Source organism: Paenibacillus hebaui (assembly GCF_051934385.1).
Lineage (GTDB): Bacteria > Bacillota > Bacilli > Paenibacillales > Paenibacillaceae > Paenibacillus.
Genome location: NZ_CP196836.1, coordinates 57,672 through 115,342, shown reverse-complemented (window position 1 = coordinate 115,342; position 57,671 = coordinate 57,672). Strand labels below are relative to the sequence as shown.

The 57,671-nt window shown below is 47.4% G+C and carries 50 protein-coding genes, 1 tRNA gene, 3 rRNA genes and 1 riboswitch (1 of these 55 only partly in view); of the genes, 10 read left to right on the top strand and 44 right to left on the bottom strand.

Annotation, left to right across the window (positions count from 1 at the left end; all coding sequences use genetic code 11):
- Positions 1–309, bottom strand: partial view of a YwhD family protein gene (locus tag ACR32F_RS00545; protein ID WP_440115195.1) — the 5' portion only. The gene continues 195 nt to the left of window position 1, outside the view; the window shows 309 of its 504 coding nt (coding positions 1–309); its start codon is at positions 307–309; its stop codon lies beyond the left edge, outside the window.
- Between the two features lie 101 nt (positions 310–410).
- On the opposite strand from ACR32F_RS00545, the gene ACR32F_RS00540 reads away from it, so the two are divergent.
- The 5 genes from ACR32F_RS00540 (at position 411) to ACR32F_RS00520 (ending at position 5,513) form a co-directional block, all read left to right on the top strand.
- Positions 411–2,402, top strand: coding sequence for a M1 family metallopeptidase (locus tag ACR32F_RS00540; RefSeq protein ID WP_440115193.1), 1,992 nt, complete (start codon positions 411–413; stop codon positions 2,400–2,402).
- A 10-nt stretch (positions 2,403–2,412) separates the two neighbouring features.
- Positions 2,413–3,255: a hypothetical protein gene (locus ACR32F_RS00535; RefSeq protein ID WP_440115191.1), complete on the top strand. Its 843-nt coding sequence runs from the start codon at positions 2,413–2,415 to the stop codon at positions 3,253–3,255.
- A gap of 252 nt (positions 3,256–3,507) precedes the next feature.
- A riboswitch (cyclic di-AMP (ydaO/yuaA leader) is annotated at positions 3,508–3,645 on the top strand.
- A 3-nt stretch (positions 3,646–3,648) separates the two neighbouring features.
- Positions 3,649–4,119 carry a C40 family peptidase gene (locus tag ACR32F_RS00530; protein ID WP_440115189.1) on the top strand — a complete coding sequence of 157 codons (471 nt, stop codon included), beginning with the start codon at positions 3,649–3,651 and terminating at the stop codon, positions 4,117–4,119.
- A 393-nt stretch (positions 4,120–4,512) separates the two neighbouring features.
- Positions 4,513–5,007 carry a GNAT family N-acetyltransferase gene (locus ACR32F_RS00525; RefSeq protein ID WP_440115187.1) on the top strand — a complete coding sequence of 165 codons (495 nt, stop codon included), beginning with the start codon at positions 4,513–4,515 and terminating at the stop codon, positions 5,005–5,007.
- Positions 5,008–5,156: 149 nt separating this feature from the next.
- Entirely contained in the window at positions 5,157–5,513 is a 357-nt protein-coding gene (locus ACR32F_RS00520) for a c-type cytochrome (protein WP_440115185.1), read from the top strand.
- Positions 5,514–5,774: 261 nt separating this feature from the next.
- On the opposite strand, the gene rbsK is transcribed toward ACR32F_RS00520, so the two are convergent.
- From rbsK to ACR32F_RS00505, 3 genes are all read right to left on the bottom strand, one after another.
- Complete coding sequence (gene rbsK, locus ACR32F_RS00515) at positions 5,775–6,761, bottom strand: ribokinase (RefSeq protein ID WP_440115183.1); 987 nt, start codon at positions 6,759–6,761, stop codon at positions 5,775–5,777.
- Between the two features lie 45 nt (positions 6,762–6,806).
- Positions 6,807–7,103: a 4a-hydroxytetrahydrobiopterin dehydratase gene (locus ACR32F_RS00510; RefSeq protein ID WP_440115181.1), complete on the bottom strand. Its 297-nt coding sequence runs from the start codon at positions 7,101–7,103 to the stop codon at positions 6,807–6,809.
- A gap of 254 nt (positions 7,104–7,357) precedes the next feature.
- Entirely contained in the window at positions 7,358–7,651 is a 294-nt protein-coding gene (locus ACR32F_RS00505; RefSeq protein ID WP_440115179.1) for a hypothetical protein, read from the bottom strand.
- Between the two features lie 234 nt (positions 7,652–7,885).
- Between ACR32F_RS00505 and motA the strand changes: the two genes are divergently transcribed.
- Positions 7,886–8,686: a flagellar motor stator protein MotA gene (gene motA / locus ACR32F_RS00500; RefSeq protein WP_211085594.1), complete on the top strand. Its 801-nt coding sequence runs from the start codon at positions 7,886–7,888 to the stop codon at positions 8,684–8,686.
- Positions 8,673–9,491 (top strand): flagellar motor protein MotB, encoded by an 819-nt coding sequence (motB, locus tag ACR32F_RS00495; protein ID WP_440115177.1) that lies wholly within the window; start codon positions 8,673–8,675, stop codon positions 9,489–9,491. Before motA ends, motB begins: the two co-directional genes overlap by 14 nt.
- A gap of 128 nt (positions 9,492–9,619) precedes the next feature.
- On the opposite strand, the gene ACR32F_RS00490 is transcribed toward motB, so the two are convergent.
- Both ACR32F_RS00490 and ACR32F_RS00485 read right to left on the bottom strand, forming a co-directional pair.
- Positions 9,620–10,321, bottom strand: coding sequence for a pseudouridine synthase (locus tag ACR32F_RS00490; RefSeq protein ID WP_440115175.1), 702 nt, complete (start codon positions 10,319–10,321; stop codon positions 9,620–9,622).
- 18 nt (positions 10,322–10,339) lie between these two features.
- Entirely contained in the window at positions 10,340–12,679 is a 2,340-nt protein-coding gene (locus ACR32F_RS00485) for a PAS domain S-box protein (RefSeq protein ID WP_440115173.1), read from the bottom strand.
- A gap of 332 nt (positions 12,680–13,011) precedes the next feature.
- Here ACR32F_RS00485 and tadA point away from each other — a divergent pair, with 332 nt between their 5' ends.
- Together tadA and ACR32F_RS00475 are read left to right on the top strand one after the other, a co-directional pair.
- The gene (gene tadA, locus ACR32F_RS00480) at positions 13,012–13,512 is read left to right on the top strand and encodes a tRNA adenosine(34) deaminase TadA (protein WP_440115171.1); all 501 of its coding nucleotides are present in this window, start codon (positions 13,012–13,014) and stop codon (positions 13,510–13,512) included.
- A gap of 33 nt (positions 13,513–13,545) precedes the next feature.
- Positions 13,546–14,115, top strand: a complete 570-nt coding sequence (locus tag ACR32F_RS00475) for a GNAT family N-acetyltransferase (RefSeq protein WP_440115169.1) — start codon at positions 13,546–13,548, stop codon at positions 14,113–14,115.
- 146 nt (positions 14,116–14,261) lie between these two features.
- Here ACR32F_RS00475 and ACR32F_RS00470 read toward each other — a convergent pair whose 3' ends face one another.
- The 14 genes from ACR32F_RS00470 to ACR32F_RS00405 all read right to left on the bottom strand — a co-directional run bounded on the left by ACR32F_RS00470 (position 14,262) and on the right by ACR32F_RS00405 (position 29,752).
- Positions 14,262–15,356: a hypothetical protein gene (locus ACR32F_RS00470; protein ID WP_440115167.1), complete on the bottom strand. Its 1,095-nt coding sequence runs from the start codon at positions 15,354–15,356 to the stop codon at positions 14,262–14,264.
- A 259-nt stretch (positions 15,357–15,615) separates the two neighbouring features.
- Positions 15,616–15,768 (bottom strand): small acid-soluble spore protein P, encoded by a 153-nt coding sequence (locus ACR32F_RS00465; RefSeq protein WP_440115165.1) that lies wholly within the window; start codon positions 15,766–15,768, stop codon positions 15,616–15,618.
- 25 nt (positions 15,769–15,793) lie between these two features.
- Positions 15,794–15,970 carry a hypothetical protein gene (locus ACR32F_RS00460; protein ID WP_440115163.1) on the bottom strand — a complete coding sequence of 59 codons (177 nt, stop codon included), beginning with the start codon at positions 15,968–15,970 and terminating at the stop codon, positions 15,794–15,796.
- 24 nt (positions 15,971–15,994) lie between these two features.
- The gene (locus tag ACR32F_RS00455; RefSeq protein WP_440115161.1) at positions 15,995–16,336 is read right to left on the bottom strand and encodes a hypothetical protein; all 342 of its coding nucleotides are present in this window, start codon (positions 16,334–16,336) and stop codon (positions 15,995–15,997) included.
- A 151-nt stretch (positions 16,337–16,487) separates the two neighbouring features.
- Positions 16,488–16,576, bottom strand: a tRNA-Ser gene (locus ACR32F_RS00450).
- Between the two features lie 191 nt (positions 16,577–16,767).
- Positions 16,768–18,051, bottom strand: coding sequence for a serine--tRNA ligase (serS, locus tag ACR32F_RS00445; RefSeq protein ID WP_440115159.1), 1,284 nt, complete (start codon positions 18,049–18,051; stop codon positions 16,768–16,770).
- A gap of 287 nt (positions 18,052–18,338) precedes the next feature.
- Positions 18,339–18,911 carry a pyridoxal 5'-phosphate synthase glutaminase subunit PdxT gene (gene pdxT, locus ACR32F_RS00440; protein WP_440115157.1) on the bottom strand — a complete coding sequence of 191 codons (573 nt, stop codon included), beginning with the start codon at positions 18,909–18,911 and terminating at the stop codon, positions 18,339–18,341.
- 17 nt (positions 18,912–18,928) lie between these two features.
- A complete protein-coding gene (gene pdxS / locus ACR32F_RS00435) occupies positions 18,929–19,810 on the bottom strand; it encodes a pyridoxal 5'-phosphate synthase lyase subunit PdxS (protein ID WP_440115155.1) in 882 nt (293 codons plus the stop codon).
- Between the two features lie 245 nt (positions 19,811–20,055).
- The gene (locus ACR32F_RS00430) at positions 20,056–21,441 is read right to left on the bottom strand and encodes a D-alanyl-D-alanine carboxypeptidase family protein (protein WP_440115153.1); all 1,386 of its coding nucleotides are present in this window, start codon (positions 21,439–21,441) and stop codon (positions 20,056–20,058) included.
- Between the two features lie 423 nt (positions 21,442–21,864).
- Positions 21,865–23,322 (bottom strand): IMP dehydrogenase, encoded by a 1,458-nt coding sequence (gene guaB, locus ACR32F_RS00425; RefSeq protein ID WP_440115151.1) that lies wholly within the window; start codon positions 23,320–23,322, stop codon positions 21,865–21,867.
- A gap of 356 nt (positions 23,323–23,678) precedes the next feature.
- Positions 23,679–23,795, bottom strand: a 5S ribosomal RNA gene (gene rrf / locus ACR32F_RS00420).
- Positions 23,796–23,878: 83 nt separating this feature from the next.
- A 23S ribosomal RNA gene (locus tag ACR32F_RS00415) occupies positions 23,879–26,805 on the bottom strand.
- A gap of 339 nt (positions 26,806–27,144) precedes the next feature.
- Positions 27,145–28,697 (bottom strand): 16S ribosomal RNA (locus tag ACR32F_RS00410).
- The 16S, 23S and 5S rRNA genes sit together here, the layout of an rRNA operon.
- Positions 28,698–29,194: 497 nt before the next feature.
- Positions 29,195–29,752: a hypothetical protein gene (locus tag ACR32F_RS00405; RefSeq protein WP_440115149.1), complete on the bottom strand. Its 558-nt coding sequence runs from the start codon at positions 29,750–29,752 to the stop codon at positions 29,195–29,197.
- 78 nt (positions 29,753–29,830) lie between these two features.
- Here ACR32F_RS00405 and ACR32F_RS00400 point away from each other — a divergent pair, with 78 nt between their 5' ends.
- Positions 29,831–30,430, top strand: coding sequence for a TetR/AcrR family transcriptional regulator (locus ACR32F_RS00400; protein ID WP_440115147.1), 600 nt, complete (start codon positions 29,831–29,833; stop codon positions 30,428–30,430).
- Between the two features lie 151 nt (positions 30,431–30,581).
- Here the strand turns inward: ACR32F_RS00400 and ACR32F_RS00395 are convergent, their stop codons facing one another.
- The 24 genes from ACR32F_RS00395 to spoIIE form a co-directional block, all read right to left on the bottom strand.
- A complete protein-coding gene (locus tag ACR32F_RS00395) occupies positions 30,582–31,919 on the bottom strand; it encodes a TrkH family potassium uptake protein (protein ID WP_440115145.1) in 1,338 nt (445 codons plus the stop codon).
- Positions 31,920–32,121: 202 nt separating this feature from the next.
- Positions 32,122–33,633, bottom strand: a complete 1,512-nt coding sequence (gene lysS / locus ACR32F_RS00390) for a lysine--tRNA ligase (protein WP_440115143.1) — start codon at positions 33,631–33,633, stop codon at positions 32,122–32,124.
- Positions 33,634–33,753: 120 nt separating this feature from the next.
- Positions 33,754–34,233: a transcription elongation factor GreA gene (greA, locus tag ACR32F_RS00385; RefSeq protein WP_440115141.1), complete on the bottom strand. Its 480-nt coding sequence runs from the start codon at positions 34,231–34,233 to the stop codon at positions 33,754–33,756.
- A gap of 244 nt (positions 34,234–34,477) precedes the next feature.
- Positions 34,478–35,497: a tRNA dihydrouridine synthase DusB gene (dusB, locus tag ACR32F_RS00380; protein ID WP_440115139.1), complete on the bottom strand. Its 1,020-nt coding sequence runs from the start codon at positions 35,495–35,497 to the stop codon at positions 34,478–34,480.
- Positions 35,498–35,663: 166 nt separating this feature from the next.
- Entirely contained in the window at positions 35,664–35,867 is a 204-nt protein-coding gene (locus ACR32F_RS00375) for a helix-turn-helix domain-containing protein (RefSeq protein WP_440115137.1), read from the bottom strand.
- The gene (folK, locus tag ACR32F_RS00370; RefSeq protein WP_440115135.1) at positions 35,819–36,367 is read right to left on the bottom strand and encodes a 2-amino-4-hydroxy-6-hydroxymethyldihydropteridine diphosphokinase; all 549 of its coding nucleotides are present in this window, start codon (positions 36,365–36,367) and stop codon (positions 35,819–35,821) included. The genes ACR32F_RS00375 and folK overlap by 49 nt, the downstream gene beginning before the upstream one ends.
- A gap of 9 nt (positions 36,368–36,376) precedes the next feature.
- A complete protein-coding gene (gene folB / locus ACR32F_RS00365) occupies positions 36,377–36,739 on the bottom strand; it encodes a dihydroneopterin aldolase (protein WP_105406350.1) in 363 nt (120 codons plus the stop codon).
- A gap of 109 nt (positions 36,740–36,848) precedes the next feature.
- A complete protein-coding gene (gene folP / locus ACR32F_RS00360; RefSeq protein WP_440115133.1) occupies positions 36,849–37,712 on the bottom strand; it encodes a dihydropteroate synthase in 864 nt (287 codons plus the stop codon).
- A complete protein-coding gene (locus ACR32F_RS00355) occupies positions 37,709–38,593 on the bottom strand; it encodes an aminotransferase class IV (protein WP_440115131.1) in 885 nt (294 codons plus the stop codon). The genes folP and ACR32F_RS00355 overlap by 4 nt, the downstream gene beginning before the upstream one ends.
- Positions 38,594–38,595: 2 nt before the next feature.
- Positions 38,596–39,171, bottom strand: coding sequence for an aminodeoxychorismate/anthranilate synthase component II (gene pabA, locus ACR32F_RS00350; RefSeq protein WP_440115129.1), 576 nt, complete (start codon positions 39,169–39,171; stop codon positions 38,596–38,598).
- Positions 39,172–39,221: 50 nt separating this feature from the next.
- Positions 39,222–40,832 carry an anthranilate synthase component I family protein gene (locus ACR32F_RS00345; protein ID WP_440115127.1) on the bottom strand — a complete coding sequence of 537 codons (1,611 nt, stop codon included), beginning with the start codon at positions 40,830–40,832 and terminating at the stop codon, positions 39,222–39,224.
- A 139-nt stretch (positions 40,833–40,971) separates the two neighbouring features.
- On the bottom strand, positions 40,972–41,910 hold the full coding sequence (cysK, locus tag ACR32F_RS00340) for a cysteine synthase A (protein ID WP_440115125.1): 939 nt from the start codon (positions 41,908–41,910) through the stop codon (positions 40,972–40,974).
- 347 nt (positions 41,911–42,257) lie between these two features.
- Positions 42,258–43,208 carry a peptidyl-prolyl cis-trans isomerase gene (locus ACR32F_RS00335; protein WP_440115123.1) on the bottom strand — a complete coding sequence of 317 codons (951 nt, stop codon included), beginning with the start codon at positions 43,206–43,208 and terminating at the stop codon, positions 42,258–42,260.
- 23 nt (positions 43,209–43,231) lie between these two features.
- Positions 43,232–44,122 (bottom strand): Hsp33 family molecular chaperone HslO, encoded by an 891-nt coding sequence (gene hslO / locus ACR32F_RS00330; RefSeq protein ID WP_440115121.1) that lies wholly within the window; start codon positions 44,120–44,122, stop codon positions 43,232–43,234.
- A gap of 138 nt (positions 44,123–44,260) precedes the next feature.
- Positions 44,261–45,031, bottom strand: a complete 771-nt coding sequence (locus ACR32F_RS00325) for a type III pantothenate kinase (protein ID WP_440115119.1) — start codon at positions 45,029–45,031, stop codon at positions 44,261–44,263.
- A gap of 6 nt (positions 45,032–45,037) precedes the next feature.
- On the bottom strand, positions 45,038–45,904 hold the full coding sequence (gene nadC / locus ACR32F_RS00320; protein WP_440115117.1) for a carboxylating nicotinate-nucleotide diphosphorylase: 867 nt from the start codon (positions 45,902–45,904) through the stop codon (positions 45,038–45,040).
- Positions 45,901–47,520 (bottom strand): L-aspartate oxidase, encoded by a 1,620-nt coding sequence (nadB, locus tag ACR32F_RS00315; protein ID WP_440115115.1) that lies wholly within the window; start codon positions 47,518–47,520, stop codon positions 45,901–45,903. Before nadB ends, nadC begins: the two co-directional genes overlap by 4 nt.
- 36 nt (positions 47,521–47,556) lie before the next feature.
- Positions 47,557–48,495 carry a quinolinate synthase NadA gene (gene nadA / locus ACR32F_RS00310; protein WP_024633731.1) on the bottom strand — a complete coding sequence of 313 codons (939 nt, stop codon included), beginning with the start codon at positions 48,493–48,495 and terminating at the stop codon, positions 47,557–47,559.
- Positions 48,496–48,790: 295 nt separating this feature from the next.
- Positions 48,791–50,836: an ATP-dependent zinc metalloprotease FtsH gene (gene ftsH / locus ACR32F_RS00305; RefSeq protein ID WP_440115112.1), complete on the bottom strand. Its 2,046-nt coding sequence runs from the start codon at positions 50,834–50,836 to the stop codon at positions 48,791–48,793.
- A 100-nt stretch (positions 50,837–50,936) separates the two neighbouring features.
- Entirely contained in the window at positions 50,937–51,476 is a 540-nt protein-coding gene (gene hpt / locus ACR32F_RS00300) for a hypoxanthine phosphoribosyltransferase (RefSeq protein ID WP_145326534.1), read from the bottom strand.
- Positions 51,477–51,528: 52 nt separating this feature from the next.
- Positions 51,529–52,968 carry a tRNA lysidine(34) synthetase TilS gene (gene tilS, locus ACR32F_RS00295; RefSeq protein WP_440115110.1) on the bottom strand — a complete coding sequence of 480 codons (1,440 nt, stop codon included), beginning with the start codon at positions 52,966–52,968 and terminating at the stop codon, positions 51,529–51,531.
- Between the two features lie 44 nt (positions 52,969–53,012).
- A complete protein-coding gene (locus ACR32F_RS00290) occupies positions 53,013–53,960 on the bottom strand; it encodes a serine/threonine protein kinase (RefSeq protein WP_440119627.1) in 948 nt (315 codons plus the stop codon).
- Positions 53,944–54,696 (bottom strand): hypothetical protein, encoded by a 753-nt coding sequence (locus ACR32F_RS00285; RefSeq protein ID WP_440115108.1) that lies wholly within the window; start codon positions 54,694–54,696, stop codon positions 53,944–53,946. The genes ACR32F_RS00290 and ACR32F_RS00285 overlap by 17 nt, the downstream gene beginning before the upstream one ends.
- An 85-nt stretch (positions 54,697–54,781) precedes the next feature.
- On the bottom strand, positions 54,782–57,289 hold the full coding sequence (gene spoIIE, locus ACR32F_RS00280) for a stage II sporulation protein E (protein WP_440115106.1): 2,508 nt from the start codon (positions 57,287–57,289) through the stop codon (positions 54,782–54,784).
- Positions 57,290–57,671: the final 382 nt, after the last annotated feature.

The following is a 57,671-nucleotide window of genomic DNA, read 5'->3' as shown; positions in this document are numbered from 1 at the left end:
CCACATCTCACATGCCGTTGCTCCACCATACAGTTGCCCTTGCTCCGTGCGATCCACAGCTACCCATACCAACCATACCTGACGTCCGTTGGGTACATCCTCACGATTGGTCGAGAACTTGATATTGCGCTCCACCTTGCTCTTCGCATGCATCGCACCGACATCAATCTTCGCTTCGCCGTTATCAATAATAACCGGTGAAAGGTTGTTCAGATCAATGGAGCCTGCACCGAAACCTTTGTGTTTGCTTTTTGCACTAACGATATTCAAGGCAATCTGTTTTTTGCCGTTTTGCTCGTTTTGGTCCATATTTATAGCCTCCAAGGGTTGATACAAATATTTTAACTAATAATCGTCCCAATGCAAACATATACATGCTGTAGATGCTTGTCAACGGGAGGTATTAAACGATGATTCCACGACGCGCCAAAAGCTGGCTCACCGCAATTATAGCCCTGTGTATACTTACCGGAGGGATCTGGCTAGCTCTGGGTTCCACACGCTCTACTCCATCCGATCTACCTGCGCTCGCACCGGAATCGGGCAAGCCTCCAGCAAAGGTAAAAATCCCAGCACCTCCAGAAAGTGTACAAATACCTACTGCTGAAGTGTACAGCAACCGTGTAGTGGAGTACCACATGGATGTGAAGCTGGTGGACGAGAATGTACTCCAAGGTACCCAGACAATAACCTGGACACATCCAGGCAAGAAAACCGTCAGTGAGCTGTATTTTCACCTGTATCCCAATGCCTTCTCCTCTGCAGACACCACTTTTATGAAAGAATCTGGTGGGAAACTCCGCGGTGATGTCATGCCCACGAACGGTTACGGTTCCATGAACATTACAGAAATGAAAACAGAGGACGGGCTTTCTCTCTTGCACCGGATGCAGTATGTGCAACCGGATGACGGAAATATAAAAGATACCACCCTAATCAAGGTGCGGCTGCCCAAACCCGTCAAAGGCGGCGAAAGCATCACACTACGCACCCGATTTGAGGTCAACCTCCCCAAAATCTTTGCCCGCATGGGAACGGCGGATGATTTTGTAATGGCAGGTCAATGGTTTCCCAAACTTAGCGCATACGAACCCAAAGGCACGCGAGGACGGACAGCCGAGGGATGGAATTTGCATCAGTATCACGGAAATTCGGAGTTTTACGCCGATTTTGGTATCTATAGTGTGCGTATTCGGGTACCCGAAACATACAAAGTAGCCGCTACCGGATTCCCGACCCAGCCCGCCGCGGTGAAGAACGGCGAGAAAATCTATCAATTCTATGCCGATGATGTCCATGACTTTGCCTGGGCAGCCTCTCCTGATTTTGTATATGCCGAGGAACCCTTCTCCGCTCCCAATGTGCCAGGTGTAAGAATCAAACTGTATCTAGATCCCGCCCATCAGGATCTGAAGGAACGTTATTTCTATGCCGCCAAGGCAGCACTGACGAATTATAGCAAGTGGTTCGGTCCTTATCCTTACTCTACATTGTCCATCGTTGTGCCACCCAAAGCCGGCAATGGCGCCGGAGGTATGGAATATCCCACCCTGGTCACAGCCTTTGGGGCTGATGATGCCACTCCAGGCTATGACTTGGAACGTACAGTGGTCCATGAGATTGGACATCAATACTTCTATGGCATGTTAGCGAGCAATGAATTCGAAGAGGCTTGGCTGGATGAAGGATTCACCTCGTATGCAGAAGACAAATTAATGGAAAAGGAATACGGGCTCATCCCGAACCTGCCTGTGCAATCAGGTCTCATTACATCTCCTGCTTCACTCACACAAGAGTCCTGGAAGTATGATTCACAGAATCATTATGCGGCCAACGTCTACACTCGAGGCAAACTCGTATTGCTTGGGATCGAACAGCAAGTGGGTGCAAAAACGATGGAGCGCATCCTCTCTACCTATGTGAAGAAATATCGTTTCAAACATCCCACTTCCGCCGATTTCCAAAAGGTCGTGGAGCAAGTGACCCGCACATCCTGGTCCGATTATTTTGATCAATATGTGTATGGCAGCGGCATGACTGACTTTGCAGTGGAGAAGATTACGGTTACTCCTACCCATAAGGACAGCCAAACATTGTACGAGTCATCGGTCACGTTGGTGAAAAAAGGCAGTGATTACACGAAGGTGCCTGTTCGCATTGTTTTTGAAGATGGGCATATCCTTACCAAAGAATGGGACGGTAGCGAGAAGCGCATTACCTACAAATTGACACATACTTCTCCCGTTTCCTGGGCTATGACAGATCCATTATATACCATCGTGTTAGAGAATCGTCATATAAACAATTTTCTAAAAGCCGGACTGGATGAACCAACCCAATCTCGTTGGAGCATGAGCGCAACCAAAATTATAGAAGCCATATTCGGAAGTCTGTCATGGTGAGGTGGAGACAGTGAAAGCGAAAATACGTGAAGGCTGGTTTCTCGTTCGTCAGCATATGTTCATTGCAGCACTTATATTTCTCTATCAATTAATATGGGGGTATTTCCTCTATAGAATGGTAAAGTCGGCTGTTGTTCCGCTTCTCCTGCGTTATCCTGACCCTGATGCCGGGGAGCTGAGTACCCTTTTATTCAAAATGGAAAGCCAACTCAGCCTGTCAACGAATCCCGAGGTACATCGCTATCTGTGGATTCTAGGGGCCATGCTGCTGCTTCGCATGCTGATCAGCCCCCTGATTCAGGCGGGATTGTTGTACTCACTCCAACACTTTAATCATACAGAAGAACGAATTCCTTTTGTTCGTGGTATCCAAAATCTATGGAAACCGATGCTCCTGCTGCACGCTATCCGAACATTATTGTTGCTACTGCCGGCCTACTGGCTTGTACCAAAACTCTATTCCATCTTTATGGATGGTTTTCATTCCCTCCAGCTACTCTTGCCTGGTATCCCTTACGTTGCTGGGTGGATCGTATACGGGTGGGTGATCCATCATGCCCTGCTCTACATGCAGTTTGGTGTCTCGGCCCCTGACGGAGAAGGTGGAGTGCGTGGTACGTTTCAGGCACTATGGATCGCATTACGTCATGTCTTCACTCTAATCGGTATTGCTATGCTTCTAGGTGGACTTCACCTGCTGGTCTTTGGTGCGTTTACTTCAGCTTCATGGTTAGTAACTGGCTTAACTGGTCTTATACTACAACAAACGTATCCACTTGCCAGATGCCTACTGAGCCTATGGAAAATATGTGCTCATTTCCGGTTATGGCAGTCTAAGTCGGTCAAAGGTTAACATGAACGGTTAAAAAATGGTTACCATTCTATGTAAAGTTACGTTCATTAAACGCTGCTATACAAGCAAACCTCGACCTTTCCCCGTCAAAGGTCGAGGTTTTTTTTGCTAATTTTGTTGCTAAACGTTGCCAAAGCAGCACACCTCTGTTACAATAATCGCAGTGAGTTTTTAGTAACAACTTTGTAATCTTTACATTCATATTTGTAACTACTTAAAATTTAATCGTCATTTCTTGATTTCGCAGGTGCATAACTAGCATAGCCAAATTCCTGGCACCTGGGAAGCGGGGGAACCAGTTATGGGTGAATTGATCTTGCAACAGAGGGATCATAGGGGACCTTCAACCGAATCCTTAAGCTAACCTCGCAGGCATTGGAAGGGGTATATCTCTTGTTAAAAAAGAAATTAACCGCAGCTGTACTTAGTATAACATTCGCACTATCGCTTGGTGCAGGTAGCGCATTCGCAGATTCAAAGATGGACCAAGTAATCGATTCAGCTAAGGGTACTACATATAAAAGCGGAGGAACAACGCTTGACGGTTTTGACTGCTCTGGGTTCACACGGTATGTATTTGACAAGCTGGGCATTGATTTGGCACGCCAATCCAGTTCCCAATTTGACATGGGCGACTCCGTGTCTCGTATGGAAATGAGACCGGGTGATTTGGTATTCTTCAACACAACAGGCAAAGGAGTCTCGCATGTAGGGATCTTCGTAGGAGATGGGAAGTTCGCACACTCTTCTTCTTCCAAAGGGGTTACGATCAGTGCTTTGAGTGAGAACTACTGGGCTAACCGCTATGTTGGCGCTAAACGGATTATGAGCACGGACGCATATGAATCAGTAGCCCTCGACTAGGGGTAAGCTGAGTAACATCATGCTGTAACCAATAACTATACTGTAACGAAGCATAACAGCACCGCCCGGTACATTCTTCGCAGGAATGTATCCGGCGGTTTTTTTGTGCTTCCATTCCTGATCAACTACATCAATTATGCTATAAACACCACTGCACTTGATCAGTCATTTGGTGCTTTATCGTCCGTGCCCTTATGATATTTTTACCCATCCTACTATAATATAAACGGAATTAACGGAACTTTTGTTTCACTTTTTTTCACTGAAATGAAAACTTGCCAAATGAATGCCTCTTTTGTAGAGTAAAAACAGGTCTAGCTATGGAATGACATATCGGATGAACGAATATAGATCATGAACAGCCTGTTCACAATGAGAGGAGCGTACAGTTGTATGGATGAAGCCCCTGTGACGTTTCACGTTGTGCCCATGCAAGAAGAACATGCGGAGCAAATCTGCAATTGGCAGTATGATCCGCCTTATAATATGTATAACTGGCTACCCTGGGAGCAAATGAAGGCACTCGAAGTTGAATTTGGGGATGCCCGGCTGCGGGATGAACAATATGCCGTGGTACTGGGAGAAGATCATCAGATCTGCGGATTCGCTCAGTATTTTCCACTGGGAGGTGTGACCCGCATTGGACTTGGCATGCATCCCGAACGCTGTGGTCATGGTCAGGGGGCGGCTTTTGTATCGGCTATTGTGAAGGAAGCCATTCGCCGGAATCCTGCGGACGAAATTGATCTGGAAGTGTTAACCTGGAATGATCGGGCCATTCGTGTTTATCACAATGCTGGATTTGTCACACAGGATACATACGAACGACAAACACCGAGTGGGCTACAATGTTTTTACTGCATGGTCTATGAAGGTCCACGCGCATAAAATGGGCCATGAAATCGCCGAAAAGTCCCCGGTTATGTGATTCGTTCAAAAAATTACCACAAAATGCTATGATGTGGCTACAGGTTCCGTTATAATGATAGGGATAGTTTCAGGTTAGATGATCTTTCATTCTGGAGGGGACTTAAGGGATGCACAAGTGGATCATGAGCGGGGTATTTTTTGCAGCGTGCGCTTTAGCTATTGTACTAATGTTTACGCTTCCAGGGAAAGAGGAGGTTGCAGAGGAAGCGAAACCGACGATGCCGCAAGTTGCATTGGATGCAGGACAGGCTGAAGCACTGGTCAAGGCCAATTGTATTTCCTGTCACGGGGATCAGCTTCAGGGGGGCGTAGGCCCTAGTCTGCAGAAAATTGGAAGTCAGGACGACGTGGAGAAGATATACTCCACGATCATCAAAGGTAAAGGCAGCATGCCATCCTTTAAGGGCAAGCTGAAAGAAGAAGAAATTGCTAATGTCGCCATGTGGTTAGCTGAGAAGAAATAATTCGAGGCTATCATGTGTACTCCGAAGTAACTCAACGTTGAACGTATAAAGTAGCTGAAGTATTCGGAGTTAAATAATGACCGTTCACAGAAAGAGGCTCTTATTCCCCTGCCGGGAGAGTAAGAGCCTCTTTCTATATAATATATTCACATAATCAACGCGCAGGATACTCAGGAGTTTCCCTGAATGATCCATGGCCAATCCGTGATGTGCTGTTATACACTGCTAGTCCTGTGGTTCCATTCCTGAACAGCTAGAGAATTACTGTCCTTTTGCCTTCTGTTCGGCAAGAAAGGCCTGCACTTCATGTGCGGACGGCATCCCGGACTGGGCGCCGAGCTTTGTCACGGATAACGCAGCCGCGCCCATGGCGAAGCCTACGGCCGCGTCCAGCGTCTCGCCGCGCGCGAGGGCTACCGCCAGCGCGCCGTTGAAGCAATCGCCAGCGCCGGTCGTGTCGACGGCGCTTACGGCGTAACCGGGCGCACGGCACGCGCCAGTACGCCCTGCTTGTACGCGGCCACCAGGCGCCGCCGCGTAAACAGCCCCCTCGGGGCCGAGCGTCGTGACGACAGCGGCCCCGAGGGATGCGGCGAGCTCTGCGACCGCCGCATCCACGTCTTCCGGCCGGAGATCATCGCGGCCGGTGAGCACGGCGAGCTCGCTGCGATTCGGCGTGACAACGTCGACGCACCGCAGGAGCTCTTGGGGCAGACCTGGCACCGCGGGAGCCGGGTTGAGCACTACCAGTGCGCTGCCTTCAGCCGCCAGTTGGGCGGCGCGGGTGACCGCAGGCAGCGGAATCTCCAGCTGCAGCAGCACCGCTGCGGCTGCAGTCAGGCTTTTTACCGTATTCGCGTCCTCCAGCATTGCAGGCACAACTCGCCCGTTCGCTCCGGGAATGACAATAATCCGATTATCTCCTTTTGAGAGCCAGATGGAAGCCGTACCTGTAACGGTGTCATCCAGAATCCGAACCTGCGAAGCATCTGCCCCACTTTCGGTTAGACTTTGCAGCAGACGCTCACCAAAACCATCTGAACCTACCGCTCCAATCATCGTTGTCTGTCCGCCGAGTCGTGCAGCCGCAACAGCCTGATTGGCACCTTTGCCACCCGCCAGATAGTGCAGCTCCTCCCCACTTACCGTCTCTCCCTCTTCCGGAATCGTATCGGTCTTCACCACTAGATCCATATTGAGGCTGCCAACGACAGCAATAAGAGGTTTGTTCTGATCATAGTCTGACATGTGTGCTTCACTCATTTCCGGCAGTGCGATAATAACCGATTCTGGTTATTCCGACCTCATTTTCTCAAAAGCCTCGTTGTATTGCTGCGCTTCCTTAATATCTACAGATGTTATGCCGCCGTCATCCCATGACGTCAAACGCAGCGTAACCGTTGTATAATCAATCGTAATAAAAGGATGATGATTAAATGCTTCCGAGATCGCTGCGACCTCGTCCACAAACGCAATCCCTTTCATATAGTTGGAAAATACGAACTTGCGGACAATCCACCGTCCCTCTTCCAGTTCCCAGCCCTCCAGTCTTCCCAGATGAGCTTCGACTTCCTCTTGCGAAAAAACCATGCGTTATCTTCCTCCCCATATGATGACACCTCATGGGCACCCGCCCATGCTGCCACCGAAACCTTTGGTGTTACCCACATAAACCCAAACCCTCAAGTTCACCGCCTTGCGGTTCCCCCCATTTTCATGACTATCATCTTACCACGGACAAGTCCCAAAATCCAATATAACGAATGGCGTTAGGCCAATAGCCGTAAGGCTTTAAGGGGATTTCACAACTCTGTTTGCAGTGCGAAACATCCGATGTGCACACACTAAATTAGCGGTACAAATGTCAGTTCTTCTTCCCCAATCAAAATATGAATTCGGTGCTGGTCCTTATCATGAATAACGACTCCACTTCCTACCGGAATTACAGAATCCTCACCCAGTGCATAGAACAGATCTTCAGCCAATGCCTCGTCCACTTCGTGTTGCTCTGTTGCCCCCAGTCTCTCCCACTCTTCCGAGTCCATTTCAAAGAAAACATACCGATCCGGTATGCGTCCGATTGCCGTTGTCAAATCTGTCAAAATTCCTTCATAATCCCGTCCATGCTTTACGCCCATTGATTTTTCACTCCTATTCGGCCCCTAAGGAGCGGATTTGATCTTATTATACCTGAAAATAACCCTTAAAAAAAAAGGCCTTCTGGTCGATAAATAGTATATATGACCGTTTTAACTGTTTTAGCAACCGTAAGGAATGCCTAACGTTGAACGGATTGCGGCCAAACATTCGTCCGGAAGCCCGAATACAGCCGCTTGAAAGGATTCAATTTTATCTCATGGATGAGGTGTATGATGAACATTTCAACGATTATTGGACTAATTTTGGGGCTGGTCTCCCTTGTATTTGGTATGTTCTTGAAGGGTGCCCCCTTAATCAACCTGGTTAACAATCCCGCAGCCTACATTATTATCTTTGTTGGTACGGCAGGAACCATCTTTATCGCATTTCCGATGTCTGAAGTTAAAAAAATCCCTAAGCTTTTCGGGATTGTTTTCAAAAATCAAGTACTTATTGATCGCGTATCTCTGATCGGCACATTTATGGATTGGGCTTCCACTACCCGTCGTGAAGGTTTGCTTGCACTGGAATCAAAAGTAGAAGAGATTGACGATCAGTTCCTTCGTGGCGGTATGCGGATGATTATTGACGGCAACGATCAGGAATTTGTAAGTGATGTGCTCATGGAAGATATTCATGCTACAGAGGAGCGCCACCGTGGCAGTGCCTTGATCTTCGCTCAGGCGGGGATGTACGCACCAACGCTCGGGGTTCTCGGGGCCGTTGTAGGTCTCATCGCAGCACTTGCCGATCTCAGTGACATGGAGAAACTCTCCCATGCGATTGCGGCAGCATTTATCGCAACACTCCTTGGTATATTTAGTGGTTACGTGTTATGGCACCCGATGTCTAACAAGCTGAAGCGGATGTCCAAGCAAGAAATGGAGATCAAGCTGATGATGGTTGAAGGACTGTTATCCATACAATCCGGTGTCTCCACCATCGCCATCAACCAAAAGTTATCCGTATTCCTGACACCTTCCGAACGTAAACAACTGGAAGAGAAGGAGGGATCATCAGGTGAAAAAGGCTAAGAAGCACGAACCACATGAAGAGCATATAGACGAGAGCTGGTTGCTTCCCTATTCCGACTTGATGACCTTGTTGCTCGCTCTGTTCATTGTATTGTTCGGCATGAGTTCAATCGATGCAGCTAAGTTCGAGCAGATGGCTTCCGCACTAAACAGTGCATTGAATGGAGGTTCCGGTGTTTTGGATCATACGTCCATGAATCCTACGGAATCCAGCACAGACCTGGGTAAGAACAAAAAGGAACCTGAGGAAATCACCAAGAATGCGCCAGCTCAAATTACGGATTCGCAGATGGCTCAGAAAGAACAGGAAGACCTGGAGAAACTCAAAAAACGACTCGATAAATATATTCAAAAAAACGGGCTTTCCGATCAGCTCAATACCAAGCTGAATCAGTCTGAGCTCAAGATTACGATCAGTGATAAAGCCCTGTTCTCATCTGGACGGGCTGATGTTAAATCTGAGTCACGATCACTGGCTAAAGGCATCTCCAGCATGTTGCAGGAGTTCCCGGAATATGAAGTCGTCGTATCTGGTCATACCGACAATATTCCCATTTCGAATAGCCAATATAAGGATAACTGGGATTTGAGTGCCGATCGCGCACTGAATTTCCTCAAAATCCTGTTGTTGAATGAGACGCTGGACCCTGCCAAATTTACACCTAGTGGTTATGGAGAGTATCATCCGATTGCCAGTAACAAAACCAATGTCGGACGAGCTCAGAATCGGCGTGTAGAGGTTTCTATTATTCGTAAGTATCAAAGTAACAACACCGCTGTAAAAGCTGTTGGACAGGGAAAATAGAAGCTCTTGTAGCCAATAACGAAAGACCGCTCTCTTCATACCGAGATGAGCGGTCTTTTTTTTGTCTTTTTTCCTTACAAAAAGCTCTGCATCCCTTGAAGGGAAGCAGAGCTTGGGTGGGTTGAGATCTATTCCAGCGAATAGTCCAGCAGGCTGCCCAATTCTGACTTTTCCGCGGCTGTCAGCTCTCTCCAGGAACCCGAGGCCATTTCACCGAGATGAATGTTCATAATACGAATCCGCTTTAACGCCCGTACCTCGTAGCCAAATGCACTGCACATCCGGCGAATTTGACGATTTTTCCCCTCAGTTAATATAATGCGGAACACTCGATCGGATATTCGAGTCACGGTACAAGGCAGCGTCATTTCACCAAGAATCTTCACTCCTGTACTCATGCCTCTAAGGAAGATTGGCGTTACGGAGCGATCTACAGTGACAATATACTCTTTCTCGTGGCGTCCTTCTGATCTTAGAATTCGGTTAACGATATCTCCGTCGTTGGTCATCAGAATCAGACCTCCCGAATCCTTATCGAGCCTACCAATCGGGAAGATGCGCTCATTGTGGCCTACAAAATCAACGATATTACCTTGGATGTGCCGCTCAGTTGTACTGGTTATTCCAACAGGTTTATTCAACGCAATATATACGTGCTTTCTTTTTTCCTTAATGGGTTGTCCATTAATGCGTACATCGTCGCCTTCTTCTGCCTGACTTCCCAGCTCGGCTGTAACTCCATTAATGGTTACTTTACCGCTATCCACCAACTTGTCGGCTTCACGCCGGGAACAATAACCTGTTTCACTAATAAATTTATTAATACGCAAAAGGTAATCTCACCTCATCTATTTCTCATCGTTTGTAAGTTCGTTATCCGTCCTATTCTCTTCCTCTTCACTCTCCGGTTGTTTCTCGGAAGCAGGAAGATCGATAATGACGGTTGTTCCCTTGTTCATGACGCTTTTGATATCCATCATGCCCTTATGTGATTGAATAATTCGTTGGCTGACCATCAGACCAAGTCCCGTTCCTGATTCCTTATTCGTAAAGAACGGTTCTCCGAGTTTAGGCATCATTTCTTCTGGAATTCCGGTGCCCTCATCCCTGATTTCAATTCGGACCCGACCCAGCTTCTCATCATGTTTGAGCTTAATGTAGATATTACCTCCGTCCGGCATGGCCTCCATACCGTTCTTCAGTAAATTAATGAATACCTGCTTCAATTGATTCTCTTCACAGTGTACCATAGCTGAATCGGATGAAGCACGCAGTACAAATTCCACACCATGCAGATGAGCCTGACTATCCAACAGTGAAATGACATCTCCAAGAATGAAGCGAATATCCCGTTCCTGGAAGTGAACCGCCTGTGGCTTGGCTAATATTAAAAATTCACCCACAATGAGATTAATTCGATCCAGCTCGGACAGCATCAAATCCAAGTGACGATGATTAAGCTTATTCGTCTCTTGTTGAAGTTGAAGGAATCCACGTAAGGTCGTGAGCGGATTACGTATCTCATGTGCAACACCGGCCGCCAACTGGCCTACCGTTGTCAGTTTCTCTGAGCGTCTTAGCATTTCCTCCATGCGGTTACGGCTGGTAATGTCTCTTGATACACTAATCAGCGCAGTAATCTCGCCTGCTTCGTCTCTGACTGGCGCTGTACTAACACTAACTTCGACACGGCTGCCGTCTTTCTTCATCCATATCGTCTCATTGGATGTAATCGACTGCCCCTCAATCAGCTGCGCATGCTGCAATTTCATTTTCTCTTCAGTACCCGGAGGTATAATCTTTAACTTGCGGCCTTCAACTTCTCGGCCACGCCAACCGTACAATTGCTCAAAGGCCCGGTTTATCCGCAGTACGTTCCCGTCCAGATCCGTAATATGAATCGCATCAGCCGTTTGGTTAATGATCGATTCCAAATGTTCTTTGACCGCCCGGTTTTCCTCATACATCTGTTTCAAGCGATTCGTATAATGCCCCAGATTACGAATCATGGCATTAATGCGATTGGCTAACTGACCCAGTTCATCCTTCCTTTTGACTTTCAGGCGGAAATCGAAATGACCATCAGCCACATCGTTCACTTTGCCCAGAATGGATTGAATGGGGCGTGTAATGTATCCCGCAAGCAAATAACTGCCAAAGATCACGATCTCAAGCAACACAAGTGAAATCGAGGCATGGCTGACCAATTGTTCCGATACCATAGAGGATATTTGCTTATAATCCATAACAATACTGATCACATAAGAAGATTCATTCGGAGTGAATATCGGGATAAAACTTTTAAGTACCTTCTGATCATGAGTTTCACTGACAAAAGATACATTCTGCCCGGTACGGATTGCCCGTACAACCGCTTTGTGATCCTCTTCCGCCGCACCATATTGGTATGTGCCGAAACGAATGGGTCTGTTGTTCAACTTGCTATGGTTAATATCCCTTCCATCATCGTTCATGCTGGGACTGCCGAAAGTCAATGGATTGATCCCTGTAATCTCCAAAATAGAAGGATTAACTTCACGAATTTTGTTCAAAATTTCATCTGGACCAGAGATCTTCACATAGTCATCAACAGCAGCGTTATTATAAAAGGGATTAATTATGTAGTTTCTTTTCCCATCATGATAGTAACCCCAGATATCAATATCCGATGGACTTGATGTAGAGTATTCGAATCCATCTGACCAGAAATGATCCAATGTCTGCCCCTGCGAAATAGTAACCTGATGTTTCTCGAACAGCTGTTTAAACGCCTGATACCAATACGTCATGGATTTAGTGGACAATCCAATCTCTCTTGGATCAGAAGAGCGGGTAACGACAATATCGTCATCGGTCTGCTCCATTAACGAAATATGCGAGACACCCACCTTTTTACTCATGCGAACAAGCTCTTCATTTGTGATATTATTAATATTCGGGTCCAGTTCTTCTGCTGCCATTACAGCTGCCAGCCATAGATTGTTCCCAATCTGTCGTTTAACATATTCCGAACTGGACTGATTCTGTTCGACAGCAATTGCAATCTGTTTAGCCGTAAGCACCATCTTGTTTTCGCTGTCCTGCCTTAAATTCTCTTCTGTAGTATAATAACTCAGTGCAATATTCAAAACCAGAATGACGAGCACCGAGCACGACATAATCATGGATAATTTCGTTTTAATAGACAACTTTCTCGTTCACCTCTCGGCTTGTACCCTCTGGCGATATATGGCAAAACCTATATCCATCATAACTGTTGTATGCCTATTTGAAAAGGATAATTGACCCTAGTCCAAAAGTTACCGATTAGCTAAAAACCGCGAAATCCATTGTATTTTGTCTTTTGCATGCCTACAATGGGAATAATATCTAAAAACTATACACAAATCCACAGGCATGTGGATAATTTGTGTATAACTATGTGAGCAATCACTCGGTTATACACATAGTTATACACATCATGTTAACAACCCGAATATTTGTTCGCTGAATAAATGCTTTTGGAAGGAGTTTTATTGTAATGAAGGATCAAACTCTCCAACCTGATCTCTCGCATCTCTCGGAGGATGCTCAACACGAGTACTGGATGCGAGAAGCGATTGCTGAAGCACACAAAGCCGAAGCGCTTGGGGAAGTCCCCATCGGGGCTATCGTTGTTCAAGATAACCAAATTATTGGCCGAGGATACAATCTGCGCGAGACGACACTTGATTCCACAGCCCACGCAGAGATGGTTGCAATCCGGCAGGCCAGCGAAACCATCGGTGCATGGCGGCTGCTGGATTGCAGTCTTTACGTCACACTAGAGCCTTGTCCGATGTGTGCTGGTGCCATTGTGCAGTCGAGAGTCCCACGCGTTATCTATGGCACTGCAGATCCCAAGGCTGGCTGCGCAGGAACACTGATGAACCTGTTACAGGAGCCCCGTTTTAATCATCGAACCGAAGTTGTTCCTGACATCCTGCAGCTAGAGTGCTCCAACATGCTGACTCAGTTTTTTCGTCGCTTACGCAAAAAGTAGTGCTTAAAACATAGATAGAAAGGAAGTAACCTCATGCCAATTACACTTTACGACACCCCCAACGGTATAAGTCTTAGATTGCTCACTTTACAGGATACCGAAGCTTATCTTGATCTGATTCAGATTACACGTCTTCCCTATCAAGCTGTAGAACCTCTTCGGGATGACGAATTCTATACATTGCATGCGCAAACTAAACGCATTCAGGATAGAATGCAGGCCGCCGAGCAAGGGACAGGTTACCAATTCGGAATTTTCACAATTGATGAGGGCCTGCTGATTGGTCAGATTAGCTTGAACAATGTTGCTCATGGCGTTGCCAACTATGCAGACATGGGATACTTCATACACCCTGAGTACCAAGGCGGTGGACGAATGACCGCAGCCGTCAAACTAGCTGTGTCCTACGCCTTCCGTGCTCTGAAGTTAAATCGTGTTCAGGCTTCTATTCTTCTTTCGAACACAGGCTCCAAGCGTGTTCTGGAGAAAAACGGATTTCAGGCTGAGGGAATTGCTCGTAAATACCTCAAGATTAACGGGAAGTATCAGGATCATCAGATCTACGCTGTACTTGCTGAGGACTTGGCTGAATCGTTACAATAATCGAACCCACCGTTTCAGAGCCTCTACATATAATTAGAATCGGCTCGTAGATCAGGGTAGACCGTTTATCAAATTACAACAAAAAGCCGCCCGACCATAAAGGTCAAGGGCGGCTCTTTGTCTATTACTCATTACGTTATGGGAACTTAATACCCATAAGAAGCGTTCATCAGTTCTTGGAACTTATCCATTGTAATTACGTCTTCGCCAGTAGGGATGTTGATTTTGAATGCTGGCTTCTCGTTAATTTTGGTGTACGTGTTCGAACCGGTAAAGGCCAATTTCATTTCATCCTTGGTATCTGGTTGTTTGATCAACAGATCAGCAACCATTTTTTGATATACCGGGAAGTCTTGTTTGTCCAGAGCGAAATCAATGTGGAACTGGTTGATGGTCAACGTCTCTTTCAGTTTATCCAGATCTTTAGCCATTTCAGCTTGATCGGCTTCAGAGATTTTCAGATCCTCTTTGGCTTTATCGATATCCGCTTGATCCATTTGCAACATATCGCGGTATTCTTCTTTGGACAGAATATCCAGTACTTTTGGCAATGCTTTCGTTACCAGCACAGTAACTGCTTCTTTTACATTGTCATTATTGACCGAGAATTGTACAACTTGCTTGGCGTCTACACCCTCAGGAAGTTTTGCATCCTTCACATCTAGATTTTTGAAGTATTTATCCTGGTCATACTCGCTCAGCACTGCATCCATCACTTCGTTGCTCAACTTTTGCGTTTTGGCTGCATCCATAGCGTCTGGATTCCATTCCGTTCCCTCTTGCTCAGCTAGCTCTTTCAAATCAAGCTCAAGGAATTTACCAACAACCGTTTCTGGAATCGGGAAGAACGGAATGCTAGGCACTTTAACATAAAGCTTCTCAGTGGTCATAACCATAGGGATGTTAAAGGTCATGCCCATATCACCCTTGAGCTCGATACCAACCGTCATTTCGGTTTGCATTGGCTCACTTTGGTATACACCAGTTACATTCAACTGTGCATCCTTCAGCATGCTCATAAACTGAGTCATCGTTGGATCACCTTGTGATCCCTCTGCAGGTTTATAGCTCAATTCATTAATGGTAAAGTTGGAACTCATCTCATACGAAGTCAGTTTCGAAGCATTGGCTGCTGCCGTCTTCAATGCCTCTTTCGGTTCTTGCTTGCTACTACATGCTGTCAGTGCCATAGACACGGTTAACAGCAACGTAAGAAGAAGCGCCCCCATACGTTTAGTCATTTGTTTCTCTCCTCTCGTGATAACCCCAAAAAAATGATTCAATATCAATGATATACCATTTATTCTGAAACGGAAACACGATTTGGGAAAATTGTGATCTATCCTCAGTAAAATGGCTACAAAGACCTAGATCAACTTTGAATATTAACGGATTTCACTCTTGATATATGTACTAACACGCAAAAACCCCGGTAAGTTAACCGGAGTTCTAGGATATTATCTATGCACTATATGTTTTGAAGAGATCATTCATTTCAAGCTATCCTTGAGGGTTGTTATGGTCCACATGGTTTTGGTTTTTCACTTTTTTGGAACCCGATAACGGTTCCTGCATGGAAGAATGCTTATCCTTTTGCCTGTGCTGTTCAGAAGCCTGGGCTTCCGGTACAGGTGTTGCTTTCGGTTTGCTCATGCCAAGTTACCCCCTCTTCATTAATTTAGGAATGGGATGGGTCCATATCTTCCGTTTTATCATGATTCAACGAATCCTGGTGACGGCGGTCATTCGAGTCTTGCTGAATTTGCTGGGCATGATGGCTATTTACAGCTGTTTGCTCCAGATCAGCGACTACATTTTGCAGATTTTTATCTGTTCCAGCTTTGGCTTTACTCAATCAAATTCACTCCTCCAACATGGACTAATATTTTGTTCTGGATTGCAAAGACTGAGCGCATTCGTGAATATGCCTTGTATAATCTTGGGCCAATTCCTGAATGGGTTCTGTACGCTCATCTGTCGTCTGTCCATCCCGTTCCACATCAATTAGCTGCACATTGACCTCACGAGAGTCCACATATGCACATTTGAAATCGAATGAATACATCTGGTGCCCGGCTGTTGCAATGTGAATACGTATAGCCTGTTCATCTGCCTCGTCTGCCATAACTTGAGCCTGATCTCCAACGTTTAGAATTTCGGGCAATGTTTCCTGCCAAGCTCCTACAAGCTCTGCCTGATCGATGTTTAATTCGCGGTTCATCTTACCACCTCCACTTCTATAAAATGCGGCGATAAGGACGTTTTTATGCATTTCAGATGTATTGACATCAAATCATTCGCTATTATTAGATCCCTATAAACGCAAAAAAGGACCCGAGCTTATCGCTCGAATCCTTGTTATAAGTATGGTATGGCGGAGAGGGTGGGATTCGAACCCACGTGAGCTTGCACTCTAACGGTTTTCAAGACCGCCCCGTTATGACCGCTTCGGTACCTCTCCAAAGTTAAATCTTTTATAAAGTTTCAACAAAAAGTATCATACCATAGTTGGGTACCCGAAAGCAACCTTTTTTTGTATCCGTATTTTTCTTTATTACAAATTGGAATAAAATATGCCTATAACGAAAGCAAACCCGCCATGAATGACGGGCATACTTCTTACAGTCAGATCATATGGTAATTAGCCTCTGCCTAGGGACGACGTGCAATCACACTGGTTCCACCCATGTAAGGACGCAGTGCCTCAGGGATAACCACTGTTCCATCTTCTTGTTGGTAATTCTCCAAGATCGCCGCTACAGTACGCCCAACAGCCAATCCTGACCCGTTCAGTGTATGCACGAATTCCGGTTTGGCTTTCGGCTCTCTGCGGAAACGGATATTAGCACGGCGTGCCTGGAAGTCCTCACAGTTGGAACAAGAGGAAATCTCCCGATAGGTATTGCTCTCTGGCAACCACACTTCGATGTCATACGTTTTAGCTGAAGTGAAGCCCATATCTGCTGTGCATAACGTCAGGACACGGTAAGGAAGCCCCAGTAGTTGAAGCACACGCTCCGCATTCTGCGTCATTTTCTCCAATTCCTCATAAGAGGTTTCCGGAGAAGAAAGCTTTAACAATTCAACCTTATTGAATTGGTGCTGGCGAATCAACCCGCGTGTATCCCGTCCCGCAGAACCTGCTTCAGAACGGAAACAAGAGCTGTATGCTACATAGTGTTTAGGGAGTTGATCTGCACTTAGAATCTCTTCGCGATGATAGTTGGTTACCGGAACTTCTGCTGTAGGGATCAGATAATACTCGGTATCTTTCAACTTAAACAGGTCTTCTTCGAATTTGGGCAATTGGCCCGTTCCAAACAAGCTGTCACGATTGACGATATAAGGAGGTAGAATCTCTTCATATCCATGCTGGTCGCTATGTAGGTCCATCATGAAGTTGATCAAAGCACGTTCCAGACGTGCGCCAAGTCCTTTATAGAAGGTAAAACGGGAACCTGTTACTTTGGCAGCCGCTTCAAAATCAAGAATATCGAGATCCTGTGCGATTTCCCAGTGCGTTTTTGGTGCAAATGAAAATGACTTGGGCTCTTCCCAACGACGAATCTCCACATTATCCTCTTCGGACTTACCAACAGGTACGCTCTCATTCGGAATATTCGGGATGGCCATGGTCAGATCATTGATCTTCGCTTCCAGTTCACGCACTTCTTCATCCATCGCTTTGATCCGATCCGAGACTTCACGCATCTCAATAATCAGCTCATCTGCATTCTCACGATTTTTTTTAAGTTTGGCTACTTCGCCCGATACCGTATTCCGACGATTCTTCAGGTTTTCACTCTCTTGAAGCAACTCTCGACGCTTGGCATCCATCTCCGAGAATCCAGCGATTAGATCCAGCGATTTGCCACGGTTAGTCAACGCTTCTTCTACACGCGCATACTCATTCCGCAATATTTTTACATCAAGCACTACATACCCCTCCTAAATACCCCACAAAGTGAAACATTACAACAAGCTCATTCCACAACATTTGCGAAGCCCGTATAACTTCATTATTCCTCAATGATAAGAAAACAACCTATGGAACTCCGGTGACACCCTACGCTGCGTTTCCCGCTTTTGGAAGCAGACATGGGCAACATCAGGCATCCGACCGGACAGCGCCGTACCAGCAAGCTTTGCGAGCTTCTGGAGGACTGATCCGGTTCACCGACAGATCATAGGTTGTATATCCATCACTATTGATTCTGTACAGACTACTTATACGATCTAGCCATGTCTACAAAATAAGCATGCAGTCGATAATCATCCGTCAGTTCAGGATGATAGGAGCAAGCCAGCAGATGCCCCTGGCGTGCAGTTACAATCTCATCCTTGTAAGTGGAAAGAACCTCTACTTGGTCCCCCACACTCTCGATCAGGGGTGCCCGAATGAACACAGCCCTTACCGTTTCCTCAATACCTTTGACCGGCAGATCCGTTTCAAAGCTTTCTCTCTGTCGTCCAAAAGCATTTCTCGATACAGTCATATCCATGAGCTCCAAATGAGCTTCCTCTTGTCCTACGATGTGTTTAGCCATAACGATCAAACCAGCACAGGTACCGAATACCGGTTTACCCTCAGAAGCGAACGCCCGAATAGCATCCATAAAATCATATTTGCGCATCAGCTTGCCGATTGTAGTACTTTCTCCGCCGGGAAGGATGAGACCATCCAGATCCTCTAGTTGCTGAACCTGTTTAATAGAAACACCTTCCGCTCCAGCCCGTTCAATACTACGAATATGTTCGGTGACTGCCCCTTGAAGTGCTAAAACGCCGATCTTCATCTGCAAATCCCCTTCTCTTACCAGCCGCGGTCCTGCATGCGCTCGGAAGGTGCAAGTTTGGAAATCTCGATGCCTTTCATTGGAGCTCCAAGGTTTTTGGATACTTCAGCAATGAGTTTGTAATCTGTGTAATGTGTCGTTGCTTCTACAATGGCACGTGCGAACTTCTCCGGGCTTTCGGACTTGAAGATTCCTGAACCTACAAATACACCGTCAGCACCCAGATGCATCATCAGTGCAGCATCTGCAGGAGTAGCCACGCCGCCAGCTGCGAAGTTAACTACAGGCAATTTTCCATTTACATGTATATCAAGCAAAAGCTCATATGCAACACCAAGATTTTTGGCTTCTGCGTACAGCTCGTCCTTGGACATGTTAGTTACTTTACGAATTTGGCTATTGATAAAGCGCATGTGGCGCACAGCTTCAACAATATTACCTGTTCCCGGCTCACCTTTGGTACGAATCATGGAAGCTCCTTCACCGATCCGGCGCAGTGCTTCGCCCAAGTCTTTGGCTCCACATACAAATGGTACAGTGAACTCATGTTTATCGATATGGAATACTTCATCCGCAGGAGTCAGTACTTCACTCTCATCCAGGTAATCCACACCCAGTGATTCCAGTACCTTGGCTTCAACATAGTGTCCGATCCGTGCTTTGGCCATAACAGGAATCGTTACAACCTTCATCACTTCTTCCACAATGGTTGGATCAGCCATACGGGCTACTCCCCCTGCTGCACGAATATCAGAAGGAACACGCTCTAAAGCCATAACTGCTGTCGCACCTGCTGCTTCAGCAATTTTAGCTTGTTCGGCATTCATAACGTCCATGATGACGCCGCCTTTTTGCATTTCAGCCATACCTCTTTTAACGCGTGATGTTCCCGTTTCCATATTCCTAGCCCCCCATAATGTATGTGTCGTTCTTGGCTCTGAAAAAGCTAGATAACCCGCCTTTCCAAGCAGAAGAACAATAGACTTTTTCACTGAATCATACGTAGAATTCTAACTTGATATTTTACCGGAAAAATTGTAAATATACAATCTATTCCGTCGGAATAACCTGCAATTTGTCAGTGCTCCAACAACAATTCTATTAAAAATGTCGTTATTGTGGACCGAATTATCGAATTACCTATTTAGAAGAGGTTTTTGATGCCGTCAAACAGATCAACGAAGAAATCCTTTACAGCACGGAAGAATAGACGGAACCATCCACCCTTCTCCGCTTCTTCAGAAGTGATCAGATTCACTGTTTTCTCCTGAGGTTCAATCCCGTTAGCCTTATACGTATACGTTACCGTCCCTACCTTAGTGCCCGCCTTGATTGGAGCTACCAGCTTATCGGCCTCAGTTACACTCGCTTTGAACGTAACATCAAGGTTTTGAGTGCCTTTGGGAACTACAAAACTTACATCATTATCGGTTACGACAGGAACTGTTGTCTCCTTGCCTTTTTTCAAAGGTACAGCTTCCCATCCCGTTACTTTCGTTTTACCTGCAACAGTCTGTTTGACTTCAAAGTTGTTAAATCCGAAGTCCAGCACTTTTTTCGTTTCCCTGAAACGCGCAGACTCCGAATCAGTGCCCATAACCACACTAATCAGGCGCATACCATTACGTTCCGCTGTACCTGTGAAGTTATTGCCTGCATTCGTGGTGTGGCCTGTTTTCATTCCGTCCAGACCTTCATAAGCATAGCTTTTGAAATTGGTTATATTTTTATTCGCTTCCAACATCCAGTTATAGTTGATAATTGGAGCTTTATCATTGGGACGGAACTTATAGGATTGAATCGTGGTAAAATCTTTGTAGTCCGGGTGATCCATAATGATATATCTGCAAAGGATAGCTGCATCCCGAGCCGACATGACTATTTCTTTATCTTCAGCTGGACGGAAATCTGCAGGCATATCTGCACGATCCAGACCTGTGGAGTTAATGAAATAGCTGTCTTTCATTCCCATACGCTTCGCTTCATCATTCATCATCTTCACAAAAGCTTCTTCGGAGCCAGCGATGTGTTCAGCCAAAGCTACTGTAGCATCATTTGCAGAACCGACAGCCATAGCAATGTACAGGTCCTTAACCGTATGCTGGTCACCTTCCGCCAGGAAAATACGCGAGCCGACGCTTTGTGCAGCATTCTTTTTTACTGTAACCACTTCGTCCCAGCTGATTTTCCCCTGTTTGACTTGCTCAGCAACAATATACTCGGTCATCATTTTTGTCATACTCGCAGGCGGCATTGCTTTATCAGCATTGACAGACATCAAAATCTGGCCTGTTGAAGCTTCCATCAGCACTGCTGATCTAACCTCAAGTCCGAGCGATTTAACCCCAGGGATCTCCACGGCTTTCTCTGTCTTCTTCGTTGTTGCTGCAGCGGTCATAACCTGTCCCGAGTTATTCGCAGCCATAACTGGCATTACTGCAGACATGCAGAGCATATTAATGAGCATAACCGAGGCTACGCTTTTTTTGAGCATTTGACGTTTCTTTTTATTCATTTGTTTGGCTTTCAATGATGAATACTCCCTTCGATCCAAAGCATTATGTTATATGCTTCAGTGCAGCTTGTGCTGCAATTTTCTTGGTCCCTGACTTGTGTAAAGATGATGTGTGGAGATGTGTACTATATGCGCTGTATCGAAAGAGCAATATCCTTGCTCCTGAAGTCCATTATCGATTGTCACTTAATCAGCATTTGGCAAAATGCTTATGTAAAAAGGACGTCCGCGCTTCTTTCTAGCTGGGCACCCTTTTCTGGCAATCCAATTGCTTTCAAAACAATATTCATAGATTTACGCCAAAAATCCGCCGCAACACTCTAATCCATCAAAGGATCGTCACCGCTTGTTCTATTCTATCACAGGGGTATCCGCAAAAAAAGACAGGCCCAGCGAAAATCGCTAAGCCTGTCCTGGAAATGATTAACACCCTTCGGATTACAACGAGTAGTTAGGTGCTTCTTTGGTAATCTGTACATCATGCGGATGACTTTCACGAAGCCCCGCACCTGTAATACGGATAAACTGTGTGTCATTACGAAGATGATCCAAACTGCTTGTTCCACAATATCCCATGCCTGAACGCAAACCACCGAGCAACTGATGAATGGTATCAGACAACGGACCTTTGTAAGCAACGCGGCCCTCGATTCCTTCTGGAACCAGTTTCTTGTCATCATCCTGGAAGTAACGATCCTTACTTCCTTGTTTCATCGCAGCCATAGAACCCATACCACGGTAAACTTTGTAGCTACGTCCTTGGAAGATTTCCGTTTCTCCCGGGCTTTCTGCTGTACCAGCAAACAAACTTCCCAGCATAACGGCGTGAGCACCTGCAGCAAGAGCCTTAGTGATCTCACCCGAGTACTTGATGCCGCCGTCAGCGATGATTGGCACACCATATTCACGTGCTACACATGCGCAATCGTACACCGCTGTAACTTGAGGAACACCAATACCTGCAATTACACGAGTTGTACAGATCGAACCGGGACCAATTCCTACTTTGACAACGGACGCCCCTGCTTCGATCAGGTCACGAGTTGCATCACCAGTAGCTACATTACCCGCAACGATCGTCAGATTCGGGAAACGCTCACGCAGCTGACGTACAGCATCGATGATGTTAATGTGGTGTCCATGAGCCGAGTCTACTGTAATCAGGTCAACACCAGCTTGTACCAATGCATCAGCACGTTCAAAGGTATCTTTGGAAATACCGATTGCTGCACCAACCAGCAAACGTCCTTGTGCATCTTTAGCGGCGTTAGGGAATTGAATTGCTTTTTCGATATCTTTAATAGTAATGAGACCTTTCAGTGTATTGGACTCATCTACTAATGGGAGTTTCTCGATTTTATGTTTCTGGAGGATGCCTTCCGCTTCTTGCAGTGTAGTACCTACAGGAGCAGTAACCAAATTCTCACGAGTCATGACTTCGCTGATTTTAATGGAGAAGTCGTGGATGAAACGCAAATCACGATTGGTTAGGATACCTACAAGCTTTTGGTCGCCTTCAACAATGGGCACTCCGGAAATGCGATACTTCGCCATAACCGCTTCAGCATCAGAAACCAGATGTTCCGCTGTCAATGAGAACGGATTGGTAATAACACCACTCTCCGAACGCTTAACCCGATCCACTTCTTCTGCTTGCTGCTCCACAGACATATTCTTATGAATGATACCAATACCACCTTCACGGGCAATGGCAATAGCCAATGTCGCTTCGGTTACAGTATCCATACCTGCACTGATTAAAGGAATATTCAGTTTTACGCTGTCACTCAAACGAACAGATACATCCACTTCTTTAGGCAGTGTCTCGGATTTCCGTGGCACTAGCAGTACATCGTCGAAGGTTAAACCTTCCTTACCAAATTTATCTTCCCACACGCGGGTGTTCCTCCTTAAGTTTGCTCAGCTTTACGGTCCTAAAACCGAAGATCCCAGGCAGTTTTTATGCCGAAAATACGTTTTCTGAAAAATTTATTATTGCCATCTTAGCAAAGCGTTATTTAGACTGTCAAGGGAAAGTCCCTGGTTATATAAGGTGTGTTGCCTGCTGCATACAACTGTATTTCTTGTGCGGACAAGTTCAATATATAATAAAATACGCCATCTCGTTTAAAATGACGTTTATGTACATTAAGATTAAGATTACGATATGGAAGCTATTCGCTACATCTAAATCATATCTATTCATAAACAAATAAAAAACCACCACCGAATTACATCGGCAGTGGTTCTTTGCTTGGCGGCGTCCTACTCTCCCAGGACCCTGCGGTCCAAGTACCATCGGCGCTAGAGGGCTTAACGGTCGTGTTCGGGATGGGTACGTGTGGAACCCCTCCGCCATCGCCACCAAACGCATAGCTTATAGCTTACATTTCAGAGTATTTGTTCTCTGAAAACTAGATTCGAAACGAAATTTGCGTCTTACAACCTGCAATTGGATAAGCCCTCGACCGATTAGTACTGGTCAGCTCCATGCATTGCTGCACTTCCACCCCCAGCCTATCTACCTCGTCGTCTTCAAGGGGTCTTACATACTGGGAAATCTCATCTTGAGGGGGGCTTCACGCTTAGATGCTTTCAGCGCTTATCCCTTCCGTACATAGCTACCCAGCGGTGCTCCTGGCGGAACAACTGGTACACCAGCGGTACGTCCATCCCGGTCCTCTCGTACTAAGGACAGCTCCTCTCAAATTTCCTACGCCCACGACAGATAGGGACCGAACTGTCTCACGACGTTCTGAACCCAGCTCGCGTACCGCTTTAATGGGCGAACAGCCCAACCCTTGGGACCTACTTCAGCCCCAGGATGCGATGAGCCGACATCGAGGTGCCAAACCTCCCCGTCGATGTGGACTCTTGGGGGAGATAAGCCTGTTATCCCCAGGGTAGCTTTTATCCGTTGAGCGATGGCCCTTCCATGCGGTACCACCGGATCACTAAGCCCGACTTTCGTCCCTGCTCGACTTGTAGGTCTCGCAGTCAAGCTCCCTTATGCCTTTGCACTCTTCGAATGATTTCCAACCATTCTGAGGGAACCTTTGGGCGCCTCCGTTACTCTTTAGGAGGCGACCGCCCCAGTCAAACTGCCCACCTGACACTGTCCCCGCACCGGATTACGGTACCAGGTTAGAACCTAGATACGATCAGGGTGGTATCCCAACGGTGCCTCCACACAAGCTGGCGCTCATGCTTCAAAGGCTCCCACCTATCCTGTACAGATCGTACCCAAATTCAATATCAAGCTGCAGTAAAGCTCCATGGGGTCTTTCCGTCTTGTCGCGGGTAACCTGCATCTTCACAGGTATTAAAATTTCACCGGATCTCTCGTTGAGACAGCGCCCAAGTCGTTACGCCATTCGTGCGGGTCAGAATTTACCTGACAAGGAATTTCGCTACCTTAGGACCGTTATAGTTACGGCCGCCGTTTACTGGGGCTTCGGTTCACAGCTTCGGATTGCTCCTAACCACTCCCCTTAACCTTCCAGCACCGGGCAGGCGTCAGCCCGTATACTTCGCCTTACGGCTTCGCACAGACCTGTGTTTTTGCTAAACAGTCGCTTGGGCCTTTTCACTGCGGCCCCCTCGTGCTATTCACACTACCGGGGCACCCCTTCTCCCGAAGTTACGGGGTCATTTTGCCGAGTTCCTTAACGAGAGTTCTTCCGCGCGCCTTAGAATACTCTTCTCGCCTACCTGTGTCGGTTTGCGGTACGGGCACCATCACCTGGCTAGAGGCTTTTCTTGGCAGTGTGAGATCATGACCTTCGCTACTATAATTTTCGCTCCCCATCACAGCCCAGCCTTATCGATGTGCGGATTTGCCTACACATCAGCCTCACTGCTTAGACGGACATCCATCAGTCCGCGTCACTACCCTGCTGCGTCCCCCCATTGCTCATAACGGCTTACGGTGGTACAGGAATTTCGACCTGTTGTCCTTCGACTACGCCTTTCGGCCTCGCCTTAGGTCCCGACTTACCCTGAGCGGACGAGCCTTCCTCAGGAACCCTTAGGCTTTCGGCGGATCAGATTCTCACTGATCTTTTCGTTACTCATACCGGCATTCTCACTTGTATAATGTCCAGCGCTCCTTACGGTACACCTTCAACCCTTATACAACGCTCCCCTACCCCTGATGCAAAGCATCAAGCCATAGCTTCGGTGGTGTGTTTAGCCCCGTTACATTTTCGGCGCAGAGTCACTCGACCAGTGAGCTATTACGCACTCTTTCAATGGTGGCTGCTTCTAAGCCAACATCCTGGTTGTCTGGGCAACTCCACATCCTTTTCCACTTAACACACACTTGGGGACCTTAGCTGATGGTCTGGGCTGTTTCCCTTTTGACAATGGATCTTAGCACTCACTGTCTGACTCCCGGAAGTAAGTCTATGGCATTCGGAGTTTGACTGAGCTTGGTAACCCTTGCGGGCCCCGCACCCAATCAGTGCTCTACCTCCACGACTCTGTTTTCCGAGGCTAGCCCTAAAGCTATTTCGGGGAGAACCAGCTATCTCCGAGTTCGATTGGAATTTCTCCGCTACCCCCACCTCATCCCCGCATTTTTCAACATGCGTGGGTTCGGGCCTCCAGTGCGTGTTACCGCACCTTCACCCTGGACAGGGGTAGATCACCCGGTTTCGGGTCTACGTCCACGTACTAACTCGCCCTATTCAGACTCGCTTTCGCTGCGGCTCCGGCTCATCACCTTAACCTTGCACGGGAACGTAACTCGCCGGTTCATTCTACAAAAGGCACGCCATCACCCCTAAAACGGGCTCTGACTTTTTGTAAGCACACGGTTTCAGGTTCTATTTCACTCCCCTTCCGGGGTGCTTTTCACCTTTCCCTCACGGTACTGCTTCACTATCGGTCGCTAGGAAGTATTTAGCCTTGGCAGATGGTCCTGCCGGATTCATACGGGGTTTCACGTGCCCCGCACTACTCGGGATCCGTCTCGGAGAGAGCAGACTTTCAACTACAGGGCTTTTACCTTCTTTGGCGGGCCTTTCCAGACCTCTTCGCTTAATCGGCTCCTTTGTAACTCCATGTGAGACGTCCCACAACCCCAAAGAGCAAGCTCTCTGGTTTGGGCTTCTCCGCGTTCGCTCGCCGCTACTGACGGAATCACTATTGTTTTCTCTTCCTCAGGGTACTTAGATGTTTCAGTTCCCCTGGTATGCCTCTGCACAACCTATGTATTCAGTTGTGAGTAACTGGAAATTACCCCAGCTGGGTTTCCCCATTCGGACACCCCCGGATCAAAGCTTGCTTACAGCTCCCCGAGGCAGTTTCGTTGTTCGCCACGTCCTTCATCGGCTCCTAGCGCCTAGGCATCCTCCGTGTGCTCTTAGTAGCTTAACCATATCGCTCGTGTTCGAGCTGTCGCTCCGCTTGTTTTGGACTGCGTCCAACGCCAAAAGTCGCTCCATTTCGATCACTCGCTCATGCAATCTACCTTATAAACACTTCACTTGTTTACACAAGATCAGCTTAAAGGAATGTTCTAAATCGCAAAATTTCGTTTCAATATCTAGTTTTCAAAGAACAAGCTCCATGCAAAAGCAAGCTGTTTGAGAGTTTGAGCTCTCAAAACTGAGCAACGAGTGAGTTAAAAGCTTTACGAAGTAAAGCTCGCTTCGGAAGCATGCTTCCTGAAGACTTGGTTTTGAATGTTTCCACTCGGGAAACGATTCTCCATAGAAAGGAGGTGATCCAGCCGCACCTTCCGATACGGCTACCTTGTTACGACTTCACCCCAATCATCTATCCCACCTTCGGCGGCTGGCTCCTTGCGGTTACCCCACCGACTTCGGGTGTTATAAACTCTCGTGGTGTGACGGGCGGTGTGTACAAGACCCGGGAACGTATTCACCGCGGCATGCTGATCCGCGATTACTAGCAATTCCGACTTCATGCAGGCGAGTTGCAGCCTGCAATCCGAACTGAGACCGGCTTTGTTGGGATTCGCTCCATCTCGCGATTTCGCAGCCCGTTGTACCGGCCATTGTAGTACGTGTGTAGCCCAGGTCATAAGGGGCATGATGATTTGACGTCATCCCCACCTTCCTCCGGTTTGTCACCGGCAGTCTATCTAGAGTGCCCACCCGAAGTGCTGGCAACTAAATATAAGGGTTGCGCTCGTTGCGGGACTTAACCCAACATCTCACGACACGAGCTGACGACAACCATGCACCACCTGTCTCCTCTGTCCCGAAGGAAAGATACATCTCTGCATCGATCAGAGGGATGTCAAGACCTGGTAAGGTTCTTCGCGTTGCTTCGAATTAAACCACATACTCCACTGCTTGTGCGGGTCCCCGTCAATTCCTTTGAGTTTCAGTCTTGCGACCGTACTCCCCAGGCGGAGTGCTTAATGTGTTAACTTCGGCACCAAGGGTATCGAAACCCCTAACACCTAGCACTCATCGTTTACGGCGTGGACTACCAGGGTATCTAATCCTGTTTGCTCCCCACGCTTTCGCGCCTCAGCGTCAGTTACAGCCCAGAGAGTCGCCTTCGCCACTGGTGTTCCTCCACATATCTACGCATTTCACCGCTACACGTGGAATTCCACTCTCCTCTTCTGCACTCAAGTCACCCAGTTTCCAGTGCGATCCGGGGTTGAGCCCCGGGATTAAACACCAGACTTAAATGACCGCCTGCGCGCGCTTTACGCCCAATAATTCCGGACAACGCTTGCCCCCTACGTATTACCGCGGCTGCTGGCACGTAGTTAGCCGGGGCTTTCTTCTCAGGTACCGTCACTCCTTGAGCAGTTACTCTCAAGGACGTTCTTCCCTGGCAACAGAGCTTTACGATCCGAAAACCTTCATCACTCACGCGGCATTGCTCCGTCAGGCTTTCGCCCATTGCGGAAGATTCCCTACTGCTGCCTCCCGTAGGAGTCTGGGCCGTGTCTCAGTCCCAGTGTGGCCGATCACCCTCTCAGGTCGGCTACGCATCGTCGCCTTGGTGAGCCGTTACCTCACCAACTAGCTAATGCGCCGCAGGCCCATCCCCAAGTGACAGATTGCTCCGTCTTTCCAGTTTCCTTCAGGAGAAGAAAACAAGTATTCGGTATTAGCTACCGTTTCCGGTAGTTGTCCCAAGCTTGAGGGCAGGTTGCCTACGTGTTACTCACCCGTCCGCCGCTAAGTATCAAGGAAGCAAGCTTCCTATCCACTCCGCTCGACTTGCATGTATTAGGCATGCCGCCAGCGTTCGTCCTGAGCCAGGATCAAACTCTCCAATAAAGTATTGAAAAGAGCGATAAGCTCATTTTGAATCTGACGAGATTAAAAATCTCATTTGTGCTCCAGTCGATTCAAGCCAAGGCTTGTCTCAAACTTTCGCGTTCATTCTGCAAGCAGAATGTTTACTCACTCGTTGTTCAGTTTTCAAAGATCAAACTTGTTTTCGTTACTGTTTATCTTTCTCTTCAGTAACTTTTATATCATATCACTTCCGAACCAACTTTGCAAGCTCTTTTTTTAAGTTTCTTTCGAAGCTTCAATCATTTGCTTGCCGCACCGTGTATCTTGTGTTTTCTTGGCCGGAATTAGAATATACCATGTACAGTTTTTGAATGCAAGCTTTATTTTCAATAAATCTGTTAACTTCTTTGCCAACGTAATACGCTTATATATTTTGCTTTGCCAAATCCTATGCCCTCAACATTTTCCTTGAACGTGCAAATACATTCTCTTCAATTCAGAATGACTGCACGCCCTTTTCGCTATTTTCTCTTATGTTACTTCACTTTCTTCACAGGCATTTTTCGCGGCCACAAACTATAACTGAAACTGATTATAAAATCGATTCCCAGTATGATACCCCAAACCCTAATTAGGTTAGAGAAGGAGGCGGTACGTTCCGCATCACCAATCCACCAGATCATCACAAGCAGGAAAAGACTGCCTATACACCACGCCAATAGATGTCTCAGCCAGGCGCTGCGTTCACGACTCGCGTGTTCACTGCCGTATACCTTTTGGCTTCGAGGATTCTCCCCGCCCTTGAACCAATAGAGAAAATATCGATCTGCCCATGCGATCATTTGATGACCATATGCAATACTTACACCTATATATATTGCTGCGATCCCATGGACCAGACTTGCTGTAGCTCCTCGTTGAAGATCCATTACCGTAGCAACCAATAGGAGGACATCTACAATTGGCGTTGCCATTAATAACGCAATACCCGTTCGTTTCATTCCAAGCAGATAGCGCACACTCAAGCCGGCAATGACAAATACCCAGAAGGCGATCTCACATCCAATAATAAAATAGGCAATCAAATGGTCCACTCCTTAAATAGCACAAATGTATTATAATACAATTTAACACGTTTGTACTATAATAATCAACAATGATATACTACTTTCATGCCTAAAATAGTTGATCATGACAAACAGCGCCTGCTTGTTGCCGAAGCGGCTTGGCGCGTCATCCGGAGAGATGGCATGGAACAGGCCTCTGTTCGAAATATTGCTGATGAAGCCGGCATATCAGCTGGATCTATGCGTCATTACTTTTCAACCCAATCGGATTTGCTCTTGTTCGCAATGAATCTGGTATCCGAACGGGTATCGACACGAATTCAGCAAATGTCCTTCGATAGCTCTCACATGGATAATATGAAAAGTCTACTGCTTGAGTTTTTACCGAACACAGACGAAAAAATGGCCGAAATGGAGGTGTGGTACGCTTTTACAGCCAAATCCAAGACCGACCCTGCTCTCAAAAAGCTTGCCGACAAGGTCTATGATGAGCTCAGACAAGCAATCGCTTCTGTAATCACATACCTTATTAAGGTTGAACTTGCCCGGTCCAACCTAGACAAAGAATTGGAAATAGAACGGTTATATGCCCTCGTTGACGGTTTGGGTATTCATACAGTGCTCCGCCCCGACCAGATGAATGCTAAAATGATGGACGACGTACTTACCCTGCATCTTGCATCCTTATGCGATGGAGCAGAATAACATTCAGTAGTCTAACTGAAAGAAGATGGTAGTAGTTTGTACAGTCAAGTTCGAGCAACAGTCCATAAAACAAAAAAACCGCAGGACACTTAGATGTGACTAACCCCTTTCCATAATAGGGGCCATTCCTAAATGCCTGACGGTTTTTCTTTTATCCAATAATGATCCGGCCCTCCGGATGGCGATACAACTTCTTCTCTTTGCGTGGACGAAGCGCGTATGCAATGGTTAATGGTCCAATCCGTCCTATAAACATGGTAAAGGCAATAATGATTTTTCCATAATTGGTCAGTTCATGAGTTACTCCCACCGACAGACCCACTGTACCTATTGCAGAGGCAGCCTCAAACATCAGGGAGAGGAATGGTGCATCCTCAGTCGTAAGCAGGAGCATCACCACAATCATGAATATGATCAAGGAGACCATAATAATGGTCAATGCTCTCATGAGCAGTTCCTTGGGAACACGCTGACGGAAAAACACGATATCCTTATTGCCACGAATCATGGCATATACGGCTCCAATCATGATCAGGAACGTTGTCGTTTTGATTCCGCCCCCCGTTGAGCCCGGCGAAGCCCCAATAAACATCAACAGGATGAAGAAAAACTGAGTTGCCTGTCGCATCTGGGTAATATCAATCGTACTTGTTCCGGAAGAACGTGTAGAGACCGACTGGAAGAAAGCTGCGTATATCTTTTCACTCCAGCTGAGAGTAGCCAGGGTATGCCCATTGGTAAACTCGAAGACAAACAATACGATCGCACCAATCCCGATTAGCGAGCCTGACACGGATAACACCAGTTTGGACTGCAATGATAGACGGCGGCGTTTGCGGTATTCAAACAAGTCATTTAATACAACAAAACCAAGTCCGCCCGATATAACAAGCACAGAAGCCGTCAGGTTGAACAACCAATCCCCTGTATAATACTGAAAACTGTTGCTGAAGAGATCAAAGCCACCATTATTAAATAATGAAACGGAGTGAAAGGCGCCATAATATATCGCTTGTGCAAAAGGCATCTCCGTTGCCCAGCGCAACGCCAATATAACGGCAGCCACCCCCTCAATGGTGAATGAGAAGATCAGCACCTTGCGGATAATGCGTACAATGCCTTCCATACTGTCTGCATTAATAGCCTCTTTGAGCAGCAGCCTGTCCTTGAGTGAAATTCGTTTGCCTAGCACCAATGCAAACAAGGTTGCTATGGTCATGAAGCCAAGACCACCAAGCTGCATTAGCACCATAATCACGATCTGACCAAAAAGGTTAAAGGTCGTGCCTACATCCACAACAACCAAGCCGGTCACACATGCTGCAGAGGTCGACGTAAAGAGAGCGTCAATAAACGCCAAATGCTCACCACTTTGGTTGGAGATGGGCAGCATTAGCAAAATGGTACCCATCATGATAATAAGCAGAAAACCGCCAACCAGGATCAGTGGGGGGGATAGGAATTTAGCAAAGTGAAGCCTGAACTTCATGAAAGGCACCTCTTTTAACAAAGTACGAGCATGGTAAGCAACGATGAGATCTTGGGACGCTTTACATATGGCAGGAACATCACATTCTGACAGATCTATCACGTCGTAGCCTATGTAAACCTAAAGAGGAACTTGCCCAGCATCATACTAAAACTGATTGGCAGGTTCCTCTTCTATTATGAACGGTTGAAACGTTCCTTATTTAATCTTGTGCACGAGGACGCATGTGTGGGAAGAGCAGGACGTCACGAATCGATGGCGAGTTGGTCAGGAGCATGATCAAACGATCAACCCCGATTCCCAGTCCACCTGTTGGTGGCATACCATATTCAAGTGCACGGATGAAGTCATCATCCATCTCATGTGCTTCGTCGTTTCCATGTTCTTTCTCCAGCATCTGTGCTTCAAAGCGCTGACGCTGATCAATTGGATCATTCAGCTCTGTGAAGGCATTTGCGTGCTCACGTCCAACGATGAACAACTCGAAGCGGTCCGTGAAGCGTGGGTCCACATCACTCTTCTTCGCGAGCGGAGAGATTTCAAGCGGGTGTCCCATAATGAACGTTGGTTGAATCAACGTCTCTTCAACAAATTCCTCGAAGAATGCATTCAGGATATGACCAAAAGTCATATGTGGGTCAACCTTAACATTATGCTCTTTCGCCAAACGATGAGCTTCCTCGTCTGTCATGTGTACAGAGAAGTCCACGCCTACAACTTCCTTAACGGCATCCACCATCGTAACGCGGCGCCATTGCGGTGTAAGATCCACTTGATAATCTCCGTATTGGATAACTTGCGTACCGAGCACTTCCTGCGCAATATGAGCAACAAGATTCTCCGTCAAATGCATGATATCCTTGTAGTCGGCATAAGCCTCATAAAGTTCAATCATTGTAAATTCAGGATTGTGACGTGTTGACATACCTTCGTTCCGGTATACACGGCCAATCTCATATACTTTCTCCAGACCCCCAACGATCAAACGTTTCAGGTGAAGTTCAATTGCAATCCGCATGTACAATTCCATATCCAGCGCATTGTGATGCGTGATGAATGGACGTGCAGTGGCACCACCAGCAATGGTATGCAGCGTAGGAGTTTCCACTTCCAGATAGCCAAGGGAATCCAAGTAACGACGCATCGACTGAATGATTTTGGAGCGCATTATGAAGGTCTGTTGTACATCAGGACTCATAATCAAGTCAACATAGCGCTGGCGGTAACGCAGCTCTACATCTGTGAGACCATGATACTTATCCGGCAACGGGTAAAGCGACTTAGACAAAACTTCTAAATCTTTGACCTTAACGGAAGTTTCACCTGTTTTGGTCTTGAAGACCACACCGCTAACTCCAACAATATCCCCTAAATCAAGCAGGCTAAATGCCGCATACTTATCTTCGGGCACCGAGTCCTGACGAACATAGATCTGGATTCTGCCGCTCAGGTCCTGAATATGTGCAAAGCTAGCCTTACCCATTCCCCGCTTCGCCATAATCCGTCCGGCAATACTGACTTCGATATGCTTCTCTTCCAGCTCTTCCTTGGTCAGTTCTTCGTACTTCTTCAGAATGGAGCCGGCTTCTTCCGTACGTACGTATTTTTGGCCAAAAGGGTCGATCCCCAATTTGCGCAGCTCGTCCAATTTGTCACGGCGAATTTGCAAAAGCTCGCTAAGTTCGGTTTCCTGATTCAAGACTTCATCCGTCATGATCTATATTCATCTCCTTATTTACGTTGCAGACATCTTTAGCGGTGTTCATCCTCAAATGTTGAAAAAAGCTTCCCTAAGGAAGCTTTTGTCTCAGTGCCCGACTGCTTCATTGCTATATTACTTTTTTTGAATATCTACAATTTTATATTGAATTACGCCAGCAGGTACGCTTACATCAACAACTGTACCTCTTTTTTTACCCAGAATGGCTCTTCCAACAGGACTTTCATTCGATATTTTGTTCTGAAGCGGATTCGACTCCGCAGAACCTACGATCGTATATTCCGTGCTATCTCCGAATTCCAAATCTTCTACCGTGACTGTTGCACCCACGCTTACAACATCTGTATCAATCTCATCGCTGTTGATAATCCGCGCGTTCCGAAGCAATTTCTCCAAAGTGATGATACGGCCTTCAATAAAAGCCTGCTCGTTCTTTGCGTCTTCGTATTCGGAGTTTTCACTAATATCTCCATACCCGATGGCTACCTTAATCCGTTCAGCCACTTCGCGGCGCTTAACCGATTTTAGCATTTCCAGTTCTTCTTCCAGCTTTTTGAGTCCTTCTGGTGTAAGGATAACTTCCTTATCGCTCATCTCAACCGATTCTCCTGTCATGGGAATAATTTGATTACACGGCAACGGAACCAGTGCTGTTTACAGAGCCCCGCCCGTATACATATTCAAAACTATATGAAGTTCTCCGGAGAAACAGAACGTTCCTCCTGATGCACTAGCCTTATGACGCACATGGCGAATTTATACTGAGAAATTATAGGTGAACGGTCTCGAAAAGTCAATGTTACGTCCTATATAGCTGTAAACGTTTTAATTTTCTAGATCAGGATGCGTTTCCGGCGATTACCGGTTCAGACTCTAGATTACCTTCAATTTTTAGCTGACCCACAAAATTCTCCAGAATCTGTACCATCTCGTCACGTTTGGTTCCTTCCATAATAACGTCCTTGATGCGAGCAGATCCTTTCAGACCTTTCAGGTACCAAGCCAGGTGTTTGCGCATCTCACGTACAGCTACCGTTTCATTCTTCAATGCGATCAGGCGATCCATATGCAGGATGGCCACCCGAATCTTCTCTTCGCCATTCGGGTCAGGAAGCAATTCACCCGTGCTCAAGTATTGAATGGTACGATACAGCATCCATGGATTACCCAGAGCGGCACGGCCGATCATAACGCCGTCACAACCTGTTTCATCCAACATGCGACGGGCATCTTCAGGTGAAGATACATCTCCGTTCCCGATCACCGGGATGGAGACAGCCTCTTTTACATTTTTGATGTGTGACCAGTCCGCTGTACCTGTGTAGAGCTGCTCACGCGTACGGCCGTGTATACTTACCGCCTGTCCGCCAGCGCGTTCAACCGCAAGTGCGTTCTCAACCACGTAGATATGCTCGTTATCCCAACCGATACGCATCTTGACCGTCACCGGCTTCTCGACCGCGTCCACTACAGCGGATACCATCTCGTAGATTTTGTTCGGATCAAGCAACCACCGTGCACCTGCATCGCATTTCGTCACTTTTGGCACGGGGCATCCCATGTTGATGTCGATAATGTCTGCATTCGTTTCTTTGTCCACAATTTTGGCTGCTTCTACGAGTGAATCCCGATCTCCCCCAAAAATCTGAAGGCTCAGCGGTTTCTCGCGCTCATCTACAAACAACATCTCACGTGTACGCTGGTTGCCATGCACGATGGCTTTGCCACTCACCATCTCCGCACATACGAGGCCTGTGCCGAATTCTTTTGCGATCAGACGAAAGGCCGGGTTACATACGCCAGCCATAGGCGCAAGTACGACCTGGTTTTTCATTTCAATGCCACCAATTTTCAGCATGTTAGTCATTCCACTCCTTTGATATCCATAGGCTCTAGCATGAATCCTGGTGGTGTATAGTTCAGTATTGCTACATATTCTTTCATGTTCTATCTGTGCTGTATAAATCAACGATTAACGATCGATCGGTGTCTTTGTGGTTATGGCATGACAAAACGAAACGGCACTACTTGCCCTGCAACTCCTCGATACTGATCGCCAACACACCGGCAATCCGATCCAGTTCCTGCTGTGACACCTTGCGATTTCCCCGCTCAATGGTTCCCAGAATGGCCAGCGAGATGCCGGTCTCGGCAGCAAGTTCCTGTTGCGTTAAACCTTTCAGCTTCCGGAATGCCCGGATTCGATTGGCCAATTGCATGTTTTCCAAAGCTGTATTCCATCCTTTCCATCCAGTACAGACAACGATGAGTGTACAAAGGTATACAAATATGAATCCTCGCCCTCCGGTACGATATCCGACAACGGCACCAGCACAAAAGCCCGTTCACCCATACGCGGATGAGGCAATTGAAGCAATTCGGTATCCCGCATCTCCCCATCCATCCAGAGCAAATCCAGATCAACGGTGCGTGGGCCCCAGCGAATATCCCGGACCCGTCCGAGCCGGTTCTCAATATCCAATAATTCGGTGAGCAGCTGCTCAGGTGTAAGCATCGTCTGTACGGTTGCCGCCATATTCAGAAATGCAGGTTGGTCTACGTATCCTACAGGCTCCGTCTCATATAGCGCAGAACAGCGCAAGACAGATATATGAGGGTGTACTTCCAGTAACGTCAACGCTTCAAGCAGCGTCTGTTCCCGGTCACCCAAATTAGCCCCTAAAGCAATATAAGCCTCTGAAGATTCAGAGGTCGAATGTGCAATCATGATCGGTTCTCACTTTCTTGTGCGGCGAAGCTCTACCGTTACGCCCTCAAAATGAATATCGAACGGCGGATGCGGCTTCGTCACCTTGACTGTCAATGCATTGATAACAGTATAAGTGTCTAGTAAAGAAGATGCAATATGTTCGCCCAAAGCTTCAATTAACTGGAATGATTTATTCTCAACGATCTGTTTCACCAGTTCATGAATTTCTGCATAATTAATCGTCTTGGTCAGATCATCGTTACGTCCGGCCTCACCTAGATCCATATCAATCTCCAGATCAATATAATATCGCTGTCCGAGCTTCCGTTCCTCGGCAAAAACGCCATGATACCCGTAATACTCCATGCGGTGCAATACCATTCTATCCATAAGATCCGCCTGCCCTCTATATATATTGAAATGATGCTCTAATTGATATGTTCTTTCCCTTTTAAAAACGCTACGCTTCCACTGGACGGGTCATCTGGACCCGCCAGTATCATTTTCTCCGCAAGCCTGGAGAAGCATATAACATCGCATCACACATGTCCACCGTGCGCCGAATTGGCTTCACATCATGAACCCGTACCATCTGGCAGCCTTGGGCAATGCCGAATGCAACGGTTGCCGCCGTCCCCTCCAACGCATCACCAGCCTGCACCTGCAAGGTGTTCTGGATGAATCTTTTACGGGAGGTAGCGAGCAGGACGGGATATCCCATTTCATTGAGCAACCCGAGCGATGACATGAGCGCCAGATTTTCCTTCAGATTCTTCACAAAGCCAATGCCTGGGTCCAGAATAATCTGATCGGGATGAACACCCGCCTCCAGCGCGATCTGTACACTTTCCTGGAGATCACTGACCACATCACCCAGATAGTCCGTATAATCTCGTTCGTGCCGGTTATGCATCAGAATCAAAGGACACCCCAATTCCGCCGCAGTGCGTGCCATCTCCGGATCTGCCTTGGCGCCCCACACATCATTGATGATGTGCGCTCCAGCCTGAATGGCCTGACGAGCAACATTCGCCTTATAAGTGTCTACCGATATAGGAATATGCGGGGCTTGCTGTCGCAACGCTTCAATGACCGGGATAATCCGGCTGAGCTCTTCATCCGCGCTAACGGTTTCTGAACCCGGACGCGTAGACTCACCACCGATATCAATCAGATCAGCTCCATCGTCCATCATCTGTATTGCGTGGGCGACCGCCCGCTCCACGTTGGTGTAACGTCCCCCATCCGAGAAGGAATCTGGGGTAACGTTAAGAATGCCCATAATAAGTGTGCGTGTGCCAAGCCTTAGCTCTGCTGGCCCCCATGAATAATTCCGTTCATAGATGACTGGTGTAAGTGTCATGAAGTATACCCCGCTTTCTGCCGGTACATACTCAGAAGTACTGCTGTAACCGGGCCTATATGTCGACTGCTGATTATCGTTTCCGTTCCAGCCTGATCTCGCAAGGTGGTAACAGGAACAAGTTCCGCAACAGAGCCTGTCAAAAATATTTCGTCTGCGTGCAACAGATCCTCCCACAAGAACAACCCTTCCTGACAAGTAATCCCCTGCTGAGCTGCCAGCTCCAGTACAACCGCTCTGGTGATTCCCGGCAAAATACCTGTCGCAAGCGCTGGCGTATTGAGCACAGCCTGTCTCACCCAGAACACATTGCTGACAATCCCCTCTGCAACATGACCATCTCGGGTTAACTGCAATCCTTCTGCCCCTTGCACAGGTTCCCCGTACCTATTCAGCTCACGTTTCGCCAGAATGCTGTTCATGTAATGCAGCGATTTGAAACGCACTTCTCCTTCAGGCGTGTTACGAGGTGTAGACAGCCGTTGAAGCATTTTACCATGCTCGTATAGAGATGGAGAGGGTTCGGGTAATGCTTTTGCCAATACGATGTGATTGGGTTTCACATAATCCCCCGAAGGCAGGCCGAGCGGCGCATCACCCGCCGATACGGTATAACGCACATATGCATCCTGAAGTTCATTCGCTTGCAACAGGCGTTTGATCCATTCCGTTACTTCTGCCACTGTTGTATTGAACGGAATGCCCAGTTCACGGCATCCTGAAGCCATTCTCTCCAAATGTCGATCCAGCAGAAAAGGAACCCCCTGATACGTCCGAAATGTCTCGAACAATCCTAGTCCGTACAAAAAGCCGTGATCCGTTACCGGAACCACGGCTGCCGCTATATTGACCAATTCTCCGTTTATCGCGGCATATTTCATCGTTATACCTTGACCTGCTGAGACAGGAAGTTGCGAAGCATCTGGTGACCGTGGTCTGTAATAATGGATTCCGGATGGAACTGAACTCCTTCAATGGCATATTCTTTATGACGCAGGCCCATAATCTCACCTTCTGCTGTCTCTGCTGTAATCTCCAGACAGTCGGGCAAGCTGCTGCGCTCCACAATCAGGGAGTGATAACGAGTAGCTGTAAATGGGGATGACAATCCGGCAAATACCGATGTTCCATTATGGTGCATCTCGGATGTTTTGCCGTGCATCATGCGCTCTGCACGAATGACATTGCCGCCAAACGCTTGTCCAATGGCCTGATGTCCCAGACATACACCAAAGATCGGAATGCTTCCCTTGAAATGATCGATGACTGCCAGGCTGATGCCCGCTTCATTCGGAGTGCAAGGACCCGGTGAGATCAGAATATGATCAGGTGCCAATGCCTCGATGCCTGCCAGATCAATCTCATCATTGCGGTGAACTTCCACCGTCTCTCCCAGTTCACCCAAATATTGAACCAGGTTGTACGTGAAGGAATCGTAATTATCGATAACCAGTATCATATGCCTGCTCCTCCTCATCTTCCGTCAACGCAAGTGACGGTTGCTTCGTTTTAGTTTTTAATAGCTTCAGTTCGCTCCGCTTGTTCTTGTTCGACAGCTCTGTCCGCTTCCGCTTCCTCGCTGTAATTCACGGCTCTCATCATGGCTCTCGCCTTGTTGCGGCACTCCTTGTATTCACGATAGGGATCGGAATCGATAACAATACCCGCCCCCGCCTGCACATAACCCACGCTGTCCTTGATGGCTAGTGTGCGGATGACGATGTTCAACTCCATGTTCCCGCTGTAGTCGATCCACCCGATAGAACCAGTGTAGGGACCACGTCGTACAGGCTCAAGTTCCTCGATAATTTCCATGGTACGGACCTTGGGAGCCCCTGTAATCGTTCCACCCGGGAACGTTGCAGCGATGACATCAAAAACGGATAATCCCTCTGCCAGCCTACCCTCCACCTGAGAAACGAGATGCATGACATGTGAATACTTCTCGATCGTCATTAATTCGGGCACATGGACCGATCCATAGGCTGCAATTCGTCCGATATCATTCCGTTCCAGATCGACCAGCATAATATGCTCTGCTCGCTCTTTTTCACTGTTCAGTAGTTCAGTGGCCATTGCTTCATCCTCAGCTTCGTCACGGCCTCTTCTCCGTGTACCGGCAATTGGACGGGCACTGACCTTACCGTGATCCACTTTGACAAGCAATTCGGGAGAACCACTCACCAGTTGAAAATCCGGACTGCGCAGCATTCCCATGTAGGGAGATGGATTCACGAGGCGTAGCCATTCATATATGTGTTCGGCATTCGACTGCAGCTGCTTCTCTTGTCGCAGAGACAAGTTCACCTGAAACACGTCACCCTGCCGGATATATTCCTGTACTGTGCGTACCGCCTGTTCGAAGTCCTGCTGGGGAAAAGATGTCTGCCATCCTTCGGTTTCCCTATCCGATTCTTCTGACTGATGTGCTACATTCATTTGTTCATTGCGCCGCTCCATTGCTTGCTTCTGCTCTTCCGCTTGTGCGAACTCCAAGATGCCTAACCATCGCTGCTGCATTGCTACTGCACGCTTTTCCGCTTCTGCGTATAACTTGCGAAGCTGCGCTTCATCCTGATCCGACTGTACAGCCAGATGTACCATACAAAATAAGGCTTGTTCCTCATGATCATATGCCCATATTTCTTCAAAACGCATCCACCAGTAATCTGGCAGAGCCGGTGTATCTTCTGCCAAGGTTGGCAGCTTCTCCAGAGATCTGGCTACGTCATAGCTGAGATAACCTGCGCATCCACCGCCAAAGTCTGGAGTACCACTTACCTTGGGAGCACTGTAAGGTGCTGCCCATCTTTTTAAGACATCAAGCGGCTTACCATTGTCTGCTGAGGCAGTCCCCTTAACAAGATCATGTATAACCGCTTTATTATTTTTGCCGGAAATCACAGATACCGGATTCAGTCCCAGGAAGGTATATCTTCCGCCTTTGCCATTCTCCAGCACCATTGCATAAGGTGATGCCTGTTGCCAGGCCGCTTCCCACGTTAACGGTAAACCGCCATGATACGGTCCCTTATCCGACTTGATCATATACGGCATCATGGTCCAACCTTCTCCGGCCCACTCCGTCCAGTCGGCGTATGTTGTCATCAGGTGTGTCATTGCGGTTTGCCGCCTCCATCTGTCGCTAGTTCTATTGTCTGATAGTATACTAAAGCGCCGCTTCTTTTAAAAGCATTCAGCAAAAAATCCTCCACACCCGTCATGCGGGCAAGGAGGATTTGTTTCATCGCTTGTTAACTTAAGATTCAAAGTTATAAAGCGGTGTGCTGAGGTAACGTTCGCCGTTACTTGGCACGATAACCACGACGCGTTTGCCTGCACCCAGCTGTTTAGCCACTTGCAGACCTGCACGAATGGCTGCACCAGAAGAAATACCAGACAGGATGCCCTCTTCCTTCGCTACCTGACGAGCGGTCTCGAATGCATCATCATTCTCGATGTGAATAATCTCATCATAGATCTCCTGATCGAGAATCTCAGGGATAAAGTTGGCGCCGATCCCCTGAATTTTGTGAGGACCCGGTTTGCCACCTGCCAGGATTGGTGAAGCTGCTGGCTCAACTGCAACAATTTTGATCTCAGGGAAGGCCTCTTTCAACACTTCACCTGCACCTGTAATTGTTCCGCCTGTACCAATTCCCGCAACGAAAGCATCCAACGTACCGCCTACAGATTGGATTGCTTCAACAATCTCAGGACCAGTCGTTTCACGGTGGATCTTCACGTTGGCTTTATTTTTAAATTGCTCTGCCATGAAATACGATGGATTTTCTTTAAGCAATTCCTCCGCCTTTTTAACTGCACCATTCATACCTTCGGCTCCCGGTGTGAGCACAAGCTCAGCTCCGTATGCACGAAGCAAGTTACGACGCTCCATGCTCATCGTTTCCGGCATAACGATAACAGACTTGTAGCCTTTGGCTGCAGCCACCATGGCGAGTCCGATTCCTGTGTTACCACTGGTTGCTTCGATGATGGTATCGCCTGGTTTCAGCTTGCCTTCTTTCTCAGCTTCTTCCACGATGCTGATCGCAATACGGTCCTTGACGCTTGAACCTGGATTCTGGTATTCCAGTTTCACGAATACTTCAGCACTGCCTTCAGGTACGATGCGGTTCAGACGAACAAGCGGAGTACCTCCGATGAGTTCTGTTACGCTATTAACTACTTTAGCCATATGAATGCCCTCCTTAGTGGGATGAATACTACTTAAGTCCTGTTGCCATATACATGTGCGGCCGAAGCAGCCTCTGGATGTTATAGAAGAACTGCGGAAATCCGGTCTAATCCATCCTGTCTGTTCATTACTTTAGACAGGTTTGCCTTAGATCTCCGAAGGTTTCTTTAGTTAATGTAAACCCTCTTATTCCGAGTAAATGAGTAGGTATTTGATTATTTTTATCTTATCAACGTTATACCCTATTGTCAATATGAGTACCAAAAAAATACTCTGCCCTAGGCCCTAAGGCCGTAGACAGAGTATTTTTATCACGATGCAGCAGCGGAACATCTCATTCACGAGCTTCAAGAAGCCGGAATATCGGATAGAATGACAGCTCCGTACTTGTCGCGTAGCCTTTCCTCGACCTGTGATAGAGGGTCGGCTTGACTCAGAGCAAGTTGCATCCGGATTTCTTCAAGGACTTCTTCCAGGGATTGTACCTGGCGTTCCTGTTTATCATTCACCTTAATGATGGCATAGCCTGCTTCAACCTGAACTGGCCCTGCAATATCTCCAACTTCCATTCCATCCGCCAGTTTCAGGATTGCCTCCGGCTGGAATGGGTCATTCTGCTCGATCCAGCCCAATCGGCCCCCCGAATCACGAGAGTAGCTATCTGTCGATTCTTTACGGGCTGTTTCTTCGAAGTCTGCTCCGTTGTCCAGCGCATCCAGAATTGATTCAGCCTGATCTTCATCCTTCAGCACAATCATGGACAGATCGTATTTCTCGGGGGAAACATAATCTTCGCGGTGTTCATTCCAGTAATGTTCAATATCTGCATCTTTGATCTGGATGCTGCTCGTCGCAATTTTCTCCAGCAGAAGCCTGTATCCCGCCTCAAGCTCAAGATCTTGTCTGGATAAACCGAGTTGGGACTTCATCTCGTCATAATAAGATTTCTCTGAATCATACCCCTCCATTGCCAAGGCAAGCTCTTTCGAAATCTCTTGGGGAGTCACTGTAAGATTACGATCAATCGCTTCTGCATAAACTGCTTTGCGGTTGAGCATCTGGAGCAACAACTCACTGCCATAGCGTCGTTTCAACGCCTTGGTCCATTCCGTGTCTGTGATCGTCTCTCCATTAATCGTTGCTACAGTGTTCCCTTCCTCCTGACCGGCATCCTGAGATGCATCTGCACCATCACGTCCAGCACGCAGACCTTGCACGACCATAACCGTACCCATTACCAACATTCCAAGCGTCAAGACAATTACAGCCGTCCACAACCCTTTTTCTTGTCTTGTCATTCCGCGTCCCATCCCCGCATAAATCAGTTCTTGGCTTGCTCTAGGATAGTCTCAAGTTGTTCCTTATTAAACTCGTAGGCTTCATTACAGAATTGGCAGACCACTTCAGCTCGGCCTTCTTCTTCAATTAACTGTTCCATCTCGGACTGACCAAGGCTGATCAACGTTTTCTCTACCCGTTCACGTGAACACTCACAATGGAAATGAATATCCATTTCGTCCAAAACCCGTACATCAGGCAGTACCCGGCGGAGCATTTCTTCCAATTCAAAACCCTCAGCCAGCAAAGACGTCACCGGTGGCAACGTGCTGATTGATTTCTCAATCTCGGTAATTTCATCATCCGTCAATCCTGGAAGCAGCTGTATAATGAATCCACCGGCTACAATAACAGAATTATCCGTATCTACCAGAACGCCAACACCCACAGCAGAAGGGGTCTGTTCCGATTTGGCAAAATAGTACGTAAAGTCTTCGCCCAGCTCGCCTGAAATAATCGGCACGCTACCTCGGTATGGTTCTTTGAGGCCAAGATCCTTGGTCACGTTAATAAATCCTTCTGTTCCGACCACACCAGCAACATCCAGTTTGCCCATGCTATTGCTCGGAAGATGTACATGTGGATTGCTTACATAGCCGCGAACCTCACCTTTGGCATTCGCATCGGTAACAATCTGTCCAATGGGACCGTCTCCCTTAACCTGAATGGTCAGTTTCTCTTCTCCCTTGAGCATTGCACCCATAATCGCTGCTGCTGTAGCCGTACGCCCCATGGCAGCTGTAGCCGTGGGAAACGTATCATGTCTTCTGCGCAGTTCTTCAACCAGCTCCGTCGTTTGGACAGCAAAGGCTCTAACCCGTCCGTTCATTGCTGTACCACGAATTAAACGGTCCTGTTTGTTGTTGTTTTCCAAGTCATCCAGCCTCCTTTGGCGTCATCTCTATCCTTCGTTATAACCAGCATACAAACTGAACAATGTTCATTCAATTCATAAAAAAACGGCATAACACATTAGACTGTAACCCCAGCCCGCAGTATGCCGTCTCTGTTCTTACCTTTCCCGGTTCCGCTCATAAATGATACGCAGCCCTTCAAGCGTAAGCAGCGGATCCACTTCCTCGATGCTACGGGTTTCATCCGCAATCAGCTTGGCAAGTCCTCCAGTCGCAATGACTCTGGGTTTTGCCCCCATCTCTTCGCGAATACGCTCTATAATGCCGTCCACTTGTCCAGCATACCCATATATAATACCAGCCTGCATGGCATGAATGGTGTTGCGACCAATCACTTTCTTGGGCTTCTCCAGCTCTATACGAGGCAGCTTGGACGCTCGCTCATAGAGTGCTTCGGTAGCAATGTGGATGCCGGGTACGATGGCCCCGCCCAGATAATGACCCTTTTCGTCTATACAATCAAAGGTTGTCGCTGTACCGAAATCGACCACAACCAGTGGGCCGCCGTACTTCTCGACAGCTGCAACTGCATTAACAATGCGATCCGCCCCAACTTCACGCGGATTCTCGTACCGCAGATTTAGACCGGTTTTGATGCCGGGCCCGACAAGTAGCGGTTTTTTGCCTACATATTTCTCACACATCGCCTCTATCACATTCACCAGTGGTGGAACCACCGATGAGATGATCACACCTTCAATGTCGCGTGTTGAAATACCGGACATATGAAATAAATTATAAATCATTACGCCGTATTCATCCACTGTTGACTGACGAGATGTGCTCAGACGAAAATGGTGCAGCAACTCTCGGTTTTTATACACCCCAAGTACGATGTTGCTGTTCCCCACGTCTACAACTAGAATCAAAGAGGTTCACCCCTCTTTCTTTTCGTTTAAATCCAGGCTGATGTCCAGGCTCTCAAAAGAATAGGTTAACCTGCCAACCGAAATTACATCCACTCCGCTCTCCGCAATACCACGAATGGTGCTTAAAGAGACATTACCTGACGCTTCGACCTTCACATGCGGAGCCTGCTCATGAATCAGCACAACGGCCTCGTGCATCCGATCTGGATGCATGTTATCCAGCATAATGATATCCGCCTTGGCATGCAAGGCTTCTCTCACCTGTTCCAAATTTTCAGTTTCCACCTCTATGGTCATCGTATGTGGGATGACTGCCCGTGCACGTTGAACCGCTTCCGTAATACCGCCTGCACCCTTGATATGGTTGTCCTTAATCATCACCGCATCATACAAGCCGAACCGATGATTCGCTCCACCACCGACTCGAACCGCATATTTCTCAAGTAAACGGTGTCCTGGTGTTGTTTTGCGTGTATCTACCAGTCGTGTAGGCAACCCTTCCAACGCATCAACATAAGAACGTGTGCGGGTAGCGATACCCGACATGCGCTGCAACAGGTTTAGGGCCAGACGTTCACCCGTCAGCAGACTGTGTGTATTGCCTTCTACCTCAGCCAGAATCGTACCATGGTTGACCGCATCTCCGTCTTTTACCATCGGTGTGAATACAAGGCTGGGATCGACTACCTGGAACACGATTTCGGCTATGCTAATCCCTGCAATGATTCCCTTATCTTTGGCATGAATGACGGCCTTGGATTGATTGCCTGCGGGAATAGTCACACTTGTTGTCACATCCCCTGCACCAACATCCTCGCGAAGCCAGTTTTTGATTGATTCGATGAGTCCTTCATTATATCCGTTCAGTATCATGACATCAATTCCTCCACAATCGCTTGTTCTCGCTGCTGCAAACTATGCTTCTGCCATACGGCATCGTCACGCTGCGGGAAATCCTCACGGTAATGGGCTCCCCGGCTCTCCTCACGGTGTAATGCTCCAGTGGTAACCAACCATGCACAAGTTAAAAGGTTGGCATATTCCATCTCTTCCTTCTGTGTGAGCACCTGATCAAAAAAATGCAATTCATGCTGCAGTTTGTCCATCGCCTTCTGCAGTTTTTCACCATTCCGGCGCAGCCCCACTTGACGTACCATCATTTTTTGCAATCGCAACCGTCTTTCGGATATTGGTTTCTGCTCTTTCGCTACCCCTCGGCCAATATTCTCCGGAGTTGAACCAACTACCTTGAGTGGACCGAGTGGAGGAAGAGATTGAATACGTTCAAAGATTCTGCGACCAAATACAATCGCTTCAGACAAGGAGTTACTTGCCAAACGATTTGCCCCGTGTACTCCTGTAGAGGATACCTCACCACATGCAAACAATCGGCCGATGCTGCTCTCTCCGCTGAGGTCTGTCTTGACCCCGCCCATCATGTAATGTGCAGCAGGAGCAACCGGAATCCAATCCGTTGTCATATCCAGCCCATAACGCATACAAGTCTCATAGATGGTCGGGAAACGATGCTTGATCATCTCTGCTGGTTCATGCGTGATATCCAAGTAAACAAAGGTACTGTTTGTGGACTCCATCTCGCTGACAATCGCTCGGGCTACGATATCACGCGGTGCCAGTTCAAGCTGTGCATGATACCGTTCCATAAATCGCTCGCCCTTCACATTACGCAAAAAAGCCCCTTCACCACGGACCGCTTCTGAAACCAGGAAACGAGGCGCTCCAGGATAACAAAGGGAGGTCGGGTGGAATTGAATAAACTCCATATCCCTAACCACAGCTCCAGCACGATAGGCCATAGCTACTCCATCCGCTGTAGCCACCTCCGGGTTGGTCGTGTATCGATACAGCTGTCCTGCACCGCCAGAGCAGAGCACGGTTGCCTGTGCTTTCACAAAGACTTGCGAGCCATCTGCCTTTTGGACCAGCGCCCCTACACATTCTCCCCGATCTATAATCAGATCGATGACAAAATGCTCATCCCACACTTCAATTCCGGGATGTTCGTTCGCTTGGGCAGCAAGTGCACGCACAATCTCATATCCCGTAGCATCCCCATTGGCATGCAAAATACGGCGGTGGCTATGCGCACCTTCCTGCGTCAACGCCAACTCGCCGTTCTCCAGATCAAATGAAGTGCCCAGTCGAATCAGTTCTTTCACACCGCCCGGACCCTCGTTCACCAATACTTCTACCGCTTCGGAGCGGCATAAGCCCGCTCCGGCAACCAGTGTATCTTGCAAGTGGTAGGCAGGTGAATCATCCTCAGCAATAACCGCAGCGATGCCTCCCTGCGCATACCGGGTGTTACTTTCAAGTAATGACTTCTTCGTGATCATCAACACACTGCGGTGTTCACTCGCTTTGATCGCAGTAAACAATCCGGCAATGCCTGAACCAATAACCAACACATCCGTCTCCACCATCGGCAGCGCGGACAGATCAAAATCCACTAAATATTGCGGTATCATGTTATTTCACCTGTCTTGGAGCAAGAGTAACGCATGCTACTTCACCAGTAACATGCGCTCGAGTGATTCTCTGGCTTTGTCGGCAACGGCCGGTGGTACGTAGATTTGTGGCTTCATCGTTTCCAGGCACTTAACCAGTTTCTTCAAGTTGTTGACCTTCATGTTTGGACATACGAGGAACTTGGTAGCAAAATGGAACTGTTTATCCGGGCTATCCAGACGAAGCTGATATCCTGTACCATCTTCGGTACCCACGATAAATTCTTTTGCTGAAGAATTTTTGCAGTACTCCAGAATGGCTGTTGTACTGCCTACAAAATCACCCATCTCCACAACCTCAGGGCGACATTCGGGATGGACAACAAACTCTGCATTGGGATGCTTAGCCCTCATCTCCACCACATCTTTTACCGTCAGCATATCATGGGTATTGCAGTAACCTTCCCAGATGATCATTTTCTTGTCTGTGTGTTGCTGCACATAATGTCCCAGATTTTTATCCGGAACCCAGATGATTTCATCCGAATCAACAGATTGAATAACTCTGACTGCATTGGCCGATGTACAACAGATGTCGGTCTCTGCCTTGATCTCAGCTGAAGAATTGATGTAAGTTACTACTTTGGCATTTGGGTGCTGTGCTTTCAATTTTCGTAATCCTTCAACATTCACCATATCTGCCATCGGGCAGCCTGCACGTTCATCCGGAATGATAACCGTTTTGTTAGGCGCAAGAATTTTAGCGCTTTCACCCATAAAATGGACACCACAGAAAACGATCACATCAGCATCTGTTTGTGCTGCCTTCTGGGCTAACAGGAACGAATCTCCCCGGAAATCAGCGACCTCCTGTACCTCGTCACGTTGATAATAATGGGCAAGAATAATGGCATTACGTTCCTTCTTCAACTCCATCAGCCGCTCACGCAGCTCCCGGTTCATCTCAGCCTTGCGCTCTAAAGCCAGAGCTTCCACCTGCGATCCTCTCCTTTATCGGAACAGTGTCATTCACTGTTTCATATGGCTAACAAGTCGTAATATTCGCTTGAGAAACGAATCACAAGCGGTTTAACACCTAATGTACACAACGTTCACGACTCTGTCAATAAATGAAAACGCCACAGAAGCACGGCATAACCACCTATTTCCTGCGTAGTACGCCCTAAAGCTCCCGGTTATCATTATCTATAAAAATTGAACTAATTCATAAAAAAAGAGAGCCCTAGGGCTCTCTTCGTCATCTGCTACATTAGCCAGAATAGGTTATGCCTTAAGATGTTGGTTTTGTTCCGCCATCATCCGGGCCATTGTTAATTCCTTTATCCAGATTCGGAGCTTCGTTAGGAATATCTCCAGCTGGTGGCTCAGGCGTTTCATCTTTGCCTTGGATACGAACACGCACATCACCGATGTTGTCGATGATTGGCTCTCCGCTCTCGTTTGGCGTACCTTCACCATCATTGCTATTTTCATCTTTTGGAGTCAGTGAACCTGTCTCGATCAATTCCTTGATCTGATCCATTTCAAGTGTCTCCACTTCAAGCAATGTTTGTGCGATCAAATGCATCTCTCTTGTATGTTTTACGAGCAAATCCTTACATTTCTCGTAACAATCATTAATGAAGCGTTGCATTTCCTGATCAATCTCATAGGCGATGGAATCCGAGTAATTCTGTTCGTGACCGATATCACGTCCGAGGAATACCTGTCCTTGGGAACTTCCAAATTGCATAGGACCCAATTTCTCACTCATACCGTACTCCATAACCATGCTGCGAACAATACCTGTCGCTTGCTGGAAGTCACTGTATGCGCCAGTACCAATTTCACCAATGAACAATTCTTCTGCAACACGGCCTCCGAGGAGTCCGGTTACTTTGTCCAACAGCTCCTGCTTGGTTATAAGCATACGATCTTCTTTTGGCATCATGATTACATATCCACCCGCGCGTCCACGCGGAATAATGGTAACTTTATGTACCATATCGGCATGTTCCAGGAAGTAACCTACAATGGTGTGACCTGCTTCGTGGTAGGCAATGATACGTTTCTCACGATCACTGATGACACGGCTTTTCTTTTCCGTACCTACGATGACACGGTCGATCGCCTCGTCAACTTCTTTCATGGAAATATCTCTACGGTTACGACGTGCTGCAAGCAATGCCGCTTCGTTCAGGAGATTTTCCAGATCCGCACCGGAGAAACCTGTTGTACGCTTCGCAATAATATCCAACTTCACGTCTTTAGTCATTGGTTTGTTGCGGGAATGTACTTTCAGGACAGCTTCACGGCCTCTCACATCAGGGCGGTCAACCGTAATTTGACGGTCAAAACGTCCCGGACGCAACAATGCAGGGTCGAGAATATCTGCACGGTTCGTTGCAGCTACGATGATAATGCCTTCGTTGGCTCCGAATCCGTCCATTTCAACAAGCAACTGGTTCAGTGTCTGTTCACGTTCATCGTGACCACCACCAAGACCAGCACCACGCTGACGTCCTACAGCATCAATTTCATCAATAAAGATGATACAAGGAGCATTTTTCTTTGCATTTTCAAACAAGTCACGTACACGAGATGCACCGACACCGACGAACATTTCAACGAAGTCGGAACCGGAAATACTAAAGAATGGCACACCCGCTTCACCGGCTACGGCACGAGCGAGCAATGTTTTACCAGTACCCGGAGGCCCGACAAGCAATACACCCTTCGGAATCCGTGCGCCTACTGCTGCGAACTTACGAGGGTCCTTAAGGAAGTCTACGACCTCAACAAGCTCCTGCTTCTCTTCGTCAGCACCCGCAACATCTTCAAACGTAACCCGTTTCTTCTCTTCGTTATAAAGACGAGCACGGCTTTTACCAAAGTTCATTACTTTACCGCCGCCACCTTGAGCCTGATTAAACAGGAAGAAGAACAGCAGGAACATAATGATCAACGGAATAAAGGAAGTCAGCAACGTTAACCAGATGCTGTCACCTTTCATTGGTTCCTGATGATATTCGAATTTGTTAGCTTCACTTGCAGCTACAAGCTCATTAATCGCCTCGTCTGTAGGAGGAATATACGTTGAGAAACTTTCTGATTTAGCACCGTCAGGCGCCTTTCTGTATTGACCGGTCACGAGGTACGTCTGACCGTTAAATTGAACTGTCAATTCAGAGACATTATTGGCCTTGATCTCCGTGCGCAACTGATCATATCTAGGGTTTTCTATGACTTCGTTCCCATCTGTGATAAATCTAACCAAACCCACCACAACTAAAAAAAGAATCAAATAAAAACCAGAATTCCGGATGAACCGATTCATCCCCTACCTCCTCTCGAGACACTTAGATTATTTTAACATAGCCCGACATGGCTTCTCAACAGAAGCCAAGGACAGCTCAAGGCTTGGGTCGGGCAGGATATTAGCTACTATATACTTCCGGCTTCAAAATCCCGATATAGGGCAGGTTCCGATACTTCTCGGCAAAATCCAAACCGTAACCAACGATGAACGCATCAGGAATGTCAAAGCCTGTATAATGGGCTTCCAACTCAACTTTACGGCCTGAAGGCTTGTCGAACAGCGTAACCACACGCACCGATTCAGCACCGCGGTTTTGCAGCAGTTCGATCAGATAACTGAGTGTAAGTCCGCTGTCGATAATATCTTCGACAATCAGAACTTCCCGTCCTTCAACGGATACATCCAGATCCTTAATGATCTTGACAACGCCAGATGACTTGGTGGAAGCGCCATAACTGGACACTGCCATAAAATCCATTTCAACAGGTACCGTTATGTTTTTAACCAAATCAGCCATAAATATAAACGCACCCTTGAGCACACAAATGACCAAAGGATTGCGATTTGCATATTCGGCACTTAATGTTGCGCCTAATTCCTTGACTTTACTCTGAATTTCTTCTTCACTGATCAATACTTCCTGAATGTCGTTCTGCAACTGTGCGAACCTCCTAAGTTATACTATGAAAGCCTTAACTGAACCATAACCACTACCCCTGAATCGCTGAATCGCCTACAGTCATGTACAGGATTGCGGAAGTGTCCTCCCTGACAGGAGCTACACCGGACCGTCGAACACCCGGTAACCAAATGATGTTGCCTGCTCCATCACATACCACAGGAATACGTGGACGGATAGACGCGGGAATTTTCTCATCGATGAAAATATTTTTCACCTTTTTGCTTCCGTTTAATCCCATTACTTTCATGGTATCTCCAGGTAACCGTGAACGTATAACCAGCGGCATAAGTAATTGATCCGCATCAAATGCGGCTTGATCCGCCGATTCCGGTACATGATATTCCTCGGGACTCATCGGCATCAACCGAATATATCGATTAATTTCGGTGAGTGAAAGCTCATAAGTTCCGCTCCATTGTGCAAGACGATACTCGTAAGATTGATCCTGTACGTCCGTCCGTATGCCAAAAGAAATCAGATCATACTCCCGGGTGCAGGTGAGTGTCTGTCCTATATCCAGGCTCCAGATCGTCATATGGGTCTCCATGACCTTGCGACGAATGGTTTCTATACGGGTAAAGTCGACAAAATCACTGTCCAAAGGCAGATAATTCAATATTAGTTTAATCAACCTTCGTTGTAAAGCGACATGTAACTTCAAGAAGGAAGGCACCTCAAAGGTTTGCCTTCCGCCGTTCACCTGCACTAGACACCTGTATGTGTCATATGCACTCTGCTCCATGAAATCGTCTTCATCACCCACAATTTCGGCAAGCCGATTCAAAGACGGCGTGAGTTGTCCATTATACTGCCCCAAATAAGGAAGCACATCCAAGCGGATGGCGTTACGCCGATATTTACGCAGGGAATTGCTTTCATCATTAAAATACAGAAAACCCTGGGTATTACAAGCTTCTACAAGGTCTGTCTTGTTTATACGAAGGCATGGACGAATAAGTTCCACATTTTTTTCTCGCCGTTTAAACTTCATTCCTGCGAGTCCAGACAAACCGCTGCCACGCAGCAAATGGAGCATAACCGTCTCTGCCTGATCGTCGGCATGATGTGCCAGAGCAATGCTCGCGGCATCGTATTTGGCAGCCACTTCATGTAGGAATGCATAGCGCTTGTTGCGTGCTGCCTCCTGTGGCCCTTGACCGGTAAGCTTCATATAAGAAGGTACATCGGCCTTCACCCATTCAAATGCAACACCAAGCTGCAAAGCAAGTTCCTTCATCATCTCCGCTTCATGATCCGATTCGTTCCGAAAACCATGATGCACATGGGCACATATCAATTCAAGCGGCACATGCCTGATACTGATCTCATGCATGATATGCAAAAAAGCCACCGAGTCCGGACCGCCCGATACTGCGACGACAATCCGATCCCCGGGAACCCATAGCTGATGCTCTTCCGCTGCATCCAGCACGTTATTCACCAGCATATTCCAGCGTAAAGGCTCCATACCTGATCCTCATTCCTTGCGTTATGTATATGCACTCTCACAGGTCAGAAACGTAGTGCATAGATGAGCACCCCAATAAGTAATATTACAGATAAAGCGAATGCATTCTTGAGCCAGCGCGGTGTTGTACTTTTGGAACGACGGCGAAGAGATGCGGGGCGTGCCATCATTTCCTTCCACACTTTAGCCGCATGGTCTGCATCATGAAATTGACCTCGCAATGCCTGGATCGTCCAGTTTCGAAAAGGACCCAATCGCTCACTGTGCTCCACCAGCGCTACGAGCTGATTAACACTTCGCAGTTGCGGTAGTCCTTCCGCGGCCAATGCCTTGAGCGCATCTGCTTCAAGTACATGAATCAACAATAGCGCAAAAGCAAATACATCATAGGTACCATCTGCTGTTCGGCTGCCTGCATTCCAGAAGCCACGATCATACCATTCGGTGAACTGCTTGACACTCCGGCCGATCAGAGTAACTCCGCCATAGTCAATAAGCTCCACCTGCCCATGATCAGATACCAGTACATTTTGCGGTTTGAGATCTCCAAACACCCACCCTGCCCGATACAACTGAGCTAGCTTCTGCAAAAGTCTGAGTCCAATCAGAAGTGTCCAGTCCGTCCCCTGACGCCGAATGAAGTGATGAAGAGCCTCACCCCGAACGTAACGCATCACATAAAAGGGAATATCCCGGCCTCGAACGGCATAATCATCCACATCTTTGAGATAGGAAGGAATGCCGCTCTGCCGAAGGGCTTCATGATTACGCTGTAATTGAAAAGATTTGAGCACATTGACTTCTGATTGCAGATCTACAGGGTCAAATCCCATTTTTAGCGCATATTGCTTGCCATTTTCACCCCGCTGGACAAGAAAAACAATGCCGTTGGCTCCTTTGCCCAGTAGCTTCCGAATCGTATAACGACCGCGATTCCATTTCCCTGTGATGACTGTTCCTGGAGGGAAAGAGGCGTCAGACAACGTTGTCACCGAGCATTCCTTCTCTTTCAATGCGATAGTTCCCTTCTATTTCCTGCTGTCCCTCCAGTGTACCATAACGGTAAAAATCAATCACCTGTTGAATCGCGGGACCTGTCGGCGTCGCCCCTTTCATCTGCAAACGTCCAAACAATGAACGAACACGGCTCAGATCCGCTGTCCAGTCGATGTCCATCACTGCTTCTTCTCCACTATGTCGTCCCGGGAAATGAAATACGGAAAGATGGCTCTGACCCATACGTGCTTGCAAACTAAGCATTAAATCTCGAATTCCTTCTTCCACAGCAGCAAGCTTAGGCTTCATACTGGCACTTACATCAATTAACAGAACGACCTGAAGTGGTGTGTTCTCCGCCATATCATCCATTACTTCTACCACCTGTGCACGCTTTTCAGGTTCAAGGTCTGTTACCGTTCTGGGTACGCACTCTCCCAAAATTTGTGATAACTCTCTATTAACTGCTTGTTGAATGGTCTGAACCACTGTTTTCCGGGTCATCATCTGCATGGTATGGGCAAGCTGCCGTGTACCGACGATCTGACTAATTCCTCCTCCGGCTTTGGCAATATCCTCGATCTCCCGACTGCCCAACTCGCCAATGGTTCCATAATCAATGACGCCAACGACATTGACTGTAATCCCCTCTTCACGCGCTTCGGCCGCTGCCAGCACCGGACTTCTGCCTACATTGGAACAGCCGTCGGTGATCAATAAGATTTGCTTCATCCGATATCCCTCCGTTTTTGGTTACTCTCCAACTCTATGACTAGCATTGCCAGAATGAAGAGACTTCAAACCGAGGAATATGCAATTAACTGACGGTGCGCGGACGTTCCATCCGGTTAATACCTGGCACTCGCAGTGTGGCCCACTCAGGCCGGAAATGTTCTATTTTTCCTACAATGACAGTCATATCATCATAGATCTCATGTTGCTGATATCGAATAACACTTTCAAGAAGACAATCTGCCACTTCCTGAGGATCATCACTATCAATTTCCTGAATGAGCCGTTTCATCCATAGCTCTTTATTGACAGCATACCCCGGTGCATCATAGATTCCATCTGTCATCATAATCAAAATATCCCCTGGTTGGAGCTGTACGGTTACCAAATCCACCTCAATATCCTTGATAATCCCAATCGGCAGATTGCTGGCCGAAACTGGGATAACCTCTTGTCCTCGTTTAATAAAGCTTGGAGTCGAGCCGATTTTCATAAACGTGGTCTCCGCCGTATATTCATCAATTAGAGCCATATCCACCGTGGCATACATCTCTTCAGGTGAGCGCAGCAGGAGGACTGAATTCACGGATTTGATCGCCAGCTTCTCATCCATGCCAGACTGGAGCAACTGTTCCAGTATATTCAGTGCTGCACTGCTTTCCATGCGTGCCCGTTCTCCGTTGCCCATGCCATCGCTAAGTGCTACTGCAAATGTTCCATTACCAAGTTCAACGGTGCTGAAGCTGTCTCCAGACATCACATCTCCCCCTTTGGCAGCAGCAGCAACACCGGTAGTGACCTCGAAAGTCTTGGCAGATCCGAATGTCACGGTCGCCAGTCCCTGACGAGGGTCGGTCATGGTCTCATGCAAGACGGCGATATGCTCGTCCAGTACATCCGAGATCAGCGGAGCGATCATTTTACGGCATTCGTCGAACCCACGCGTATACGCATGAACAATCTCAATCTCCACATTGCCCGCATCCAGATTGATGATTTCAATGGAATGAATGGATAAACCCAATGATTCAAGCGCATCCCGAATCTGTTCCTCCTGTTGTACCATCTCCTCACTTTCCCGCTGAATTTCTTTCGCCAGGTCTTCCATTACCTGGGATACACCTGACAATTGCTCCGCAACCAGCTGCCGACTATCTATAATCTGACGCTTCCATTGCATATTATGTTGATGCAGCCCATACTGGGCACGCATGACTTCAAGCACTTCTTCGGGCTTCGCACACACCCTGTTCCATTCCACCGGAACCTGCTTGCCAGACATCTCCGGGTTTGCTTCAATGGAACTCATCACATCAGTCATATATTTGTAGGTCTGAACAAACTTCGCATCCCAGCACTGGGTTCGCTTGAAACAACCCGAACATGTGCCTTCGGCTACAGCATTCATAAAATGCTCCATCCCGCCCTCGTTCTGCGCCGGCTCCCCCGCGCCGGACATCTGATCAAAGCTGCGTGACAGCTGACGGAACACCTGCGAGAACCGGGTTACCCGTTCTGCCGTGACATCCCGAATGCGCTTCGCATATTCATGTTGCGATTTCGTATGATCCTGCGTACCAGGAACATATTTGGATATGGCGGTCATCATGCTTTTTGGCGTTAACATAAACAGAACAATAGCAGCACACGTCTCCCATAAGGAGTTCATCACGTCGCCCGGGCCGCCCAGATAAATGGATAGTATAGATGAACCCAGCAGCATACCTAGCGCAACCCCTGCGCGTTTTCCCTCTCGAAGCATACCCGCTAACATCCCGGCAAAAGCGAGCAGACTCATCTGATATATAGCCGACATATCGGCCAGACTCAGAATGAGGCCAGTAATGACCCCAACAGATGCTCCGAGGGGGGCTCCGCCTACCAGCGCAAAGATCAGAATGAGATAACGGGAGAGCATATGCTCGACGGACAGAGACTGAATGGTCCAGCCCACCGCTCCTGTCATCACGGAAGCCAATAGAATAATCAGGCAGAGGATCTCCTCGTTCTTTAGGCTGAATTTTTTTTTGCGATACGTAAAAATGGGAATGGCTTGTATAAACACCAAGGTAAGCACGAAGCTTAGAACGGAATCCATCGTAAGCATCAGCATGGCGTACCAGCTGAAAGACGGCCCAATGACGACTGCGAATAACTTGACCATAAAAGTAGTCGTAAACACCATCGTCGGTGCATAAGATAATTCAGCGCGGTCATAAGACTCCAAGCCTCTGAACAATAAATAGAAGATCGCGATCTCCGAAGCAACAATCAGTGGTACTGGAAATGGGGCAAAGAGGCTTCCGGCGAGTAATGCCGCCCCTACTGGAATAATGTAATCCCTGCGCATGAAGGCTATGACTGCAAAGTAAGCAATGGCAAAGGGCGATAACTCATTTAGAATCATGGCTTTTCCCAGCAAAAATCCCATAAAGGTGAGGAGCAGTACCCATTTACGTGCAGCGACGATCTGGACCGCCTTGCGGGAGCTAATCCACTGCTTGAGACGTACCGACAGCTCCTCCCGAGCTTCTGTACCCCCTTTACCAGCTTTCATTCCCGGAAATTGAATGACATTCCACTTTTCCATCATCCTCAAGGCACCCCATTCGATTAGTTTAATTTTCGTGTTTCGTTCTCGATGGTTCTGATTATAGATAGAATAGGAGACGTAGTTTGTCACAATAGGTGGGGCGTGTCCAAAAACTTTACGACAAAAGAAACAACCTCGGCTCGGTGGAGCAGAACCCCCGGCCTTATTGTGGTTTCATCCATTAAGGGCATGGCTTGCCGACAAGATGCTTGTCTGATTTTGAACCCAAAGAATTCTAGCGTCGCCACGATGTGAGCAGGATACCTGTGGAATGCCACGGAAACCTGTCGGTAAAAAATGGTAGACGACAAATGTTCTTATGTAATTTTTTTTCTGTGCAGAAAAACTGGGGATATGGAGCTTCACTTTACAAAAAAGGCTA

What these genes read in the sequence shown, in the direction of transcription:
- ACR32F_RS00335 (WP_440115123.1), bottom strand. Translation starts at nt 43,208, where the DNA reads ATGACAAGACAAGAAAAAGGGTTGTGGACGGCTGTAATTGTCTTGACG.
- ACR32F_RS00345 (WP_440115127.1), bottom strand. Translation starts at nt 40,832, where the DNA reads ATGACACACCTGATGACAACATACGCCGACTGGACGGAGTGGGCCGGA.
- dusB (WP_440115139.1), bottom strand. Translation starts at nt 35,497, where the DNA reads ATGCTGAAAATTGGTGGCATTGAAATGAAAAACCAGGTCGTACTTGCG.
- nadB (WP_440115115.1), bottom strand. Translation starts at nt 47,520, where the DNA reads ATGATACCGCAATATTTAGTGGATTTTGATCTGTCCGCGCTGCCGATG.
- folP (WP_440115133.1), bottom strand. Translation starts at nt 37,712, where the DNA reads ATGACACTTACACCAGTCATCTATGAACGGAATTATTCATGGGGGCCA.
- pabA (WP_440115129.1), bottom strand. Translation starts at nt 39,171, where the DNA reads ATGATACTGGTTATCGATAATTACGATTCCTTCACGTACAACCTGGTT.
- ACR32F_RS00395 (WP_440115145.1), bottom strand. Translation starts at nt 31,919, where the DNA reads ATGAAGTTCAGGCTTCACTTTGCTAAATTCCTATCCCCCCCACTGATC.
- nadC (WP_440115117.1), bottom strand. Translation starts at nt 45,904, where the DNA reads ATGATACTGAACGGATATAATGAAGGACTCATCGAATCAATCAAAAAC.
- ACR32F_RS00355 (WP_440115131.1), bottom strand. Translation starts at nt 38,593, where the DNA reads ATGAAATATGCCGCGATAAACGGAGAATTGGTCAATATAGCGGCAGCC.
- ACR32F_RS00470 (WP_440115167.1), bottom strand. Translation starts at nt 15,356, where the DNA reads ATGACTAAACGTATGGGGGCGCTTCTTCTTACGTTGCTGTTAACCGTG.
- tadA (WP_440115171.1), top strand. Translation starts at nt 13,012, where the DNA reads ATGAAGGATCAAACTCTCCAACCTGATCTCTCGCATCTCTCGGAGGAT.
- pdxS (WP_440115155.1), bottom strand. Translation starts at nt 19,810, where the DNA reads ATGGAAACGGGAACATCACGCGTTAAAAGAGGTATGGCTGAAATGCAA.
- tilS (WP_440115110.1), bottom strand. Translation starts at nt 52,968, where the DNA reads ATGGAGCCTTTACGCTGGAATATGCTGGTGAATAACGTGCTGGATGCA.
- lysS (WP_440115143.1), bottom strand. Translation starts at nt 33,633, where the DNA reads ATGACGGATGAAGTCTTGAATCAGGAAACCGAACTTAGCGAGCTTTTG.
- ACR32F_RS00520 (WP_440115185.1), top strand. Translation starts at nt 5,157, where the DNA reads ATGCACAAGTGGATCATGAGCGGGGTATTTTTTGCAGCGTGCGCTTTA.
- ACR32F_RS00505 (WP_440115179.1), bottom strand. Translation starts at nt 7,651, where the DNA reads ATGGGCGTAAAGCATGGACGGGATTATGAAGGAATTTTGACAGATTTG.
- spoIIE (WP_440115106.1), bottom strand. Translation starts at nt 57,289, where the DNA reads ATGATGGAAAAGTGGAATGTCATTCAATTTCCGGGAATGAAAGCTGGT.
- greA (WP_440115141.1), bottom strand. Translation starts at nt 34,233, where the DNA reads ATGAGCGATAAGGAAGTTATCCTTACACCAGAAGGACTCAAAAAGCTG.
- ACR32F_RS00510 (WP_440115181.1), bottom strand. Translation starts at nt 7,103, where the DNA reads ATGGTTTTTTCGCAAGAGGAAGTCGAAGCTCATCTGGGAAGACTGGAG.
- folK (WP_440115135.1), bottom strand. Translation starts at nt 36,367, where the DNA reads ATGATTGCACATTCGACCTCTGAATCTTCAGAGGCTTATATTGCTTTA.
- ACR32F_RS00540 (WP_440115193.1), top strand. Translation starts at nt 411, where the DNA reads ATGATTCCACGACGCGCCAAAAGCTGGCTCACCGCAATTATAGCCCTG.
- pdxT (WP_440115157.1), bottom strand. Translation starts at nt 18,911, where the DNA reads ATGAAGATCGGCGTTTTAGCACTTCAAGGGGCAGTCACCGAACATATT.
- motA (WP_211085594.1), top strand. Translation starts at nt 7,886, where the DNA reads ATGAACATTTCAACGATTATTGGACTAATTTTGGGGCTGGTCTCCCTT.
- rbsK (WP_440115183.1), bottom strand. Translation starts at nt 6,761, where the DNA reads ATGTCAGACTATGATCAGAACAAACCTCTTATTGCTGTCGTTGGCAGC.
- ACR32F_RS00465 (WP_440115165.1), bottom strand. Translation starts at nt 15,768, where the DNA reads ATGAGCAAACCGAAAGCAACACCTGTACCGGAAGCCCAGGCTTCTGAA.
- ACR32F_RS00475 (WP_440115169.1), top strand. Translation starts at nt 13,546, where the DNA reads ATGCCAATTACACTTTACGACACCCCCAACGGTATAAGTCTTAGATTG.
- cysK (WP_440115125.1), bottom strand. Translation starts at nt 41,910, where the DNA reads ATGGCTAAAGTAGTTAATAGCGTAACAGAACTCATCGGAGGTACTCCG.
- ACR32F_RS00525 (WP_440115187.1), top strand. Translation starts at nt 4,513, where the DNA reads ATGGATGAAGCCCCTGTGACGTTTCACGTTGTGCCCATGCAAGAAGAA.
- ACR32F_RS00285 (WP_440115108.1), bottom strand. Translation starts at nt 54,696, where the DNA reads ATGAAGCAAATCTTATTGATCACCGACGGCTGTTCCAATGTAGGCAGA.
- folB (WP_105406350.1), bottom strand. Translation starts at nt 36,739, where the DNA reads ATGGATAGAATGGTATTGCACCGCATGGAGTATTACGGGTATCATGGC.
- ftsH (WP_440115112.1), bottom strand. Translation starts at nt 50,836, where the DNA reads ATGAATCGGTTCATCCGGAATTCTGGTTTTTATTTGATTCTTTTTTTA.
- ACR32F_RS00400 (WP_440115147.1), top strand. Translation starts at nt 29,831, where the DNA reads ATGCCTAAAATAGTTGATCATGACAAACAGCGCCTGCTTGTTGCCGAA.
- ACR32F_RS00455 (WP_440115161.1), bottom strand. Translation starts at nt 16,336, where the DNA reads ATGAACCGCGAATTAAACATCGATCAGGCAGAGCTTGTAGGAGCTTGG.